Here is a 57,671-nt window from a genome sequence, read left to right as displayed (position 1 = left end):
CGCGGTCCAGATCGGCGGCGGTGCTGCTCTCGCCCCACACGACCAGGTCCACCGGCCAGCCGACCAGTCCGGCGGTGATCCGCGCGCTCGCCTCGAACCGGGCCTGCGGGTCCTCCACGATGCCGGGCTGGACCAGCGCCACGGTCACCGCCCCGTCGCCGGCCGGCGCCGCACGCAGCGCGAACAGCAGCGGGCCGCACGCCAGCACCAGCACCACGGACCCGGCGGCGAGGGCCCGCGGCCGCCGGTGCACCGCGGTCAGCGCGATCAGCACCCCGGTGTTCACCGCCGCCACCGCCGCGCTGACCAGCCAGATCCCGCCGGCCGAGGCCAGCCCGAGGATCACCGGGTGCTGCCACTGGGTGGCGCCGAGCAGCGCCCACGGCCCGCCGAGCGCGGGCCAGGACCGCGCGTACTCGGTGGTCACCCAGACCGCCGGCACGACCAGCAGCGCCAGCGCCGCCCGACGGGCGGTCAGCCGCGGCTGCAGCAGCCGGTGCACGGTGTACCCGACGGCGCTCTGGAGTGCCCCGAACAGCACCGCGAGCACGGGCAGTCCCGGCCCGATGGACGGGACCAGCCAGTACATCGCGGTCAGGATGAACCCCGAGCCGAACCACCAGCCGCGTACCGCCGCCTCCCGGCCCGACGGCGCCCGCTGCATCAGCAGCAGTCCGGGGACGAGCGCGACCCAGGCCAGCCAGGCCTGCCCGGGCGCGGGGAAGGCGAGCACCGGTACCGCTCCGGCCGCCAGCGCACCGATCCGCGCGCGGTACCGGTGCGGCGCGTGGGGCTCCCGTTCCTCGGCGGCAGGCGTGCTCAGGGTCGGGCTGGCGGGAGCGGAGCGACGCGGCATGACCCGTATTGTCCGCTGGAAGGGCGTACACCACCAGTACGTTGATCAGCCGAACGGGTGACGGAAACATGACGTTCGGAACCAGTGGCCTCGGCCGTACCAATGGACGCGATCGAACTGACGAGCGGGTCCGCCGGCGCCGCCACACCAGCCGACGCACCGCCACACCGGCTGGCGAACCGGGGCGGGCCAGCGAACCCGGGGCGGGGCGGCGAACCCGGGGCGGGGCCGGAGGACTGAGAGCCCTGGCCCCACCCCACCTCGCCCCGCCCCACCTCGCCCCGCCCGCGCGTGCGCGCGTGCGGGCTCAGCCCTCGCCGCCCTCCAGGTCCCCCTCGGTCTCCAGGAACGCGGCCTGCAACTGCTGGATCAGCTCCGGGTCCGGCTGCTCCCACAGCCCGCGGCTCGCCGCCTCCAGCAGCCGCTCGCTGATCCCGTGCAGCGCCCACGGGTTGGCGCCCGCCAGGAACTCCCGGTTGACCGGGTCGAGGACGTACTCCTGGGTCAGCTTCTCGTACATCCAGTCCGCGACCACGCCCGTGGTGGCGTCGTAGCCGAACAGGTAGTCCACCGTCGCGGCCATCTCGAAGGCGCCCTTGTAGCCGTGGCGGCGCATCGCCTCGATCCAGCGCGGGTTGACGACCCGGGCGCGGAAGACCCGGGCGGCCTCCTCGGTCAGGGTGCGGGTGCGGACCGTCTCCGGGCGGGTCGAGTCGCCGATGTAGGCGGTCGGTGCCTTGCCGGTGAGGGCGCGCACGGTGGCCACCATGCCGCCGTGGTACTGGAAGTAGTCGTCCGAGTCGGCGATGTCGTGCTCGCGGGTGTCGGTGTTCTTCGCGGCGACGGTGATCCGCTTGTACGCGGTCTCCATCTCCTCGCGCGCCGGGCGCCCGTCCAGCCCGCGGCCGTACGCGTAGCCGCCCCAGACCGTGTACACCTCGGCCAGGTCGGCGTCGGTGCGCCAGTCCCGGCTGTCGATCAGCTGGAGCAGGCCCGCGCCGTACGTGCCCGGGCGGGAGCCGAAGACGCGGACGGTGGCCTTGCGCTCGTCGCCGTGCACCGCGAGGTCGGCCTGGACGTGGGCGCGGACGAAGTTCTGCTCGTCGGGCTCCTCCTGGGCGGCGGCCAGGCGCACCGCGTCGTCCAGGAGGGCGACCACGTGCGGGAAGGCGTCCCGGAAGAAGCCGGAGATGCGCAGCGTGACGTCGATGCGCGGGCGGCCCAGCTCGGCCGGCGGGATCGGCTCCAGGCCGGTGACCCGGCGCGAGGCGTCGTCCCAGACCGGGCGGACGCCGAGCAGGGCGAAGGCCTCGGCGATGTCGTCCCCGGCGGTGCGCATCGCGCTGGTGCCCCAGAGCGAGAGCCCGACCGAGGGCGGGTAGGCGCCGTCGTTGTCCGCGCGGTAGCGCTCGACCAGCGAGGCGGCGAGGGCCTGGCCGGTCTCCCAGGCGAGCTTGCTGGGGACGGCCTTCGGGTCGACGGAGTAGAAGTTGCGGCCGGTCGGCAGCACGTTGACCAGGCCGCGTAGCGGCGAGCCGGAGGGCCCGGCCGGGACGAAGCCGCCCTGCAGCGCGTGCAGCACGGCGTCCAGCTCGTCGGTGGTGGCGGCCAGGCGGGGCACCACCTGGGTGGCGGCGAACGCGAGGACCCGGTGCACGGCCTCGGGCCGCCCGGCGGCGACCTTCTCCACCGCCTCGGGCGCCCAGTCCTCGGCCTCCATCGCCTCGACCAGGGCGCGGGCCTCGGCCTCGGCCGCGTCGGTGGCGCCCAGGGTCAGCGCCGCCTCGTCCAGCCCGAGCGCCTCGCGCAGGCCGGGCAGGGCGCTGACGCCGCCCCAGATCTGCCGGGCGCGCAGGATGGCGAGCACGATGTTGACCCGGTCGGTGCCGGTCGGGGCCTGGCCGAGGACGTGCAGACCGTCGCGGATCTGGGCGTCCTTGACCTCGCAGAGCCAGCCGTCGACGTGCAGCAGGAAGTCGTCGAAGCCGTCGTCCTCGGGGCGCTCGTCCAGGCCGAGGTCGTGGTCGAGCCTGGCGGCCTGGATCAGGGTCCAGATCTGGGCGCGGATCGCCGGCAGCTTGGCCGGGTCCATCGCGGCGATGTTGGAGTGCTCGTCCAGCAGCTGCTCCAGGCGGGCGATGTCGCCGTAGGAGTCGGCGCGCGCCATCGGCGGGACGAGGTGGTCGACGAGCGTGGCGTGGGCGCGGCGCTTGGCCTGGGTGCCCTCGCCCGGGTCGTTGACCAGGAAGGGGTAGACCAGCGGCAGGTCGCCGAGGACGGCGTCCGGGCCGCACTCGGCGGACAGCGCGGCGGTCTTGCCGGGCAGCCATTCCAGGTTGCCGTGCTTGCCGAGGTGGATCACCGCGTGGGCCCCGAAGCCGCCGTCCTCCCGGGCGGCCTCGATCCAGCGGTAGGCGGCCAGGTAGTGGTGGCTCGGCGGCAGGTCGGGGTCGTGGTAGATGGCGACCGGGTTCTCGCCGAAGCCGCGCGGCGGCTGGATCAGCACGAGCAGGTTCCCGGAGCGGATCGCGGCCAGCACGATGTCGCCGTCCGGGTTCTGCGAGCGGTCGACGTACAGCTCGCCGGGGGCCGGGCCCCAGTGCTCCTCGACCCGGTCGCGCAGGCCCTGCGGGAGGGTGGCGTACCAGCGGCGGTAGTCGGCGGCGGGGATGCGCACCGGGTTGCGGGCCAACTGGTCCTCGGTGAGCCAGTCCTGGTCGTAGCCGCCGGCCGCGATCAGGGCGTGGATCAGCGCGTCGCCCTCGTGGCCGCCGTCGCCGTCCTCGAACGAGGGGAGGTCGTCCCCGAGGTCCATGCCCTCCGCGCGCAGCCGCTCCAGCAGCCGTACCGCGCTGGCCGGGGTGTCCAGGCCGACGGCGTTGCCGACCCGGGCGTGCTTGGTCGGGTACGCGGACAGCACCAGTGCGAGGCGGCGCTCGGAGGCCGGGACGTGCCGCAGCCTGGCGTGCTTGACGGCGGTGCCGGCCACGCGGGCGGCGCGCTCCGGGTCGGCCGCGTAGACGGTGAGGCCGTCCTCGTCCAGCTCCTTGAAGGAGAACGGGACGGTGATCAGGCGGCCGTCGAACTCCGGCACCGCGATCTGGGTGGCGGTGTCGAGCGGGGACAGTCCGTCGTCGCTGCCCTCCCACTGGGCCCGCGACCAGGTGAGGCAGAGCGCCTGGAGGATCGGGCGGTCGAGCGCGGCCAGCGCGCCCGCGTCCCAGGCCTCCTCGTCCCCGCCGGCCTGGGCGTCGGCCGGGCGGGTGCCGCCGGCGGCGAGCACGGTGGTGACGATCGCGTCCGCCTCGCCGAGTGCGGCCAGCAGCTCGGGCTCGGCGCCGCGCAGCGAGGCGCAGTAGTAGGCCCGGGCCTGGGCGCCCTGGTCCTCGACGGCCCGGCAGAGGGTCTCCACGAAGGCGGTGTTGCCGCTCATGTGGTGGGCCCGGTAGTAGAGCACCGCCACCGTCGGGCCCTCGGACGTACGGGCTTCGCGCTCCAGCGGGCCCCAGGCCGGGGCGGAGGCGGGCGGGGCGAAGCCGTGGCCGGTCAGCAGCACGGTGTCGGAGAGGAAGGCGCCCAGCTCGGCCAGGTTGGCCGCGCCGCCGTGGGCCAGGTAGGCGTGCGCCTCGGCGGCGATGCCGGCCGGGACGGTGGACAGCTCCATCAGCTGGGCGTCGGGGGCCTGTTCGCCCGTCAGCACGACCACCGGGCGGGGGCCGGCCAGCAGTGAGTCCAGGCCCTCCTGCCAGGCGCGGCGTCCGCCGAGCAGGCGGACGACGACGAGGTCGGTGCCCTCCAGCAGCGCGGGCAGGTCCTCGGGGGTCAGGCGCGCCGGGTTGCCGAGCCGGTAGCGGACCGGGCCCTCGGAGGCCCGGGCACTGAGCAGGTCGGTGTCGGACGTCGACAGCAGCAGGATCATGAGAAGGCCCTCCCGGCCTCGTCGGTGGCCGGGGTGGCCGGGATCTGGGCCGGGTCGGCCGCGCGGTCGACCGGGGTGGTCGTGGCGGCGGCCGGGTCGGCCGCGGAGACGGCCGGAACGACCGTGGTGGCGGCCGAGGACGCGGGCGCGGGCATGCGACAGCGCTGGAACATTTCTGCCTTCCTCGGGGTCCGCGCCCCGGGCCGGTGGAGGACGGCAGGAGTTCCTGGCTCCCGCGGCCACCGGGCTACCGGTGAACCGCGGTCACAGTGGCGGGACCGCACCGGGTTCGCACCGGTTTCCTCCCCTGCGCCGTCGCTGGCGTTCGGACGGCCCGCGGGGGACCGTCCGCCAGCATCGTACGGGGTACGGCTGACCTGGGGGAGAGTGAGCTTTCGGACGTCCGGTTCGCGAGGCCGGTGGCGGGGCGGGCCTCGGGACCGGTGGCGGGGCCGGGGTGAGGGCGGGCAGGGGCCGGGATGCGGGCGGGCTCGGGACCGGGGTGAGGGCGGGCTCGGGGCCGGGGGCGGGCCGGGTGTGATGCAGCAGGCGGAGGCAAGCGATCGGATCATCTGTATGCTCGCCGCCATGCCACCGACACCCGACGCCACCGCGCCGGGCGCCGCAGGACCCGACCGGGAGGTGCCCGACCGGGGGCGTGCGGACGCCTGCCCCGGAGCGCTTCGTCTGCATGCGGCCGACGACGGCGCCCTCGCCCGGATCCGCCTGCCCGGTGGTCTTCTGACGAATCGTCAGGCGCTCGCACTGGCCGAGGCGGCCGAGGTCCTCGGCGACGGTGAACTGGAGACCACCTCGCGCGGCAACGTCCAGTTGCGCGGCCTGGCCCCGCACTGCGCGTCCGAGCTCGCCGACCGGCTGCGCGCCGTCGGACTGCTGCCCTCGGACACCCACGAGCGGGTCCGCAACATCGTCGCCTCCCCGACGGCCGGGCTGGACGCCGCCGACGGCACCCCCGGCAGCCGCGGCAACGCCGATGTGCAGGCCTGGGTACGGGAGTTGGACGCGCGCCTGTGCGCGAGCGACTGGGCGGCCGGGCTCTCCGGCAAGTTCCTGTTCGCGCTGGACGACGGGCACGGCGACGTCGCCGCGCTCGACGCCGATGTGACATTGATCGCAGGCCCGGACGGCACCCGGCTGCTGCGCCTCGGGCGCGACGACCACGGGCACCCGGTCGAGGCCGGGCGGGAGGTCACCGCCGTCCTGGACGCGGCCCGCTCCTTCCTGGCGGCGCTGCGGACGAACGGACGCAAGGCCTGGCACCTGCGCGAGGTCCCCGAACTGCTGCCGGCCGGCTCGGTGCCGCTGCCCGCCTTCGCCGGTGCCGCGCCCGCCGTCGGCGCGCTGCCCGGCGGACTCTCGGTGGGACTGCGCTTCGGCCGGGCGAGCGCCGGACAGTGGCGGACGCTGGTCGCCGCCTCGGCCGGTGAACTGCGGCTGACCCCCTGGCGCGGGGCGGTCCTGCCCGGCGCACCGGCCGACCGGCTGCCAGCGCTCGCCGAGGCCGGCTTCCGCACCGAGCCGGGCTCGGCCTGGGAGCGGGCCACCGCCTGCACCGGACTGCCGGGCTGCGCCAAGTCGCTGGCCGACGTCCGTACCGACGCGGCCCGGGCGTTGGACGCCGGTGCTGGTGCTGGTGCCGGTGCCGGGCCGGCAGGTGCGGTGCCCGCCCGGCCGCCCGCCCGACTGCCCGTCCGACTGCCCGTCCACTGGTCGGGCTGTGAGCGGCGCTGCGGTCATCCGGCCGGGCGGTGGGTGGACGTGCTGGCGACGGGGCGTGGCTACCGGGTGACGGTGAACGGCGCCGCCGCCGACGCGGCGGATCCCCGGGCGACGAGCGTCGGCGCGACGAGCATCGATGTGACGAGCATCGACGTGACGAACGAGGAGATGGCCGAGGCGGTCGCCGAGGCCAGGAGGACCACGAAGTGATCGAGTACGAGAAGGACGGCGCGTCCATCTACCGCCAGTCCTTTGCCACCATCCGTGCGGAGGCCGACCTGGCCGCCCTCCCGGCGGACGTCTCCCAGGTCGCGGTGCGGATGATCCACGCCTGCGGGATGGTCGACCTGGTCGAGGACCTGGTGTACTCGCCCGGCGTGGTCGCCTCCGCGCGCGCCGCGCTGCGCGCCGGTGCGCCCATCCTCTGCGACGTCAACATGGTCGCGAGCGGTGTCACCCGCAAGCGGCTGCCCGCCGACAACGAGGTGATCTGCACCCTCACCGACCCGTCGGTGCCCGAACTCGCCCGGGCGATGGGCAACACCCGCAGTGCCGCGGCCATGGAGCTGTGGCTGCCCCGGCTGGAGGGCGCGGTGGTCGCCGTCGGCAACGCGCCGACCTCGCTGTTCCGGTTGCTGGAGATGATCGAGGCGGGCGCCCCCCGACCTGCCGCGGTGATCGGCGTCCCGGTCGGCTTCATCGGCGCCGCCGAGTCCAAGCAGGCCCTGGCCGAGCACCCCTCCGGCCTGGAGCACCTGGTGGTCCGCGGCCGGCGCGGCGGCAGCGCGATCGCCGCCGCCGCCATCAACGCGATTGCGAGCGAAGTAGAGTGACGGATCCTCAGAACGCCACGGGCCGGCTGTACGGCGTCGGGCTCGGCCCGGGCGACCCGTCGCTGGTGACCGTCCGCGCCGCCGAACTCATCGGCAAGGCCGACGTGGTGGCCTACCACAGCGCCCGGCACGGCCGGTCGATCGCGCGGTCGATCGCCGAACGGTACCTGGCGGGTGGGCAGATCGAGGAGAAGCTCGTCTACCCGCTCACCGTCGAGACCACCGACCACCCGGGCGGCTACCGGGGCGCGCTGGACGAGTTCTACGAGGAGGCCGCCGCCCGGCTGGCCGCCCACCTGGACGCCGGGCGCGACGTGGTGGTCCTCGCCGAGGGCGACCCGCTCTTCTACGGTTCCTACCAGCACATGCACAAGCGGCTCGCGCACCGCTACCCGACCGAGGTGGTGCCGGGCGTGACCTCGATCAGCGCGGCCGCCGCCCGGCTCGGACAGCCGCTGACCGAGGCCGAGGAGACGCTCACCGTCATCCCCGGCACGCTGCCCGAGGAGGAGCTGACAGCGCGGATCGCGGCCGCCGACTCGGCCGTGGTCATGAAGCTGGGGCGCACCTTCCCGACCGTCCGCCGCGCCCTGGAGCGGGCGGGACGGCTGGCGGACGCGCAGTACGTCGAGCGGGCCTTCATGGCGGGCGAGCGGATCGCCCCGCTCGCCGAGGTCGACGACGAGACGGTGCCGTACTTCTCGGTCGCGGTGCTGCCGAGCAAGGTCGCGCCGCTGGAGCCGGAGGTCCGGCTGTCGGACGGCGTCGGCAGCGTGACCGTGGTCGGCACCGGGCCCGCCGGACCGCTCTGGCTGACCGCCGAGGCGCGCGGAGCGCTGTCCGAGGCCACCGACCTGGTCGGCTACACCACCTACCTGGACCGGGTGCCGGAGCGTCCGGGGCAGCGGCGACACGGCTCGGACAACAAGGTGGAGTCGGAGCGCGCCGAATTCGCCCTGGACCTCGCCCGGCGCGGGCACCGCGTCGCGGTGGTCTCCTCGGGCGACCCGGGGGTGTTCGCGATGGCCACCGCCGTCCTGGAGGTCGCCTGTGAGGAGGCGTACCGGGACGTCCCGGTACGGGTGCTCCCCGGGATGACCGCAGCCCACGCCGCCGCCTCCCGGGCCGGCGCCCCCCTGGGGCACGACTACGCGACGGTGTCGCTCTCGGACCGGCTCAAGCCCTGGGACGTGGTGGCGAAGCGGCTGCGGGCCGCGGCCGAGGCGGACCTGGTGCTCGCGCTGTACAACCCGGGCTCGAAGTCCCGGACCACCCAGGTCGGCCTTGCCCGGGACCTCCTGCTGGAGTACCGGGCGCCGGAGACCCCGGTGGTGATGGCCCGCGACGTCGGCGGCCCGACCGAACGGGTGCGGATCGTCCGGCTGGGCGAACTCGACCCGGCGCTCGTCGACATGCGGACCATCCTGCTGATCGGCTCCTCGCAGACCCGGGCGGTCGAGCGGGGCGGCGGTGTGGAGGTCGTCTGGACGCCGCGGCGGTACCCGGAGGAGTAGCGGGCGCCGGGTGACGGACGACGGATGACGGATGACAGATGTCAGCCGACGGACGTCAGATGACGGATGTCAGCTGACAGGTGACGGACGACAGATGACAGCGAACAGATTTCATCATCTGTTCGCTGTCATCTGTCATTCGTTCGCCGTCCTCCGGCCGCCGCTCTCCGCTCCGCGGCCCCGCTACCGGGTCGGCTTGGTGATCAGCAGCTCGGTGTTGTGGTCCGTGCCCGTGCCCAGCAGCGCCGTCGCGCGGCCGTTCGGGTCGTTGTACGACAGCTCGCGGTAGAGCGCCGCGAGGTTGGCGTCCGAGGTGCTGCCGAAGTCCGTCCCGTACGGTGCGGAGGACTCGATCAGCGTGGTGAACAGCGAGAGCGTGCCGTCCCCGTTGTCCGCGATCTCGATGATCCGCCCGTGCTGCGGGTAGTCGATGTGCGAGGCGGTGTTGATCTCCCAGAACGCCCGCTCCGGCACCGCGTGCCCGTGCGGCGTGATCTTGTTCATGTGGGTGTGCCCGTTCACCCACGCGACCACGTTCGGGTAGCGCTGGAGCAGCGCCACCAGCTCGTTGCCGTCGTGCCGCCCCTCGAAGATGTTGCGCGGGTCCGGCAGCAGGTTGCCCATCGTGCCGCTGGTGTGGTGGCTGAAGACGAGGACCAGCTCGTCCGTGCTCCCGCCCGTCACCTTGCGCCCGTCGGCGTCGTACCAGTGACCGCTGTGCGCCTGCAACTGCTGCTCCAGCCAGCGAAGTTGCGCGGTGCCCAGCGAACCGTCGGCGAACCCGGCCTGGTTGGTGGTGTCCAGGCTGATGCCGACCACCTTCTCCGAGATGCGGAAGGTGTAGTAGAGCTTGCCGCTGTTCGCCATGTCCGAGGTGAAGCCGTGCCCGTACGGGCCGGCGCCGGTGACCGCCGGGTTCAGGTGGGCCTTGGCGAACTCCTTGAGCGTGAACGGCCGGCGGCGCTCGTCCGGGGTGACCTTGCGCACCAGGTCGCCGCTGGCGATCAGCTTCGCCAACAGCAGCACGGCGCCCGCCGGGTCGCGGCGCAGCGAGTCCATCAGCTGGGCGGCCGTGGCGTCGTCGCAGCCCTCCAGCTTGTACTGGCCGGTGTACAGGTCGTTCAGCAGCCCGAGGTCCGGCAGCGAGCCCTCGATGCTGTCGTCGTGGTTGCCGACCGTGGTGTACCAGGGCGTGCGCAGGCCCGGCGCGTCGAAGGGACGCCCGGCGGCCGACAGGAAGCCGGGTATCTGCGGGAAGCCCTTCGCCTTGTAGCCGTCGCTGTAGGCGAGTTCGGGGTTCCAGTAGGCGGCGTTGCCGGAGTTCTGGACACCTTCGTAGCGGCCGAGATCGCCGGTGCTCTGGGCGAGCCGGCCGCCGCCCATGACCTTGAGGTACCAGTCGAGTTCGGCGAGCTCGTGGTTGTCGGTGTTGTCGCCGGTGGCCATCACCATGCTGAACGGCATCCCGGTGTAGGGGCCGCCGGCGAGCGAGTTGACGCGCTCGACGAGGGCCGACACGCCGCGGGCGTTCAGGGCCTCCTGCGGCCGGTACGCGCTGCCGTTGAACTTGGCCAGGTACTCGAAGCGCACCGGGGACTCGGTGTCCACCAGGTGCAGGTCGCTGAACTGGACGAAGCTGGCCAGGCCGGTCCGGCGGTCGTCCCGCCCGGTGGTCGCCGGCGCCAGCTCGCCGCGCACCACCAGCGGCCAGCCGGGCCCGGCCGTCAGCCGCTTGTAGCCGCCGGTGCCGACCGGCGTGGCCACCTGCTCCAACGTGGTCCCGGCGACCCTGACCGCCCGCGCGGCCGTCGTCGCCAGTGCCCGGTCGCGCGCCGCGGCCGAGGCGAACTGCGCGCCGCCCAGCGACAAGGCCGACCAGGCGGCAGCCACCGACGTACCGGTGAGGAACGTACGCCGACTCATCCCTGCCACAAAAACCCCCACATGCTGATGGCCCGGCGGGGCAGTCGACCCCGGCCGGGCCCACGTCTGTCATGAACCCGCTTCTGGCGGACCGCCAGATTACTCACTGGTAGGCGCGGCGGGCGAGGCCCGTGCGGAGAACTCTTCGGGAACGCGGGGCGGCCGCCCCTGCGCAGCTCCCGCACGAGGCGCCTCCACGCCGCGCACGACGCGGCCCGCCACCACCCCCGGTCGGGCCCCGCCCGGCCCGGTGGGGGAAAATCGGCGACGGCGTCCGAGGTGGCCGCCGAGCGGAGCGGGACGGCGCGGGCGCTGTCGGAAACGGGGCGCAGGTGGCCGCAGCAGGAGCCGAGCCGGGAGTGGGAGCCGCGGCCGGAGCGGCCGGAGCGGCCGGAGCAGCCGGAGCGGGCGGCCGGGCCGGCCAGCTGAAGAGCAGTGGCCTGCGGCCCGGCTGGACGACGGGTGCCTGCGCCACCGCCGCCACCAAGGCCGCGTACACCGCGCTGCTCACCGGGGAGTTCCCGGACGCGGTGGTCGTCACCCTCCCCAAGGGCCAGCGGCCCGCCTTCGCCCTCGCGGCCGAGGAGCTGACGACGGCCGAGGAGCTGACGGGGGCCGAGAAGCTGACGGGTGTCGAGGAGCCGGACGGCTCGACCTGTGCCGACGGGCCCGCCGGCGCCGACGGGCCGACCGCCGCGCAGTGGCCGGCCGCCGGAGGCGAGCGCCTCGCCGCCATGGCCGGGGTGGTCAAGGACGCGGGCGACGACCCCGACGTCACCCACGGCGCGCTGATCCGCTCGACCGTGCGCTCCGGCGAGCCCGGTGCCGGCGTGGTGTTCCGGGCCGGTCCGGGGGTGGGGACGGTCACCAAGGCCGGCCTGCCACTGCCCGTCGGCGAGCCCGCGATCAACCCGGTGCCCCGACAGATGATCCGGGACGCCGTCGCCGAGGTGGCCGCCGCGCACGGCGGCAGCGGAGACGTGGTGGTCGAGATCTCCGTCGACCACGGCGAGGAGATCGCCAGGTCCACCTGGAACCCCCGGCTCGGCATCCTCGGCGGCCTCTCCATCCTCGGTACGACCGGGGTGGTCGTCCCGTACTCCTGCTCGGCCTGGATCGACTCGATCCGTCGCGGGGTGGACGTGGCCCGGGCGGCGGGGCGTACCCACGTGGCCGGCTGCACCGGCTCGACCTCGGAGAAGGTCGCGGTCGCCGAGCACGGGCTGCCCGAGGACGCGCTGCTGGACATGGGCGACTTCGCCGGTGCCGTGCTCAAGTACCTCAAGCGCCACCCGGTGCCCCGGCTGACCATCGCGGGCGGCTTCGCCAAGCTGTCCAAACTCGCGGCCGGCCACCTCGACCTGCACTCGGCGCGCTCCCAGGTGGACAAGGGGTACCTGGCCGAACTGGCCCGCCGCGGCGGGGCGGACGCGGTGCTGGCCGAGGCGGTCGCGGGTGCCAACACCGCCCTGGAGGCGGTGCAGTTGTGCCGCGCCGCCGGGGTGCCGCTCGGGGACCTCGTCGCGGAGGCGGCCCGGGCGACGGCGCTCGGCGTGCTGCTGGGCTCGCCGGTCGCGGTGGACGTCATCTGCATCGACCGCGCGGGCACCGTCGTCGGCCGCGCGGAGCCGCTGGGGCCGTGACGCCGCGGGACGGCGACAGCCGCCCGGGTCGTGGCACCGCCCGGGACGGCGACCGCCGCCGGGGCCGTGACATTGTCACGAGTGTCACGACGATGCGACAACATCACCTGGTGATGTGAAGAACTGACGCCCATACGGGATGAGAAACGGACAAATGGAGTGCTTTACCGACCCCCGATTCTGTCGTCATCTCAGCCATGAGATATCGTCTGGCGAGTGACAGGCGACTACCTCACCCGTATCGGCACCCTCATCCGTACCGCGCGCCAGCACCGGGGCTGGTCCCAGGCGCAGCTCGGAGAGGCTCTCGGAACCAGCCAGAGCGCGGTCAACCGCATCGAACAGGGCAAGCAGAACGTCAGCCTTGAGATGATCGCCCGCATCGGGGAAGCCCTCGACAGCGAGATCGTCTCCCTCGGCTACTCCGGCCCGATGCACCTGCGCGTCGCCGGTGGCACCCGGCTCTCCGGCGCGATCGACGTCCGCAGCAGCAAGAACGCCTGCGTGGCGATCCTCTGCGCCTCGCTGCTGACCACCGGCCGCACCACGATCCGCAGCGTCGCCCGGATCGAGGAGGTCTACCGCATCCTCGAGGTGCTCACCAGCATCGGCGTCAGGAGCCGCTGGATCAACGAGGGCCGCGACCTCGAACTGACCCCGCCGGCCGAGCTGGACCTCGCGGCGATGGACGTCGAGGCCGCCCGCCGCACCCGCAGCGTGCTGATGTTCCTCGGCCCGCTGATGCACCGCGCCCAGCGCTTCGCCATCCCGTACGCGGGCGGCTGCGACCTCGGCACCCGCACCGTCCAGCCGCACCTGACCGCGCTGCGCCGCTTCGGCCTGGAGGTCGCCACCACCGGTGGCGCCTACCACGCCTCGGTCGAGCCGGGCGCCCCGCAGGACCGCCCGATCGTGCTGACCGAGCGCGGGGACACCGTCACCGAGAACGCCCTGCTGGCCGCCGCCCGGCACGACGGCGTCAGCGTCATCCGCAACGCCTCGCCCAACTACATGGTCCAGGACCTCTGCTTCTTCCTGGAGAAGCTGGGCGTGAGGATCGAGGGCATCGGCACCACCACCCTCACCGTGCACGGCGTCCCGGAGATCACCTGCGACGTCGACTACACCCCGGCCGAGGACCCGGTGGAGGCGATGAGCCTGCTGGCCGCCGCCGTCGTCACCTCCTCCGAGCTGACCATCCGCCGGGTGCCGATCGAGTTCCTGGAGATCGAGCTCGCGGTCCTGGAGGGCATGGGCCTCGACTACGACCGCACCCCCGAGTACCGCGCCCACAACGGCCGCACCCGGCTCGTCGACCTCACCGTGCGCCCCTCCAAGCTGACCGCGCCGATCGACACCATCCACCCGATGCCGTTCCCCGGCATCAACATCGACAACGTGCCGTTCTTCGCCGCCATCGCCGCGGCCGCGCACGGCACCACGATGATCCACGACTGGGTGTACGACAACCGCGCGATCTACCTGACCGAGCTGACCCGCCTCGGCGCCGACGTCAAGCTCCTCGACCCGCACCGCGTGCTGGTCCAGGGCCCCACCCGCTGGCGCGCCGCCGAGATGGTGTGCCCGCCGGCCCTGCGCCCCGCCGTGGTCATCCTGCTTGCCATGCTCGCCGCCCAGGGCACCTCCGTGCTGCGCAACGTCTACGTCATCAACCGCGGCTACGAGGACCTCGCCGAGCGCCTCAACTCCATCGGCGCCCGGATCGAGACCTTCCGCGACATCTGACCGGCCGACGCGCCACTGACCGGCCGACGCGCCACTGACTGGCCGACGTGCCACTGACTGGCCGACGTGCCACTGACTGGCCGACGTGCCACTGACCGGCCTCACCCGTCGAGGCCGGTCAGCAGCACGGCGACCTCCAACCCGGTGTTCAGGTAGTCCACGAACACCGGGTTGTTCAGTGCCCAGGGCGAGCGTCGCTCCCGGACCAGCCGGACCGCCTCGCCGCACTCGTACCCGAGGCCGACCAGTGCCTGCGCCACCACCAGGCCCGAGCGGTTGTACCCGGAGTGGCAGCGCACCAGCGTGCGCCGGCCCCGGCGGACGGCGGACGCGGTGAGCTCGGCCGCCTCCTGGACGGCGAGCAGCTGACCGGGGGAGAGCGGGCCGTCGGGCACCTCCCGGACGACGTGCTCCACCCCCGGCGCCGGGCCGTGCCCGGGGAGCGCGAACAGGCTGACCACCAGGTCGAACTCCGCCCGCACGATCGCGAGTTCCAGCTCGCCGCCGGGCGGGGTGTAGTAGTGCCCGCCCATCCAGAGCCCGGGGACGATCTCGTTCCAGGGCTCTGGCGGCCCGGGAGTCTCGCGTTCCTTCTGGCGGGTGCGCACTGCCTGCTCGTTCCTTGCTCTCAGGTGCCGATCGACGCTCCTCGGCGCCGTTCGGCGCTCTCCGGCGCCCTCCGGTGCTACTCGCCGGTGGTGCCGTCGAGGTGTTCGCGGAGGAGGTCGGCGTGGCCGTTGTGGCGGGCGTACTCCTCGATCATGTGGGTGAGGATCCAGCGGAGCGAGAAGACCTCTTTGCCGTAGCGGCCCAGAACCTCCAACGACTCCGCGGCGGCGACGAGTTCCCTGGCGTGGTCGCACTCACGGCGCCAGATCGCGAAGGCCTCGTCGGGGTCGGCGGTGTCGGCGTCGAACTCGGCGAAGGATCCGTCCGGGTGCTTCCAGAAACCGGGCACGCCTTCGTCGTCGAGGACGTTGCGGAACCAGCTGCGCTCCACCTCGGCGAGGTGGCGGACCAGCCCGAGCAGGGAGAGCCCGGACGGCTCCAGCACGCGGGCGCGGAGCTGCTCCGCGGTGAGGCCCTCGCACTTCATCGCGAGAGTGGCGCGCTGGTAGTCCAGGAAGCCTGCCAGAGTGGTGCGTTCGTCGGCGGTGCGGGGAGTCTGGGTGCGCTGATCATCGGTCATCGTGCCATCCTGCCCGCCATCCGACGGGCCCGCCCCGCATTATCCGCGGCCCGGCCCGGCCCGGCCCGGCCCGGCCCGGCCCGGTCCTGGCGGCCTGGTGGGAGTGTCAACGGCCTGGCTCGCTACCGCAGTTGCTCCAGCCAGTGCAGCGCGCCCGGGACGTCGGGTGTGACCGGGACGCCGTCCGGCACCGGAGGGCGCTCCACGATGATGACGGGCAGGCCGAGCCCGCGGGCGGCGGTCAGCTTGGGAGCGGTCGCGGCGCCGCCGCTGTCCTTGGTGACCAGGACGTCGATGCCGCGCCCCCGCAGCAGCGCCTCCTCGCCCTCGATCGTGAACGGCCCGCGGTCCAACAGGACTTCGCACGAGGGCGGCAGCGGAGGCTCGGGCGGGTCCACCGACCGGGCGAGGAAGTGGACCCCGTCCAGGTGGGCGAAGGCGGCGACGCCCTGCCGGCCGATGGTGAGGAAGACCCGTTCGCCGCGCCGGGGCAGCAGTTCGGCCGCCGCGGCGAGGGAGGGGGCGGGGAGCCAGCGGTCGCCGTCGACCCGGGTGAAGCCAGGGCGGCGCAGCACCAGCAGGGGGACGCCGGTGGCGGCGGCCGCGAGGGCGGCGTTCCGCGAGATTCCGGCGGCGAACGGGTGGGTGGCGTCCACCACCGCGTCCACGCGTTCCGTGCGCAGCCAGTCCGCCAGTCCCTCCGGCCCGCCGAAGCCGCCGATCCGCACCTCCCCGGCGGGCAGCCGGGGCCGGGCGACCCGGCCGGCCAGCGAGCTGGTGACCCGGAGTGCGGTCGGGGCGGGCGCGGTCGGGGCGAGTTCGGCGGCCAGCGTCCGCCCTTCGGTGGTCCCGCCGAGGATCAGGACGTGCCGCATCAGGCGCCGCAGGGCTCGTGCGGGCGCTCGCGGTCCGCCGAGTAGAGGTGGCTGTCGCGGAACTGCTCGGCGGCCAGCGTGCGGCCGACGATGATGACGGCGGTGCGGACCACGCCCGCCGCCTTGACCTGCTCGGCGATGTCCCCGACGGTACCGCGCAGCACCAGCTCGTCGGGGCGGCTGGCCATCGCGACCACGGCGGCCGGGCAGTCGGCGCCGTAGTGCGGGAGCAGCTGCTCGACCACGTCGTCCACGTACGAGGCGGCCAGGTGCAGCACCAGCAGGGCGCCGCTGCGACCGAGGGTGGCGAGGTCCTCGCCCTCGGGCATCGGGGTGGCGCGCTTGGCGATCCGGGTGAGGATGACGGTCTGGCCGACGGTCGGGACGGTCAACTCCCGCTTCAGCGCTGCCGCGGCGGCGGCGAAGGCGGGCACGCCGGGGACCACCTCGTACGGCACGCCGGCCGCGTCCAGACGGCGCATCTGCTCGGCGACGGCGGAGAACACGGACGGGTCGCCGGAGTGCAGCCGGGCCACGTCCTGGCCGGCCTCGTGGGCGGCGACCAGTTCGGCGGTGATCTGGTCCAGGTTGAGCTGCGCGGTGTCGATCAGGCGGGCGCCGGGCGGGCACTCCTCCAGCAACTCGCGCGGGACCAGGCTGCCCGCGTACAGGCAGACCTCGGCGCGGGCCAGGATGCGCTGGCCGCGCAGGGTGATCAGGTCGGCCGCGCCCGGGCCTGCTCCGATGAAGTGGACGGTCACGAGGCGTTCTCCTGAGGGGTGTTGAACACGGCGGCGTCGGGTTCGGCGGTGTCTGGGTCGGCGGTGTCGGCTTCGGCGGTGTCGGGCTTGGCGGTGTCGGGCTTGACGGCCGACCACTGGGTGACCGGCATGGCCTGGCGCCACCCGGTGAAACCGCCCACGGGGACGGCGTGGGCGACGGCGAGTTTGACGAGCTCCCCGCCGTGGCGCCGGTACCACTCGGTCAGCAGCGCCTCGGACTCCAGCGTCACGGTGTTGGCGACGATCCGGCCGCCGGGGCGCAACGCCGACCAGCAGGCGTCCAGCAGGCCGGGCGCGGTGAGGCCGCCGCCGATGAACACGGCGTCGGGGGTGGGGAGTTCGGCGAGCGCGGCGGGAGCGGGGCCGGTCACCACACGGAGCCGGGGCGCCCCGAGCGCGGCGGCGTTGCGGGCGATCCGCGCGGCCCGCACCGGGGCGCGCTCGATGCTGACGGCCTGGCAGTCGCGGTGGGCGCGCAGCCACTCGATCGCGATCGAGCCCGAGCCGCCGCCGACGTCCCAGAGCAGTTCGCCGGGGGACGGGGCCAGCGTGGCGAGGGTCGCGGCGCGGACGTGCCGCTTGGTGAGCTGGCCGTCGCTCTCGTACGCGGTGTCGGGCAGGCCGGGGACGACGGAGGTGCGGGGGCCGTCGCCGAGGTCGACGGCGATGACGTTCAGCGGGTCGCCGGGCGGGTGCGGCCAGCCGTCGGCGGGGCCGTCCAGGTGGCGTTCGGCGGGGGCGCCGAGCTGTTCGAGCACCCGCAGGCGGGCGGTGCCGTAGCCGCGGGTGGTGAGCAGTTCCGCGACGGCGGCCGGAGTGGCGGCGTCGGCGCTGAGCACCAGCAGGCGGCGGCAGGGGTGGAGGGCGAGGGCGAGGGAGTCCAGCGGTCGGCCGACCAGGCTGACGACCTCGGTGGCCTCCAGCGGCCAGCCGAGCCGGGCGCAGGCGTAGGTGACGGAGGAGGGGTGCGGCAGGACGCGCAGGCGCTCGGCGCCGACGGTCTCGGCGAGGGTGCGGCCGATGCCGTAGAACATCGGGTCGCCGCTGGCCAGCACGGCGATGCGGCGGCCGGCGTGGGCGGCGACCAGCCCGGGGACGGCGGGGCGCAGCGGGGACGGCCAGGGGACGCGTTCGGCGGTGACCTCGTCGCGGGGGAGCAGGTCCAGTTGGCGGGGCCCGCCGACGACGACCTCGGCCTCCCGGAGCGCGGCCCGGGAGCCGACCGCGAGGCCGGGCCAGCCGTCGGCCCCGATCCCGACGACGGTGATCGGGGGTGGCAGCTCGGGCACCGGGTGGCTCCTCGTCGTTCGATGGGCCGATGAGCAGGAAAACTCACTGGCCGGGGCAGCCTACCTGGCGGTCTGTGGGAGGTTCGGTGGCGGATGACAACCGACAGGCGGCAACCGACGGCCGACGACCGACAAGTGACAGGCGACAGATTTCAGATTTCAGATGACAGCGAACAGATTTCAAACTCTGTTCGCTGTCATCTGTCACCCGCCTCCCAGTCCCCCGACTCGATCAGCGCCGGCTGCTCCCGCAGCCGCGCCTCGGCCCTCGGTCCGGCGAGGTAGACCCAGGCCTCGCGCGGCTCGCCCGTCGCCGTCCGCACCGTCAGCCGGCGCCGCACATACAGCCCGGTCCCGTCCGCCCGGCAGTCCTCCAGCCGGTCCAGCGCCTCCAGGGCTCCGGCGTACGCGCCCGGGCGTACGGTGACGAGCTCGCCGAGGATCCGGCGCCCGGGCGCCGGATCCGCAACCGCGTACGGGAAGCCGGGGCCGTCGTGCAGCGCGGCGCCCTCCAGTACCGCCGGCCGGATCTCGGCGTACCGTCCGGCCAGGTGGACGGCATGATTGCGGCCGCCGCTGCGCAGAGTGCCGTACACGAAGAACGGCAGGGCCTCCTCGGATGCGGACACGGGTTCGACCTCCTCGTCGGGGAGCGCCCACGGTACGTCCTGCGGTCCGACTTCTGATACCGACTGGCGCGCCGGGCCGTCCATGCGCTCTCATGTCGGATGTTCGGCCAGCACCGTCCAAGGGGGACACGCATGACATCGCCCGCTTCACCCTCCCAACCGGCCGCTACCCCCGGCCCAGCCCCCGACACCCCCGACACCCCCGGCATCCCTGCCGCCACCGCCACCGCCACCGAAGCGAAGAGCAAGGCCATGACCAAGGCAGCCCCGACCCCCACCCCGCCCACCGACGCCGGCCCCGCCGCCCGTCTCGGCGGCGCGGTCTGGCTCGCCCTCCTCGTGGTCTACGTCGTCTGGGGCTCGACCTACCTGGCGATCCGGGTCGCCGTGGAGACGATGCCCTCCTTCCTCTCCGCCAGCGCCCGCTTCCTCACCGCCGGCCTGTTGCTGGCCGGCTACCTCCTGGTGCGCCAGGGCCCGGCCGGTCTGAAGGTGACCCGGCGACAGCTGGCCTCCTCCGCCCTGGTCGGCCTGCTGCTGCTGACCGGCGGCAACGGCATGGTGGTCCTGGGCGAGACCTCCGTCCCCTCCGGTCTGGCCGCCCTGCTGGTAGCCGCGGTCCCGCTGTGGATGGTGGTGCTGACGGCGTTCGGCGGAGAGCGCCCGAGGCCCGCCGAGCTGGCCGGGGTGCTGCTCGGACTGGTCGGCCTCGGCGTCCTGTCGGCCCCCGCGATCGGCGGGTCGATCGAGCCGGGCGGCGTGATCCTGATCATCGGCGCCACCCTGCTCTGGGCGACCGGCTCCTTCGTGAGCAAGAAGATCCCCATGCCCGGCAACGTGCTCGCCGCGAGCGCCTTCCAGATGCTGGCCGGCGGTCTCGGCAACCTGCTGGTCGGACTGGGCCGCGGTGAGCAGCACGGGCTGGACCTCGGGGCGATCTCCGGCCGGTCCTGGCTGGCCCTCGCCTACCTGGTGCTGTTCGGCTCGCTGCTCGCCTTCACCGCGTACGCCTGGCTGCTGCGCGCCGCGCCGCTGACCCTGGTGGCCACCTACGCGTACGTGAACCCGGTGGTCGCGGTGCTGCTGGGCTGGCTGATCCTGGCCGAGCCGCTGACCGGCCCGACCCTCGCGGGCGGCGCGATCGTGGTGGCGGGCGTCTGCCTGGTGGTGAGCGTCAGCCGGCGGCGTCCGGGCCGCTCGTCGAGCGCCGGGAGTCCGGCCCGCCGGGAACGTCAGCCCCGCCGGGAACGTCAGGCCGGCTGAACCGGCCATCCCGGCCATCCCGGCCATCCCGGCCGAACCGGCCGTCCCGGCCTTCCGACCGGGACGATCCCCCTGGCGTGCCGCCCGACGTTCGGCTCAGAAGGAGTGCGGCGCCCTGCCCGTCCACCAGTTGCCGGGCGCGTCCGGGTCGCGGCTGGTCCAGAACTCGATGATCGCGTTGGTGAACTCGGCTGCGGAGAGCACGCCGTCGCCGTCGGTGTCGAGGTGGCGGAAGGCCTCGTCGGCGTCGTCGCGGGAGAGGCCGGCGAAGTGGCCGCGCTGGAAGACGAAGAACTCGCCGGCGTCCACCGTCCCGCTGCGGTCGGCGTCGGCGACGGCGAGGAAGGCGCGAGCGAGTGCGCCGAGGATGTCCTGCGCGGCCTCCGGGTCGTCGGCGAGCGAGCCGGTCGAGGCGACGAACTGCTGGCGGGTGATCGCCTCGGTGCCGGCGGGCAGCCGGGCGAGGTGCAGGTCGTGCCAGGTCGTCAGGTAGGCGCGCACTATCACGGCCTCCGCCTCGGAACCCTCCTGGTGGCCGAGCGAGCGGGCCACCGAGAGGCCCATCAGGACGTGGTCCCGCTCGGTGAGCAGGCCGTCGCCGTCGGCGTCGAGGTGATCGAAGCCGTGGTTGATCTTTGCGATGAGCAGGTCGTCCGACAAATGTGCCCCCTCGGTTGGTGATTCCTTGCCCGGGTCTCCTACGTCACACCGCCTGCACGCTAGCGCCTCGAGCCGGAGCGGCGCAGCCGAACGAAGGGTGCACGACCTTCCGTTCACTCCTCCTGGTGGTCGGCCCAGACGTACGCCCCCGGCAGCAGGGCCGACACCGGCACGGTGCGCAGCTCCGGCCCCCGCCCGACGATGACCCCCACCTCGGGGAAGTAGTCAAGCAGCACCTGCCGGCACCGCCCGCACGGCGGGATCACCCCGCGTTCCCGGTCGCCCACGGCCACCACGGTGGTGAGCTCGTACGCCCCCTGGCCGGCCGCCGCGCCGATGAGCACCAGCTCGGCACACGGCCCGCCGGTGAAGTGGTAGGCGTTCAGCGCGGTGACGATCCGCCCGTCGGCATTGCGGCCCGCGGCCGCCACGGTGTGGTTGTCGCCCCGCGCGTACCGTCGTGCGACCTCCAGGGCCGCCTCCACGAGTTCCTCGTCCACGGTCGTCCGGTCGCTGGTGGTGGACATCGTCGCTGCACCTCTCCGATCGCGTCCGACGGGTCCGGTCCCGTCCGACGGGCCTCGATCATCTCAGTGCACCGCCGCCAGCAGCTCCCGCGTGTACTCGGTGTGCGGCGCCTCGAACAACCGGTCCCGGTCGGTGGACTCGACCAGCCGGCCCCGGTGCATCACCGCCACCCGGTCGCAGAAGTGCCGTACCACCGCGAGGTCGTGGGAGACGAACAGGAAGGCGACGCCGAGCCGTTCGCGCAGCTCCATCAGCAGGTTGAGCACCTGGGCCTGTACCGACACGTCGAGCGCGGAGACCGGCTCGTCGGCGATGATCAGGCGCGGCTGCGGGGCGAGCGCCCGGGCGATGCCGATCCGCTGGCGCTGTCCGCCGGAGAACTCGTGCGGGTAGCGGTCCAGGTGCCGGGCCTCCAGCCCGACCTGCTCCAGCAACTCGGCGGAGCGCTCCCGCCGTTCGGCCGGGCTCAGCGAGGTGTGCAGGCGCAGCGGGGTGTCCAGGGTCCGGGCGATGGTCCGGCGCGGGTTGAGCGAGGAGTACGGGTCCTGGAAGACCAGCTGGATCTCCCGGCTGAGCCGCTTGCGCAGCTCCCGGTCCGGCCGGGTGACGTCCTGCCCGTCGTACGACACCTGTCCGCCGGTGGGCCGTTGCAGCCCGGCCAGGACCCGTGAGGTGGTGGACTTGCCGGAGCCGGACTCGCCGACCAGCCCGAGCGTCTCGCCGGGGGCGATCCGCAGGCCGACCCCCTCGACCGCCCGGACCGGTTCGGCCCGCAGGCCGGGGAAGCGCCGGCGCCCCGGGAAGTGCACGGACAGGTCCTCCACCTCGACCAGCCAGCGCTCGGGACGCCGGACGGTCCGCGGCCGGAACGTCCGGGACGGCGCCGGCTCGTCGACCGTCGGCAGGGCGGTGCCCGGTACCGAGTCCAGCCGGAGCGCCGCGCCCACCAGTGCCCGGGTGTACGGCTCGCGCGGTGCGGACAGCAGCTCGGCGGTCGGCGCGGACTCGATCCCGACCCCGCCGCGCAGCACCAGCGTGCGGTCCGTCGTCCCGGCGACCACGCCCAGGTCATGGCTGACCAGCAGCACCGCCGTCCCGTGCTCGCGCTGCAACTCGCCGAGCAGGTCCAGAACCTGCCGCTGGACGCGGGCGTCCAGGGCGGTGGTCGGCTCGTCCGCGATGATCAGCCGGGGGTCGTTCATCAGGGCCATCGCGATCATCACGCGCTGGCGCATGCCACCGGAGAACTGGTGCGGGAAGTCGCGGGACCTGGCCGCCGGGATGCCCACCCGGGCGAGCATCTCGCCCGCCCGTCGGCCAGCCTCGGCCCGGCCCGCGCCCGGGTGGTGCAGCCGGTACATCTCGGCGAGCTGGGCGCCCACACCGTGGAAGGGGCTGAGCGAGGTGAGCGCGTCCTGGAAGACCAGTGCGGCCGTCCCGCCCCGCACCCCGCGCAGCGCGGACTCCTCGGCGCCGACCACCTCCTGCCCGCCCAGCCGGATCGAGCCGGTGACGGTGGTGGTGCGCGGGTCGTGCAGGCCGAGGACGGCGAGCCCGACGGTCGACTTGCCGGAGCCCGACTCGCCCACCAGGCCCAGGACCTCACCCGGCGCGAGGTCGAACGACAGGCCCCGGACGGCGGTCACCGGCGCGCCGCCGCGCGGGTCGGCGAAGGCGACGGTCAGATCGCGGACGCTCAGCACGGGCTCGACGCCCGTCGCCCCGGCGGTCTTCGCCCCGGCGGCCCTCGCCACGGCGGCCGGCCCCTCAACGGCCTTCGCGGAGGCGGCTCGTCCCTCAACGGCCTTCGCCGAGGCGGTCTTCACGCCGTCTCCCGGAACAGTGGATCTCATCGACGGACTCCCCATCAGCTCAGCCGGACACGCGGGTCGAGCCAGGCGACCGCGAGGTCGGCCAGCGCGACGAACAGCACCATGAAGCAGGCGGCCAGCAGCACCGCGCCGACCACGGCGGGCAGGTCCTGCCCGCCGACGGCCTCCGCGGCGAACCGCCCGACCCCGTTCAGCCCGAACACCGTCTCGGTGATCACGGCCCCGCCGAGCAGCGCCCCGGCCTCCAGCCCGATCAGCTGCACCAGCGGCCCCGCGGCGCCGCGCGAGGTGTACTTGAGGTGGGCGCGCAGCCGTCCCAGGCCCTTGCCGCGGGCCGTGCGGACGTACTCCTCGTTCATCGTCTCCAGCAGCTGCGAGCGCGAGAGCCGGGCGAACACGGCCGAGTTGACGAAGCCGAGGACGAGCCAGGGGAGCAGCATCCCGCCCGCCCAGGCGGCCGGGTCGTCGGCCGGCGCGGTGTAGGAGGGCAGCGGCAGCAGCCCGGTGGAGTACACCAGCAGCCACTGCGCGACGTACCCGAGGAAGTAGATCTGCACGCTCGCGCCGACCAGGGTGAAGCCCGACAGCAGCCGGTCGGTCCGCCGCCCGTGCCGCAGCGCGGAGACGAACCCGGTGCCGAGGCCGAACACCAGCAGGACGGCGAGCGCCCCGGCGGTCAGCGAGAGGGTGACGGGCAGGTGGTCGGCCAGCGCCTCGGTGACCGGCTGGTGCAGTCGGTAGGAGTAGCCGAGGCACGGGGCGTCGCAGTGGATGGTCGAGCCGTCCACGTCGCCGATGTCCCGCCCGGCGACGACCCCGACCAGGTAGTCGGTGTACTGGGTGAGCAGCGGCTGGTCCAGGCCCATGCTCTGGCGGACCGCCGCGACCTGCCCGCTGTCGCAGCGCGGGCCGCAGGCGGCGCGGGCCGGGTCGGCGGGCGCGGCGTAGAAGAGGGCGAAGGCGGCGGCGGAGACCGCGACCAGGACCGTGAGGGCCTGGGCGGTCCGCCGCAGGACGAAGGAGAGCATGGCCGATCCGGGGTCGACGTGACGGGGGAGGCGTTAGAGGGGGACGGGCGGAAGAAGGGGACGGGCGGAAGAAGGTGGAAGAAGCGAAGAAGGGCGAAGAAGAGCGAAGAAGGGCGAAGAAGCGAGGACGAAGGGGCCCGCGCCCGTTCCACCGAGGAACCCGGGGCGGGAGCGGGCCCCGGCCGTCAGGACTTCAGGTACAGCCAGGCCAGCGAGACCGTCCCGTAGATCGGGTGGACGAACGCCCCGCCGACGTTGCTGCCGCGCAGCTGGTTGACGGTCGGGTAGGCGAACGGCAGCACCGGCACGTCCTTCATCACGGTCTGCTCCAGCGCGTACAGCTCCTTGGCCTTGGCACGCGGCTCGCCGATCTGGTTGATCCGGTCGATCTCCTTGTCGACCTCCGGGTTGCGGTAGCGCGCGGAGTTGATGTCGCTGCCGGCCCGGCCGTCGAAGGAGAACGGGACGAGGGTGGACGGGGTCGGCCAGTCGACCGAGCTGGTCTCCTCGAACAGGTCGTACGGGGAGTCGGCGCGGTGCACCTCGTCCAGGAAGGCCTTGGGGTCGACCGGCTTGGGCACGACGGTGATCCCGGCCCTGCCGAAGCCCTCGACCAGCACCTGCGCGACGCGCTGCCCGGTCGGGGTGTTCCGGTACGCGTAGGTCAGGCTGCCGGGCGCCTGCTTGGCCTTGGCGAGCGCGGCCTTCGCGGCCTCCGGGTCGCCCTCGGGCCTGGCCGGGTAGAGGTCGTACTTCTGGTAGTCGATCAGCGCGGGCGAGCTGAGCGTGGTGGCCAGCTCGCCGGTGCGGGCGCCGCCCTGTACCTGACGGGCCTGCTGGCGCGGGTAGGCCAGGTGCAGCGCCTTGCGGACCTCGACGTCCGGCACCCGCTCGTTGTTGATCATCAGCTGGGTGACGAAGGCGCCCTGCCGGCCGGAGACGACCAGTTCCCTGGCCTTCGGATCGGTGTCGGTGGTCTGGTACAGCTCGGCGGAGAGGGTGTCGGAGGCGGTGGTGGCGTTGGCGCCGCCGTCCCGGCCGGAGAGGATCTCCTGGTTGAGGTTGAGCGCCTCCTTGCCGTACGTGAAGACGAACTTCTCCGGGTACTGGCTGCGGATCGGGTCGGTCTCGGGCTTCCAGGCGGGGTTGCGCTCCAGCACCATGCGGGTGTTCTGGACGTGCTCGACGATCCGGTACGGGCCGGTCGCGAACGGCAGGCGGTCGTAGTCCGTCCCGGTGTCCTTGTCCCGGCGCACCGGCGAGGAGGAGGACTGTGCGGCCATGTACGGCACGTCGGCCTGCGGCTGCAGGAAGTGGAAGACGATGGTGCGCTCGTCCGGCGTCTCGATCGCGTCCAGGTCGCCGGCCTGCGGGCCCGCGTACTTGGCGCGCGCCGCCTCGTAGCTCGCCTCGCCGGTGAGCCACTGCGGCCAGTACGGCGGGCCGACCTCGTAGCCCTTGCCGAAGGTGCGCTCGATGCCGTACTTGACGTCCCCGGCGGTGATCGGCTGACCGTCCTCCCAGGCGACGCCCGCCTTGAGCCGGTACGTCCAGGTGCGCCCGCCGTCGGTCGGGGTGCCGGTGTCGGTGGCCAGGTCGCCGACCAGCTTGGCCTTGCCGTCCACGACCTGGTACTGGGTCAGCTGGCGGCCCCAGAGCAGCGAGGCGTTGTAGGTGGCGCCCGCGTAGACCTTCTGCGGGTCGAGGTGGCGGAACTCGACGCTGTTGTACACGTTCACCGTGCCGCCGGCGCGGGCGCCGGGGACGGCCGGGGCCGGGCCGGCGCTCTCCTGCTCGCTGCCGAGCACGGCGGTCAGCGGGGAGGTCTCCTTGGCGGAGGCCCCGGCGGCACCGCCGGATCCCGCGGTGCTGCCCGCGCCGGCCGAGCAGGAGGTCGCCAGCAGGACGGTGGCGACGACGGCGAGGGACGGTCTGGTCCAGCGCATGGCGAATCTCTCCTTGTCCCGGCGGATCGTGCCGGGACGGGCTCGGGTTGAACGAAAGAGGGGCGAATGGAAGAGGGGATCGAAAGGGGGGAACGGAAGGGGGGACGGAAGGGAGCGGACGAGGGGCTTCAGCGGGCGGCGCCCGGTGAGAGCCTTCAGCGGGCGCCGCCGATGCGCGGGTCCAGCGCGTCCCGGACGGCGTCGCCGAGCAGGTTGAAGGCGATGACGAACAGCAGCAGCGCCACCCCGGGGAACACCATGTAGGTGGGGTCGGCCCGGAAGACCTCGGAGCCGCGCGCGATCATCCGCCCCCAGTCCGGGATCGGCTCGGTGACGCCGACGCCGAGGAAGGACAGCGCGGCCTCGGACGCGACGAACGTCGGGACCGCCATGGTGGCGTGCACCAGCAGCTGCGAGCGGACATTCGGCAGCAGTTCGTGGACGACGACATGGAACCGGCTCGCACCCTGGGCCCGCGCGGACTGCACGAAATCCCTTTCCCGGAGCGAGCGGACGGTGGCCCGCAGGGAAAGCGCGAGCGGAATCCAGCCGAACGCCGAGAAAACCAGGACCAGTACCAGGAACTGCATCCACTCCGGTTCCGCGCTGCCCGGGTCGACCAGCCGGGACTGGATCACCGGGCTGAGCGCGAGCAGCAGGAGCAGCGTGGGAAAGGCCAGCAGCACATTGGCGAGGAATCCGAACAGCCGGTCCGTGACCCCGCCGAGGTAGCCCACCGCGACACCGGCGAGCACCCCCAGTGTGGTGGTCACCGCGGCGGCCGCGAAGGCGATCAGCAGCGAGGTGCGGATGCCGTACAGCAGCTGGGTGAACACGTCCCGGCCGAGACCGGGTTCCAGGCCGAACCAGAAGTCCCCGGAGATGCCGCCGTTCGGCAGCATCGGCAGGCCACCGTCGCTGAGCAGGCCGGGAACGTTCTGGCCGTAGTGGTCGACCGGGTTCTTCCCGTACAGCGCCGCGACCAGCGGGGCGCCGAGGGCGAGCAGCAGGAACAGCACCACCACCGCCAGGGCGGCGGCGCCGACCCGGTCCCGCAGGATCCGGCGGAGCGGCCCGGGGGCTGCGGGCGCAGGGCCTGCAGCCGTGGCCGGGGTGGTGCCCGCGCCGGTGCTTGGGCCGGTGCTTGGGCCGGTGTCGACCACTGCCATGAGGCGTAACCCCCGAATTCTCCGCCGCCCCATGGGTGAGGGTGCGCTGGTGTGCATTTCCGGTGCGGCCCTCGGAGGTTTCCCGAAAGCCGTTCGGGCGACATTTGATCGGATGCGTCCGAGGTTCCGCAAATCACCTCCGGGACTCGTTCGAGCCATTCCTGCGGAACTGTTTCGGGAAATGTGGCGGCTTCATTTCACCGAAACACCGGCGTTGCAATAGAACGGATGAAGCAGGACAAAACGGACTGCCCGTTCCGCATTCTGAGACCTCCGCCACAGTCCCTCGGAGGTTGATACGATCCCGGTGGGCCGCAACTGGCGCGTAGGGATGGAATCAACCATCGGGAAGCGGCCCCGTGAACCCTCACGTGAAGTTGCCGAGCGCCTGGGCCCCCGCAATCCCCACCAGGAGACCGCCATGGCCCAGCAGCCCCACACCACCGCCTCCGCCGCGGCCGACACCGCCTTCCGCAGCGCCCTCGACGTGGTCGCCGGCGTCGAACCGCGGATCGCCGCCGCCATCGGACAGGAACTCGCGGACCAGCGCGACTCGCTCAAGCTGATCGCCAGCGAGAACTACGCCTCCCCGGCCGTCCTGCTCACCATGGGCAACTGGCTCAGCGACAAGTACGCCGAGGGAACCGTCGGCCGCCGCTTCTACGCGGGCTGCCGCAACGTCGACACCGTCGAGAGCATCGCCGCCGAGCACGCCCGCGAGCTGTTCGGCGCCGACCACGCCTACGTCCAGCCGCACTCCGGCATCGACGCCAACCTCACCGCCTTCTGGGCCGTCCTCTCCCAGCGGGTCGAGAGCCCGGCCCTGGAGCGCGCCGCGGTGCGCAACGTCAACGACCTCACCGACGAGGACTGGGCGCGACTGCGCCAGGAGCTCGGCAACCAGCGGATGCTCGGCATGTCCCTGGACACCGGCGGCCACCTCACCCACGGCTTCCGGCCCAACATCTCGGGCAAGATGTTCGAGCAGCGCAGCTACGGCACCGACCCGGCCACCGGCCTGATCGACTACGACGCGCTGCGCGAGACCGCCCGCGAGTTCCGCCCGCTGATCATCGTGGCCGGCTACTCCGCCTACCCGCGGCTGGTGGACTTCCGCAGGATGCGCGAGATCGCGGACGAGGTCGGCGCGACCCTCATGGTCGACATGGCGCACTTCGCCGGCCTGGTCGCGGGCAAGGTGCTGACCGGTGACCACGACCCGGTCCCGCACGCCCACATCGTCACCACCACCACCCACAAGTCCCTGCGCGGACCGCGCGGCGGCATGGTGCTGTGCCAGTCCGAACTGGCCGAGCACGTCGACCGCGGCTGCCCGCTGGTGCTCGGCGGCCCGCTCTCGCACGTCATGGCCGCCAAGGCGGTCGCCCTCGCGGAGGCCCGCCGCCCCGAGTTCCAGGCGTACGCCCGCGCCGTCGTCGCCAACGCCCGGGCGCTGGCCGAGGGGCTGCTGCGCCGCGGCGGCAAGCTGGTCACCGGGGGCACCGACAACCACCTGGTCCTCGCCGACGTCTCCGGCTACGGCCTGACCGGCCGCCAGGCCGAGGCGGCCCTGCTCGACTCGGGCATCGTCACCAACCGCAACTCCGTCCCGCAGGACCCGAACGGCGCCTGGTACACCTCGGGCGTCCGCCTCGGCACCCCGGCCCTCACCACCCGCGGCCTCGGCACCGCGGAGATGGACGAGATCGCCGACCTGATCCACACCGTCCTGACCGCCACCACCCCCACCACCACCGCCAAGGGCTCCCCGTCCAAGGCCGCCTACACCCTGGACGCCGCCCTCCGCGACGCCACCGCCAAGCGTGCCGCCGACCTGCTCACCCCGTACCCGCTCTACCCGGGCGTCGACCTGGCCTGACGGCGAACGACAGGCGGCGGCCGGCCTGCCGAAGACAGCCGACAGCGAACAGATGACAGATTTCGAAATCTGTCATCTGTCATCTGTTCGCTGAAAGTCGTCGCTTGAAGGCCGTCAGCCGTCAGCCGTCAGCCGTGAGCCGTGAGCCGTCAGCTGCCGGCCGTCAGCGGGCCTCAGGTCACCGCAGCCGGACCAACGAGGCCCAGACGTCATCGCCGACCTGGGTGCCGTCGGGCAGGGCCAGTCGGTCGACCTGGCGGAAGAAGTCGATTCCGGCGTCCCGCGACGAGTGCCCGCCCAGCGCGGGCACGACCCGGTCCCGGACGGCGGCGTACGCCTCGGTGTCGGTCGCCGCGGCCTCGAACCACGCGCAGATGGCGGTGACCGCCCGGGGCTCGAACTGCGGGTCCGCCAGGAGGTCCCGCAGGCCTTCGTCGATCTCGGTACGAGCCTTCTCGTTGGCCGTACCGAGCAGCCAGGGCCACGGGCCGTCGAACTGCCCCATCAGCGCCAGCATGGCGATCTTCCCGGATCGGGCGGCCTTCTTCTCGCGCCAGCGCAGCACCTCGGAGAGCAGCAGGTTCCGTCCCTCCTCCCGGTGGCCGAGACGACGGAAGATGGCCAGGACACTGCCGAGGAGGGACTGGTCCCTCGAAGTCGAGGCGACCCGGCGCAGCCGCGTCATCGCCTTGCGGTGCCCCCTACCCCCGGGGTCCTCGGCGCTCAGGACGTGCTCCGCCACGTCGACCACCACGGACTGCGTCCCGTGGCGGCGGTCGTCGGCCCAGTCGTAGAGCCGGGCCCACGCGGCCCGCTCCATCCCCGCGTCCTCGAGCACGCGTGCCATGACGGCCGCGCACATGTCCGACCGCCCGGACTCGTGGGCGGTGTCGCGGATCTCGGTCAGAACCGTTGGCGCCCGGTGCCGGGCGGCCAGCGTGGTCAGGGCTGTGACGCTCTTGTCCGCCTCGCCCCGCTCGGTCGGGGCGGTCGCGATCAGCCACTCCAGCAGGACGGACCGCATGTCCTCGTAGTTGTCCCAGACGTAGGTGAGGACGGCCTGGCCGTAGCCAGGACGACTGAGCGAGACGATGTCCTGGGAACTCACCGTCGCGTGCAGCGCGGTGAGCCGCTGCCGCAGTCCGCGCCCGGCGAAGACCTGACCGAGGTTCGTCGGAGCGTGCGTCCGGTCCTTCTTGGCGATCAACTCCTCCAAGGCGCGGGCGTCCCGCGAGATCCTGGCGGCCGGCGCGACCCGGTGGAGGGCGAGGGAGAGCAACAGGCAGCGGTCGGGCAGGGACAGCGCACCACCGCTGTCGCCGCCGTGTGCGAAGACGCCGTCCAACTCGGTGCGCCAGTCGCCGAGGGCGTTCTCGACGCTCGTGCGGAGTTCGGGATGGCACGCGTCGTCGCCCGCCTCACCGGGCCGACCGAGTCCCTCCTCGATCCAGCCGGCCTCCTCCGGGTGGTCGCGCTTGAACTCCAGCCACTGCTCGGCCACGGCGCCGGCCGCGCGCACCGCCTCCACCGCGTTGCGCAGGGACGACAGATGGACCCGGGCGGTGTCCGACCGGAGGTACGGCACGAGCCAGGACATGCCGGCCGCCGTCAGATGGCGCGCCGCGACGGCGTACGGCTCCGGCGGGGAGCGGAGCTCGACCACCCGGACCCCGTGCGCGACGGGCCAGGTCCGCTGTTCGGTCCACAGATCCGCCGCGATGTTGAGGACCCAGAGCGAGCGGGCCTGCCGCAGCATCGGGACGCTTCCGGCGACGTCGTCGAGGAACGTCGTCGACGGTCGGTCGGTCTGCGGGTCCTTGAGGTCCAACTGGTAGGCCCGTCCGGGATCCCGGCGGATCCTCGAGACCCTCGGGCGCGGCCCGTCCGGTTCGAGCTCGACGAGTTCCATGTCGTCCGGCGCGTGGCTCGCAAGCAGGTGGTGGACGAAGGTGGTCGAGCCGTAGCCGCGCGGGGCCACCACGATGATCACCCGCACCCCGGGGTCCGCCAGCGCGTCGACCAGCTGCGTTCGGACGGTGTTCCAGGTGGACGGGAGGGCGAAGGTCCGGGATTCGAGCAGCTTGGTGCGGTCCAGCGTCCTGGCCTCGAGGAAGTCCTGACGGATCTCCTGGTACATCCTGTCGACCTGGCCGACGGCGATCCCGACGTCCGCCATGAACGTCAACGAGGGCGCAGCGCGCTCCGGCGTGACGGGTTTCCTGGTGGTACCGGCCGGGGCGGTGCGGACCGGCGCGGGCAGGAAGGCCTGAATCCGCTCCAAGTCGTCCATGGTCATGCGAAGTTGACGCCCCCCACGTTCAGGGTCTCGACTGATCCGACGGCTGTGCCGACGTTGCCGTTGAAGGTGAGCTGCGGACCGGCCGTGGGGCTCGGTGCGGGCTCCAGGGCAGGCTCCTCCCGGCCGAGGGCCGCCTTGACCGTCGCGGGTGCGAGCCGCGGTACGTGGACCCACGCGGCGCGCTGGAACCGCTTCTTCGGCACGGCCGCCGAGACGTCCAGGAAGTCCCGCTCGGACAGCGTGCGGGTGCGACCGGCGGCGACGGCCCGCCGGTGGACCTCGTCCGAGACGATCGCCGCGACGAACGAGTCGTGTTCCGCGGCCACCCCGGCCGCGGCACGGACCTCGTCACTGTCCACCAGACGGCACGCGTCGTTGACGGCATCGCCCCGGTGATCGGGGGAGAGCGGGCCGAGGTGGACGCTCAGCCGGGTCCGCAGGACCGGCTCGTGGGCGCGTCGCTCCCGGTCGTGGCGGTGCAACGCGTCCTCCAGGAGCGCGATGCCCGGGTCGACCAGCCGCACGACCTTCTCGGCGGGCACGATCCTGATCCAGCCGTCCCCCGTATCGCTGCCCCGGCGTTCGTCGGCCCAGAGAGCGGCCAGGCCGATGCGGGTGAAGGTCTCGGCGACGGCGGCGTCCAGTGCGGCCCGAAGGCCGGGCATCGCGGTCTCCGGCACCTTGCTGTAGCCGACGATGTCGACCACGAGGATGGCGAGGTCGGGCGGGAGGTCGTCCCAGTCGACGGGGGCGGGGAGCATGTCTGTCTGTCCTCCTGGTGCGGGTGCGGGTGCGGGTGCGAGTGCGGGTGCGACTGCGAGTGCGGGGCCGGGGTCCGCGCGCTCGGCAGCGATCATGCCTCCGAGCGGGCGGTCGGTGCTGCCCAACGGATGGCAGGACGGAAGTGAGCTGCGCCACTGCGCGGCCGACGTCCGCGGCCCTACCGTTCCGCGGCGTGCGCGCGCAGCGCCGGCAAGTCGGTCACCGTCACACCGCCGCCCGGAGCCGTGGTCAGCCAGCCGTGCCGGCTCCACTCCACCAAGACCTTGCCGACGGCGTTGCGCGAAGCGCCGATGAGCCTGGCGAGGTCCTCCTGCGGCAGCCGGATCCGGGACGGGCCGTCGGAGGTCGCCGGGCCGGAGAGCCGCATGAGGAGACCGGACAGCCGGAGTGCCACGGATCCGGTCGCGAGTTCCAGCCTGGTCTGGTCGGCCTCGCGGAGCCGGCTGTAGGAGTGCCTGAGCAACGGTCGCAGCAGGCCGTGCGATTCGACGAAGTCCGTGAAGTCCACGGCCGGGACCACGCGAACCCGGCAGGGTTCGAGGGTCCGTACGGTCGCGCTGCGCACGCCCTCCGCCAACACCGACATCTCGCCGAGGAGTTCGCCGTCGCCGCGGACCGCGAGCAACTGCTCACTGCCGAGCGGGCCGTCGGCGGTCACCATCACACTGCCGGTCTCCAGGAGCATGACGCAGGTGGCCGGTTCGTCCTGCCGCAGCAGGGTGGCGCGGGACGCGCGGTGGCGCACCGGCGCCAACTGCTGGAGGAGCGCCCACTTCTCGTCACTCAGGAACTCTCGGTGTGACTCCTGCACGTGGCGCCTCCGGTGGCCGGGTCCGCGGTCGGCGGACTGCCGGTTCGCCGGCCGGACACTGTGATCCGCTCAGTGTGCCGCAAGAACCAGAACCGCGGCCAGTGTGCCCAACACCAGCCCGCAGGACAGCAGATCGACCGCACGCCGAAGGAGGCGGTACTTCCGCAGGACCAGCCGGGAAAGCTCCACCAAACGCTGCGCGTGCGCCGTCGCGAGATCCCCGGAACTCCGCTCCGAGAATGACTCGACCAACTGTTCCGGCGTCAAACGGGCGAATTCCAGATAGGACAGGGCACGGTGGCCGTCGTGGCGGAGCTGGGGCCTGGCGGCCGCCAGCGACAGGGCGAGCGAGCCGACCAGGAGGGTGATGACGCCCAGGAGCATCGCCTTGGCCAGCGGGGAGAGCGGAGGCAGCGTGCTGCTCAGCGCGGTCGCCATGGTGATGCCTCCGACGGCCGCGGCTCCGATGCCGGTGGCCTTGGCGTCGCTCCGTTGCAGCTCTGCCAGGACCTCCTGGGTGGACGACGCCAGCCGGCCCGGGGCCTGAGGGCCGGTCGGACCGGTGGCAAGGTGGCGGATCGCTCGCATGACGGGGCCTTCCCTCGGTTGACGGGTCTCGGTGGCCCCAGTGTCCGCGCGATCCGCGTTCCGTACTGCCCAGTGGAGGGCCGATCCGCCGAGACGTGGGTCACCTCCCAGGCCGGGAAGGGCCCGTCGGTGCGCGGCGGACGGACGGAGACGCACAGCTGACGGCGAACAGAGAACAGCGAACGACGAACAGCGAACGACGAACGGCGAACGGCGGACAGATGACAGATTTCAAAATCTGTCATCTGTCCGCCGTCATCTGTTCGCCGAAGGCCGCCAGTCCCGCTAGTACTGCAGGGACTTGTACTGGAGGAACTCCTCCAGCCCGTGGCGGCCCAGCTCCCGGCCGAGGCCCGAGCTCTTGTAGCCGCCGAAGGGCGCGAGCGGGTTGAAGCGGCCGCCGTTGAGGTCGACCTGGCCGGAGTCGAGGCGGCGGGCGAAGACGGCGGCGGTGTCGGTGTCGCGGGCCCAGACGCCCCCGGACAGGCCGTACGGGGTGCCGTTGGCGAGTTCGGCGGCGTGGTCCTCGTCGCGGTAGCGCATGATCGCCAGGACGGGGCCGAAGACCTCCTCCTGGGCCACCGTCATCTCCGGGGTCACGTCGGCGAGCACCGTCGGGTGGACGTAGTAGCCCGCGGGCAGGTCGGCGACCGGCTCCGAGCCGCCGACGACCAGCCGGGCGCCCTCGGCCAGCGCGCCGTCGATGTAGCCGCGAACCCTGGCCAGCTGCCTGGCGTTGACCAGCGGGCCGATCCGGGTCTGCGGGTCGGTCGGGTCGCCCGGCCGGTACTGGGCGGCGACCTCCGCGGCCCGGGCGACCGCCTCCTCGTACTGGTCCCGGTGGACCAGCAGCCGGGTCAGCGCGCTGCAGGTCTGGCCCGAGTTGGCGAAGACGTTGGCGACGTTCGCCTTGACAGCGCGGGCCAGGTCGGCACCGGGCAGCACCACGTTGGCCGACTTGCCGCCCAGCTCCAGGGAGACCCGCTTCAGCCCCCGGCCGGCCGTCTCGGCGACCTGCCGGCCGACGGCGGTGGAGCCGGTGAACGAGACCAGGTCCACCTCCCGGTGCCCGACGAGCGCCGCGCCCGCCACCGCGCCGGTGCCGGTCACCAGGTTGAAGGCGCCCGCCGGGAACCCGGCCTCGTGCACCAGCCGGGCGAACAGCCGGGCCACCAGTGGGGTGTCCTCGGCCGGCTTGAGGACCACCGGGCAGCCGGCCGCCAGCGCCGGGACGGCCTTGGCCACGATCTGGTGCAGCGGGTAGTTCCACGGCGTGATCGCCGCGACCACCCCGGCCGGCTCGGCGTGCACCACCGAGTTGCCGATCCGCTCCTCGAAGGGGTGCTCGGCGAGCAGTGACAGGTAGGAGGTCGCCACGGCGAGCGGCAGCCCTGCGTGCACGGCGCCGGTGAAGCCGACCGGCGAGCCGAGCTCGGCGACGACCGTCTCGGTGATCTCGCCCTGCGCGGCGGCGATCCCGTCCCGCAGCCGGGTCAGCAGCGCCAGCCGCTCCTCGCGGGTGGTCGCGCCCCAGCCGCGGGCCGCCCGCCGGGCCGCCGTCACCGCCGCGTCGACGTCGATCGCGCCGCCGGCCGGCACCGTGGCCAGCACCTGCTCGGTCGCCGGGTTCAGCACGGTGATCGACCCGGTGTCCCCGGAGGGCCGCCACTCGCCGTCGATGTACTGGTCGCCGTGCTCCGGATACTCCGCGTCCTGCCGCACCGATCGTCCCCTCATCAGCTCATCCACTCGACCCGCCTTAACTAGCAGCGCTAGTCGGAGGTCAGTCAATGCGGCGCGGGCGGCCGCGCGCAAGAGTCAATCCGGATCGGCGGACCGGACGGTTACCTCCGAGCGGACCGAACGGTTACCTCGGGGCGAATTACCTCGGAGCGAACCGGACGGTTACCTCGGAGCGAACCGTGCGGTGTACTCGTCGAACGGCTCGATACCCACCTCCGCCCGCCGCTCGTCCAGCCGCTCCGGCTCCTCGCACGGCCACGGCACCGGGCGGCCCTCCGCCACCGCGCCGATCTGCGTTCCGTAGCGTTGCTCCCGCCCCTCGTTGACCGCCAGCCGGTCCTGGAGGAAGGCCAGGTCGCGGGCGCTCGCCTCGCCCCGGGCGACGGCCTCGCCCATCAGCGCCGCCGCCCGCCGCTGGACGTCGAGCTGCCGGTCCGCGTGCTGCGCCACCAGCCAGGCCGCCCGGGCGGCCTCGGGGCCGACGGACTGCTCGGTCGGCCAGCCGTGCGCCGCCATGATCTCCGCGAGCCGGTCCCCGTGCCGGACGGTGAGCCGCCGCCACGCCGCCTGCTCGGCCAGGTCGGGGCTGTTCGCGAACCGGGCGGCCGCGCCGTCCTCGGCCATCATCCCGGTCAGCTCCGCGGCCAGCCGCCCGGCCGCTCCCTCGACGGCCCTCGCGCCTGCCCCCTCGACGGCCCCCGCGCCTGCCCCCTCGACAGGCTCCCCGCCCGGAGCCGCCCCCGCCTCGCCGTCCCGCCGCCGTACGTCCGCCATGCCGATCCGCTCCTCCGGCCCGGGCCCTCCCACCGAGGGCCGCCCGCCACCACGCTAGGCGCGGACGTCGCGACGAAGATCATCCCCGAAGACGGTGACCCGGGGGTGCCGCCCGCGGCAGAATGGATCCACACCGGGAACGGAGCACACCGCGCACCCTCCCCAGGGACGCCGAAGGGCCGGTCGGACGAATCCGACCGGCCCTTCACCGTGAGCCGGCGCGTTCGTGCGCCCGCCCGTTTCCGTCTCAGACCCGCGAGGCCTCCGCGGCGTCGACCGGAGCGGCGCCCTCGGCCTGCGCGATCTCCTCGCGGACCGCGGCCAGCGAGGGGTTGGCCCAGGCGCTGGCGACGCCCCAGCGGTAGAACGCCAGCCCGATCGCGGCGACGATCAGCAGGTCCCAGCCCTCCGGCAGGTAGCCGTGCCCGCCGAAGTCGGCGCTGCCCGCCCAGGAGACGCCGGCCATCACGAACAGGTACGCGACCATCCAGGCGCCCGCCTTCAGGTGCGGCTTCAGCTCGGCGAACGGCTTGCGCAGCTCGTACCAGGCCCAGATCGGCAGACCGGCGGCCATCAGCAGGATGACCTTGCCGGTGAGCGGCCAGCGGGCCCAGTAGAGCACCAGGGAGCCGAACACCATCGCGACCGGGGCGATCACCGGCATGGCGCGCAGCCGCACCGGCCGGGGCAGGTCGGGGGCCAGGCGGCGCAGCGCCATCACGGCGACCGGGCCGGTGATGTACGAGATCACGGTGGCCACCGAGACGATCTCGGCCAGCGAGCCCCAGCCGCGGAAGACGGCGAGGAACATGAAGGCGACCACCAGGTTGAGCACCAGCGCCGGGCGCGGGATGCCGGTCTTGGCGTCGACCCGGCCGAAGATCTTCGGCAGGTGGCCGTTCTCCTGCACGCCGTGGATCATGCGCGAGGTGGTGGCGGCGTAGATCATGCCGGTGCCGGAGGGCGAGATGAAGGCGTCCGCGTACAGCGTGATCGCCAGCCAGTTGAGGCCCCAGGCGATGGCCAGGTCGGCCAGCGGCGAGGTGTAGGCGAGGTTGCTCCAGCCGTTCGCCAGGTCGCCGCCCGGGATGGCGCCGAGGAAGGCGATCTGCAGCGCGACGTAGATCACCAGGGCGATCAGGATCGAGCCGATGACGGCCTTCGGCAGCGACTTGCCGGGGTTGCGGGCCTCGCCGGCCATGTTGAGCGGGGACTGGAAGCCGTTGAAGGCCCAGACGATGCCGGAGACCGCGACGGCGGTGAACACCGCGCTCCAGCCGTTCGGCGCGAAGCCGCCGTGGTCGGTGAAGTGCGAGGTGTCGAAGTGCGCGAAGAGCAGCGCGCCGGCGGTCAGCGTCGGCACGACGACCTTGAAGACGGTGATCGCGGTGTTGGTCTTGGCGAACAGCGTGATCGCGAACCAGTTGAGGGCGAAGTAGACGAGCAGCAGCACGCTGGCGAGTGCCACGCCGCTGAGGGTCAACTCCTTGCCGTCGTACAACCCCTTCGCCCAGCCGAAGTCCCAGGAGCTCATGTACTGGACGGAGGCGGTGGCCTCACCCGGGATGACCGAGACGATGGCGATCCAGTTGGCCCAGGCGGCCAGGTAGCCGGCCAGCGAGCCGTGCGAGTACTGGCCGTACCGGACCATGCCGCCGGCCTTGGGGAACATCGAGCCCAGCTCGCTGTAGGTGAGCGCGATGGTCAGCGCCACCGCGGCGCCGATCACCCAGGCGAGGATCGAGGCGGGTCCGGCGAGCTTGGCGGCCCGCTCGGCACCGAACAACCAGCCGGATCCGATGATCGATCCCAGCCCGACCGCGGTCAGGCTGATCGTGCCGAGCGATCGGCGGTAGTTCTGGTGTGATGCCGTCGACGATTCGGGCTCACTCAACGTATCGGTCCTCTCGCTCGTGGTTCATCGGGTGGTGTCGTGTTTTTGCGATTTTGAGCCGTTATTTCGGCAAACGGAGAGCAGCCTATGTCCGAAAACGGGCGAAAACCTCAGAGGAAGCTCAGACCGTCCGATTGTTGCCATCTCGTGTCCGGCTTCCCGGGCCGGTGTGGACCGGCGAGGAGACGGACGCCACAACGCCCGGAAGGGGGCGGCGGTGGCCGGGAATGATGATCAGGCCGGCCCGACGAAATGGGGCGGGCCGGAAAAACGAAATTCCCCGTGGAGCCTCTCGGCTTCCACGGGGAATTTCGGCTGTGTCCGAGGGGGGACTTGAACCCCCACGCCCGATAAAGGGCACTAGCACCTCAAGCTAGCGCGTCTGCCATTCCGCCACCCGGACCGGGTGTGTGCTTCGGGGACTTTTTCCTCGCCCCCTCGGCGACAAAGAGAACATTACCAGGGTTCTGGAGTGCTTCTCACCAGCGCTTCCTCCGGACCACCCCGCCGGACGCCCCGGTGGGGGCAACCGGGGCCGCGACACCGCGCCACCGCCTGCCCCGCCACCGCCCGCCCCGCACGGCGCCCGCACAGGTTGGTACGCCCGGCCAACACGCTCGAATCCGGATCGAACCGGTGGTGTCCGCGAAGGAACCGGTCGACTCCCGTCCCGTCCGCGGTCGGTTGAGGCCGGAACCGATCCGACACGGGCAACTTGTCGACGGTGCCACGGCCGTGGCGGCGGCTCTCCTAGCCTCTGTGGACCGAGGGCGCCATGAAGCGGATCGCCTGATTCCCGGGTCGCGGACGAAGGGCGGCTGGACGTGGAGCAGATCAGCGGAACGGCGAAGGCCGAACCGAGACGCGGTGGGCGGGCGGAGGGCTCCGGCGGGACCCGGGCCTCCGCGGGCCTCGCCGAGGGCGTGTGGCGCTTCCCTGCGCCCGCCACCGAGGCCTCGGTGCCGGTGACCCGGCACGCGGTGCGCGACCGCCTGCTGGCGCAGGGCCTGAACGGGGTGCGCTACCAGGAGCTGGTGGACGACCTGCTGCTGATCGTCTCGGAGCTGGTGAGCAACGCGGTGACGCACGCCGCCGAGCTGTCGCCCGAGGTGGTCACCGAGCTGTCGGTGCACCGGGCCTGGGTGCGCGTGTCGGTCGAGGACGGCGATCCGTACCGGCCGAAGGCGCTGGAGAACGACACCGGAAGCACCGGCGGGCGCGGCCTGCTGCTGGTGAAGAGCGTCACCCTGCAGGCCGGCGGGGTGTGCGACGTCGAACACACGGGGGAGGGCGGCAAGGTCATCTGGGCCTCGCTGCCCGTCCCCCCGGAGCCCGGACACTGACCGGCCGGACGGCGGACCAGGCCGCCGACGGGAGCGGCCGGGCCGTCCACCGCGGGGGCCGGGCCGCCGACCGGAGCGGCCGGGCCGTCCACCGCGGGGGCCGGGCCGCCGACCGGAGCGGCCCCAACCGCCGGACGGCTACCGGACGACTACCAGTCCCGCCCGGCGATCTCCCGGATACCCGGCAGCGCGGCCTCGAAGACCGTCTCGAACCAGACCGAGAACGGCCGCTCCGCCCGCAGCTCCCGCAGTTCCTGCGCGGTGACGAAGGCGACGTCGTCCACCTCCTCCGGGGCCGGCTCGACCGGAGCGGTGACCAGTCCCACGAACAGGTGGTTCCACTCCCGCTCGATCAGCCCGGACGCCTCGTCCGGCAGGTCGTAGCGGACGGTGCCCGCCTCGCACAGCAGCGCCGGTGCGACGCCCAGTTCCTCGGCGGTGCGCCGGGCGGCGGCGACGAACGGCGGCTCGTCCGGGTACGGGTGGCCGCAGCAGGTGTTCGACCAGACGCCGGGGGAGTGGTACTTGCCCAGTGCCCGGCGCTGGAGCAGCAGCCGGCCCTGGCGGTCGAACAGGAAGACCGAGAAGGCCCGGTGCAGCCGGCCCGGCTGCTGGTGGGCCCAGAGCTTCTCGCCGGTGCCGATGGTGACGCCCTCGTCGTCGACCAGTTCCAGCAGGATCTCGGCGCCGGCCTGGGCGGAGCCGGTGGCCCGGGCGTCGACCGTCACATCGGTCTCCACGTCGAGACCGGTGTCGATGTCGGCGGCGAAGTGCGTCGGGTCGGTCGGCAGACTCTGGGGCATGGGGCCTCTTTCGGGAGCGGGAGCAACGGGAGCATCGGGCGTCTCCGACGCACCGGGTGGTGTGCGGCGGACACAGCTTGGGCACCGGCGCCGACGTCGGGGTCCAGTCTGCCGTATGGGTGGCACTCGGCAGGGGTACCACGCACAACCGGACGGATCATGACCTGGAGGCGTCGGAAACCGGCCGGAGAAGGGCCCGGGACGTCTCTGTAAGGGTCAGGAATTCGCAGAACCGTTCTATGTTCGTTCGGAGTCCGTTCGACCGCTCCGCGGCGTCCCGCGGCGCGCCCCGGGCGGGGCGCAGCGGTCCCGCGGCCGCCCCGCCACCGCTCCGTCCGTCGCCCCGCCCGCCCTCCTGCGGGCCGTCCGGCCTGCGGTCCGGGCCCGCGGGCGCGTTCTGGCCGGTCGCCCTGGTCGCCTACCATCACATACGACACGGTGCCCGGATCTGTGCCGGCACCGGCGCGCCGCCGCCCGGCCCGGTCGAACACCGGCTCGAGGACCAATGGCGCCGCCTTCCGGCACGGCCTTCCGGGCACAGCACGACGGATCAGGAGACCCGCATGATCGGCCTCGTTCTGGCAGCCGGCGCCGGCCGCCGACTGCGCCCGTACACCGACACCCTGCCCAAGGCGCTGGTGCCGGTCGACGGGGAGCGGACCGTCCTGGACCTCACGCTCGGCAACTTCGCCGAGGTCGGGCTGAGCGACGCCGCGATCGTCGTCGGCTACCGCAAGGAGGCGGTGTACGACCGCAAGGACGCCCTGGAGAGCAAGTACGGCGTCAAGCTCCACCTGGTCGAGAACGACAAGGCCGAGGAGTGGAACAACGCGTACTCGCTCTGGTGCGCCCGCGAGCTGTTCGCCGAGGGCCTGCTGCTCGCCAACGGCGACACCGTCCACCCGGCCTCCGTCCAGCGCACCATGCTGGAGGGCAACCGGCGACTGACCGAGGCCGGCACCGCCCCCGGCATCCTGCTCGCCCTCGACACGGTCAAGAAGCTCGCCGACGAGGAGATGAAGGTCGTCGTCGACCCGGCCTCCGGGATGCGCCGGATCACCAAGCTGATGGAGCCGGCCGAGGCGACCGGCGAGTACATCGGCGTCACCGTGATCAACCCGTCCGCCGCCGCCGACCTCACCGACGCGCTGCGCGCCACCTACGAGCGCGACCCTCAGCTGTACTACGAGGACGGCTACCAGGAGATGGTGAACCGCGGCCTGCGGATCGACGTGCAGCCGATCGGCGAGGTCTCCTGGGTCGAGGTGGACAACCACGACGACCTGGCGAAGGCGCGGGAGATCGCGTGCCGGTACTGACCCGACTGGTCCCGTCGCCGCTGTTCGTCGAGATCCGCCCGGGCGCGCTGGACGCGCTCGGCGGCATCCTCGCGGACCAGCGGCTGTCGGCCTCGGGCCGGATCGCGGTCGCGATCAGCAACGGCTCCGGCTCGGCCATGCGCCGCCGCCTGGAGCCGGCCCTGCCCGGCGCCGACTGGTACAACGTGGACGACGGCAGCCTGGACAGCGCGGTGCGGCTGGCCGAGGCGATGCGCGGCGGGCACTACGACGCGATCGTCGGCCTCGGGGGCGGCAAGATCATCGACGCCGCCAAGTACGCCGCGGCCCGGGTCGGCCTGCCGCTGGTCGCGGTGGCCACCAACCTGGCCCACGACGGCATCTGCTCGCCGGTCTCCACCCTGGACAACGACGCCGGCCGCGGCTCCTACGGGGTGCCCAGCCCGATCGGCATCGTGGTCGACCTGGACGTGATCCGGCAGGCCCCGCAGCGCTTCGTGGCGGCCGGCGTGGGCGACGTCGTCTCCAACATCTCCGCGTGCGCGGACTGGGAGCTGTCACACGCGGTGACCGGCGAGCCGGTGGACGGGCTGGCCGTGGCGATGGCCCGCTCGGCGGGCGAGAACCTGCTGCGGCACCCGGGGAGCACCCGGGACCAGGACCTCCTGACGGCGCTGGCCGAGGCCCTGGTACTGTCCGGCATCGCGATGAACATCGCGGGCAGCACCCGGCCCTCGTCGGGGGCCTGCCACGAGATCTCGCATGCCCTGGACGTGCTGTACCCCAAGCGGTCCGCCCAGCACGGCGAGCAGGTCGGCCTCGGCGCCGCCTTCGCCAGTTTCCTGCGGGGCGAGCGCGAGCTGACCGGTCTGATCGTGGAGCGCCTGGCGAGCCACGGACTGCCGGTGACCGCCGCTCAGATCGGCTTCAGCGAGGCGGAGTTCACCGAAGCGGTGCACTACGCTCCGAACACCCGACCGGGGCGCTTCACCATCCTCGAACACCTCGACCTCTCCCCTTCCGCAATCAGGGACGCGTACGCCGACTATGTCCAAGCCGTCAACAGCTGACCCCTCCACCGCGGGCGCCGGGCGTCCTCCGGTGGACCTGACCCGCCGGCCCTCGATCGAGGAGCTGCGCGCGGTGATCCACCCGGAGGGCATGCTCCAGCGCCGCAGCGCCGAGCACTGGGCCGGACGCCTGTACATGCGGAAGATCTCGCTGCGGATCACCCGCGTGCTGTCCACCATGACGGCGATCACGCCCAACGGCCTGACGTACCTGATGATGTTCACCGGCATCCTGGCCGGTGCCGCGTTGGTCGTGCCGGGCGTCGCGGGCGCCGTCCTGGGCGCCCTGCTGATCCAGGTCTACCTGCTGCTGGACTGCGTGGACGGCGAGGTGGCCCGCTGGCGCCGGCAGACCTCGCTCACCGGCGTCTACCTGGACCGGGTCGGCCACTACATGTCCGAGGCGGCGCTGCTGACCGGTCTCGGCCTGCGTGCCACCGACCTGCTGCACCGCGAGGGGGCCGGCTCGCACTGGGAGTGGGCCTTCCTCGGCACGCTGGCCGCGCTCGGCGCGATCCTGATCAAGTCCGAGACCGACCTGGTGGACGTGGCCCGGGCCCGCAGCGGCCTGACGGCCGTCGAGGACAGCGCCTCGGTGCCGCGCTCGTCCTCCGTCGCCAAGGCCCGCCGGGCGGCCTCCTTCCTGAAGTTCCACCGCCTGGTCGGCGCGGTCGAGGCCTCGCTGTTCATCCTGGCCGCCGGCGTCGCCGACGCCGTGCACGGCGGACTCCTCTTCACCCGGCTCGCGGTGGTCGTCCTGGCGGCGATCGCGATGCTCCAGACCGTGCTGCACCTGCTGAGCATCGTCCTCTCCAGCAGGCTCCGGTGAACGCGCGGACGGCCGCGGACGACTTCCGCCTCGGCGCCGTGATCATCACCATGGGCAACCGGCCCGCCGAGCTCAACGCCCTGATCGAAGCCGTCCGCGCCCAGGAGGGCCCGGCGGTCGAGCTGGCCGTGGTCGGCCAGGGCGTGACGCTGCCCCCGCTGCCGGAGGGCGTGCGCAGCGTCGAGCTGCCGGAGAACCTCGGCATCCCGGGCGGGCGCAACGTCGGCATCGAGCTGTTCGGCCGGGACGGTGCGGAGGTCGACGCCGTCCTCTTCCTGGACGACGACGGGAACCTGCCGCGCACCGACTCGGCCCGCCTGCTGCGCGAGGCCTTCACCGCCGATCCGGAGCTGGGCATCGTCTCCTTCCGGATCGCCGACCCGGACACCGGGGTCACCCAGCGCCGCCACGTCCCCCGGCTGCGCGCCAGCGACCCGCTGCGCTCGTCCCGGGTGACGACGTTCCTGGGCGGCGCGAGCGCGGTGCGCTGCAAGGTGTTCGAGCAGGCCGGGCAGCTGCCCGCCGAGTTCTTCTACGCCCACGAGGAGACCGACCTCGCGTGGCGCGCGCTGGACGCCGGCTGGGCCATCGACTACCGGGCGGACGTGGTGCTGCACCATCCCACGACCTCGCCCGCCCGTCACGCGAGCTACTTCCACAACGTGGCCCGCAACCGGGTCTGGCTCGCGAGGCGGAACCTTCCGGCCCTGTTGGTGCCTCTCTATCTGGGAACCTGGTTCCTGCTGACCCTGGCCCGCCGCCCCTCCCCGGAGGCGCTGAAGGCCTGGTGGGGCGGATTCCGGGCGGGCTGGCGCGAACCCTGTGGTCCGCGGCGGCCCATGCGGTGGCGTACCGTCTGGCGACTGACCAGGCTGGGCCGACCACCGATCATCTGATCGCATCTGATGACATATGCATCGAATGATCGATCGCTGCGGCCGGTGTCCCCACACCGGCCGGCTCTCCCGAGACCCCAGTGGATCCCCATCGGCGCAGACCGGCGGACCCCGCCGACCGGCCGCCCCGACCGATCCCGCGTGAAGGACGAATGTGTCGACAGTGAGTGAACCCGTCAGCCTCTCGGCCCCCAGGGGGGCGGACGCGGGCCTGACCCCCAAGCAGCTTGCGGACAAGTACGGTCTGAAGGTGAGCGGCGCCCGTCCCGGCCTGTTCGCCTACTCCAAGCAGCTCTGGGCCCGGCGCCACTTCATCTGGGCCTTCGCCACCGCCCGCCTGGTGGCCCAGTACACCAACGCCAAGCTCGGCCAGCTGTGGCAGGTGGTGACCCCGCTGCTCAACTGCGCGGTGTTCTACCTGGTCTTCGGCGTGATCCTGGCGGGCAAGCAGGGCTTCCCGGACAACACCTACATCGCCTGGCTCTGCATCGGCGTGTTCGTCTTCCAGTTCACCCAGAACGCGGTGCAGACCGGCACCCGGGCGATCTCCGACAGCCTCGGGCTGATCCGGGCGCTGCACTTCCCCCGGGCCAGCCTCCCGATCGCCTTCACCGTGATCCAGCTCCAGCAGCTGCTGATCTCCATGGTGGTCCTGGTCGTCACCGTGCTCGCCGCCGGCGTCACCCCGGGCCGGACCTGGCTGCTGATCATCCCGGCGCTTCTCCTGCAGACGCTCTTCAACACCGGCATCTCCCTGGTGATGGCCCGGATCGGCTCCAAGACCAGCGACATCTCCCAGCTCATCCCGTTCGTGATGCGCGCCTGGATGTTCCTGTCCGGTGTGATGTTCAGCATCCAGGACAAGATCACCCACTGGCCGCACTACATCCAGACGCTGATGTCGGCGAACCCGGCGTCGGTCTACATGGACCTGCTGCGGCACGCCTTCGCGCCGGTCATCTACAACCCGCACCAGCCGGTGCACCAGACCCTCCCGCCGCACCAGTGGGCGTACGGCATCGCCTGGGGCGTGGGCATGTTCGTCGTCGGATACGTCTTCTTCTGGAAGGCAGAGGAGGAGTACGGCCGTGGCTGACATCGACCTGAGCACGAGCGCCGCCGTTGCGGACGCGGACGTGGCCCGCGAGCCCACCGTCGTCGTCGACGACGTGCACATCGTCTACAAGGTGCACGGCGCCGGCTCCGGCAAGGGCAGCGCCACCTCGGCGCTGAGCCGCATCATCAGCCGCAAGCGCGCCTCCGGCGTGCGCGAGGTGCACGCGGTCAGGGGCATCAGCTTCACCGCCTACAAGGGCGAGGCGATCGGCCTGATCGGCTCCAACGGCTCCGGCAAGTCGACCATGCTGGCCGCCATCGCGGGCCTGCTGCCGACCGAGAAGGGCGGCATCTACACCAACGGCCAGCCCTCGCTGCTGGGCGTCAACGCCGCGCTGATGAACGAGCTCACCGGTGAGCGCAACGTCATCCTCGGCTGCCTGGCGATGGGCATGACCCCGGCCCAGGTGAAGGCCCGCTACCAGGACATCGTCGACTTCTCGGGCATCAACGACAAGGGCGACTTCATCTCCCTGCCGATGCGCACCTACTCCTCCGGCATGGGCGCCCGGCTGCGCTTCTCGATCGCCGCCGCCAAGACCCACGACGTGCTGCTGATCGACGAGGCCCTCGCCACCGGCGACCAGGCCTTCCAGCAGCGCAGCAAGCGGCGGATCGACGAGCTGCGCGCGTCCGCCGGTACGGTCTTCCTGGTCAGCCACGACAACAACTCGATCCGCGAGGTCTGCGAGCGGACGATATGGATCGAGGCCGGCGAGCTGGTCATGGACGGGCCGACCGAGGAGGTCGTCCAGCGCTACGAGCGCGGCGAGCGGCCGTAGCTCCGGCACTCCCGCAGGGGCCGGTCCCGGATCCTCCGGGGCCGGCCCTTCGTCCTGCGCGCCCTCGCGCGCCCTCGTGTGCGCCGGGCGGCCCGCCGCCGCGGCGCGAGCGCCCCGTGCCCCTGGCGGGGCGGTCTTCTCCCGCGCGGCCCGGCGTGTCAGCCTGGTGGTGTCGGGGACGGTGTGCCCTGCGTGACGCCCGCGCTCGGACGCGTGTCCGAGTCGGGCCGGTCCTGCCACGCGGTGTAGAACGGGGGAGTGACAGCAGTGTCGGCTTCGGCCCAGCTCAGAGATACGCCGGTGAACGGTTCCGCGGGAGACACCCTCGACAAGGCGGGCGCGGAGAACTTCCCCGTCGCCCCGTTCTTCCTGCCCGCGGCCTGGCGCGACGACCTGATGGCGGTGTACGGCTTCGCCCGCCTGGTCGACGACGCCGGCGACGGCGACCTGGCCGACCCGGCCGCCACCGCCCGCCTGCTCGGGGTCGAGCAGACGCCCCCGGCCACCCCTTCGGACCACTCCGCCCCGCCCACCGCGCAGGAGACCGCCTTCCGGCTCGCCCTGCTCGACGGACTGGAGCAGGACCTCGACCGGGTGTTCGAGGCGGCCCTGCGCACCGCCGGCGGCTCCGCGGCCGCCACGGACCGCCCCCGTCACCCGCTGCTGAGCGCGCTCGTCCCGCTGGTCGACCGGCACGGCCTGACCCCCGAGCCGTTCCGCCGTCTGATCGAGGCCAACCGGGTGGACCAGACCACCTCCCGCTACGCCACCTTCGAGGACCTGCTCGGCTACTGCACCCTGTCCGCCGACCCGGTCGGCCGCCTCGTGCTGGCCATCGCCGGCGTCTCCACCCCCGAGCGGATCGAGCTGTCGGACGCCGTGTGCAGCGGCCTCCAGGTGGTCGAACACATCCAGGACGTGGCCGAGGACCTGGCCCACGGCCGGATCTACCTGCCCGCCGAGGACCTGGCCCGCTTCGGCGTCACCGAGGCGGACCTGGCCGCCCCCCGCGCCTCCGGCGCGGTCCGCGAGCTGATCGCCTTCGAGGTCGAGCGGGCCCGCACCCTGCTCGACCGCGGCGCACCATTGGTAGGTACGGTTCGGGGGAGGCTTCGACTGCTCCTCGCGGGATTCACCGCAGGCGGCTACGCGGCCCTGGCGGCCGTCGAGGACGCCGGGTACGACGTACTCGCCCGGCAGGCGAGGCCGGACAAGCGCCGCCTCGCAGCGAAGGCGGCGGCCATCTTCGCGAAGGGAAGGTGAACGCCCGCGTGGCGGCATCACCACTGGCGTCGGCCCAGGTCATGGCGGCGTACCGGTACTGCGAGGCAGTCACCGGACTGCAGGCGCGCAACTTCAGCTACGGCATCCGGCTGCTGCCCGAACCCAAGCGGCTGGCCATGTCGGCCCTGTACGCCCTGGCCCGCCGGGTGGACGACATCGGCGACGGCGACCTTCCGGACGACCGCAAGGCCGAGGCGCTGCTGCGCACCCGGGAACTGGTGGACGAGGTCCGCTCCGGGATGGTCGCCGAGGACGACACCGACCCGATCAAGGTCGCCCTGGCCGACGCGGCCCGGCGCTTCCCGATCCCGCTCGGCGGTTTCGACGAGCTGATCGACGGCGTCGAGATGGACCTCAAGGGCGCCGAGTACCAGACCTACGAGGAGCTGAAGGTCTACTGCCGCTGCGTGGCGGGCGCGATCGGCCGGCTCTCGCTGGGCGTCTACGGCTGCGACGACCCCGAGCTCGGGGCGCGCCACGCGGACACCCTGGGCCTGGCGCTGCAGCTCACCAACATCCTGCGCGACCTGCGCGAGGACGCCCTCAACGGCCGTACCTACCTGCCGAGCGAGGACCTGGTCCGGTTCGGCTGCGAGCAGGGCTTCGCCCTGCCCGAGCCGCCGGTCGGCGCGGACTTCACCGGCCTGGTGGCCTTCGAGGCCGCCCGCGCCCAGGCCGCCTTCGAGGAGGGCCTGCGGCTGCTGCCGATGCTCGACCGCCGCAGCCGCGCCTGCACCGCCGCGATGGCCGGGATCTACCACCGCCTGCTCGGCCGGATCGCCGCCGATCCGGAGTCCGTGCTGCGCGGCCGGGTCTCGCTGCCGGGCTGGGAGAAGGCGTACGTGGCGCTTTCCGGGCTCGCCGGGGGGCGTTCTTGATTCTCGCGAGAGTTCTGTCACGCTGTGTCAGCGCGGATCCACCTGCGGATAGTTTTGTGTTGAACGAACGAGGACCGGCTTCAGCGACCGCCCGCGGGCGGTCCACCGACTGCGAGGGGGAGGACCGATGACCGGGCGAGCCGATGCCGCGCGCCCGGCCGCGGTCGTGGTCGGCGGCGGGCTGGCCGGGATCACCACCGCACTGCGCCTCGCCGAGGCGGGCCACCGGGTCACCCTCGCCGAGGCGCGGCCCCGGCTCGGCGGACTGGCCTTCTCCTTCCGGCGCGGCGAGCTGACCGTCGACAACGGCCAGCACGTCTACCTGCGCTGCTGCACCGCCTACCGCGGCCTGCTGGAGCGCCTCGGCGCCACCCGGCTGGTCCACCTCCAGGACCGCCTCGACATCCCGGTGCTCTCCGTCACCGGGCCGCCGGCCGCCCCCGTGCGCACCCTCGGCCGGCTGCGCCGGGCCGGCCTGCCCGTCCCGCTGCACCTGGCCGGCAGCCTGGCCCGCTACCCGCACCTGTCCCCGGCCGACCGCGCCCGGGTGGTCCGCGGCGCGCTCGCCCTGCGGGGCCTGGACCTCGCCGACCCGGCGCTGGACGAGGTCTCCTTCGGCGAGTGGCTGCGCCGCAACGGGCAGAACGCCGCCACCCAGGCCGCCCTGTGGGACCTGGTCGGCGTCGCCACCCTGAACGCCCGGGCCGACCGGGTGTCGCTGGCGCTCGCCGGGATGGTCTTCAAGACCGGCCTGCTCTCCGACCCGGGCGCCTCGGACATCGGCGTCGCCGCCGTCCCGCTCGGCACGATCCACCACGACCGGGCGCTCGCCGAGCTGGAGCGGGCCGACGTCCGGGTGCTGCTGCGGGCCCGGGTGGCCGAGCTGAAGCCGGCCGTCCCGCAGCACGCCGTCCGGCTGGAGGGCGGGGAACTGCTCACCGCCGACACCGTCGTGCTGGCCGGCGCCCAGGACAGCGCGGCCGCGCTGCTGCCGCCGAACGCGGTCCCCGGGCAGGAGCGGCTGGCCGGCTTCGGCACCGCGCCGATCCTCAACGTGCACGTGATCTACGACCGCAAGGTGCTGCGCCGGCCGTTCTTCGCCGCGCTCGGCTCCCCGGTCCAGTGGGTCTTCGACCGCACCGCGCACTCCGGCCTGGCCGCCACCGCGCTGGGCCACGCCCACCCGGGCGCCCAGTACCTGGCGCTGTCCCAGTCCGCCGCGCAGGACGAGATCGACCTGCCGGTCGCCGAGCTGCGCCGGCGCTACCTGCCCGAGCTGGGCCGGCTGCTGCCGGCCGCGGCCCGCGCCGAGGTGCTGGACTTCTTCGTCACCCGGGAACGCACCGCGACCTTCGACCCGGCCCCGGGCAACGGGGCACTGCGCCCCTCCGCCCGCACCGACGTCCCCGGCCTGCTGCTGGCCGGCTCGTGGACGGCCACCGGCTGGCCCGCGACCATGGAGGGGGCCGTGCGCAGCGGCCACGCCGCGGCCGACGCCGCGCTCGCCGCGGCCGGCACCCGGGTGCCGGTGGACCGCGGCGACGGGAGGTGGCCCAGGTGACGGCGGGCCCCGACACCGGAGAGCCCGCCAGAACCGACGGGCGTACCGTCGAGCGCATCGGCGCAACCACCGGCAACGGCCCGTACGGCCGCCCCGGTACCACTGGCACTGGCACTCGGTTCGACACCAGCCGCACCGACAGCACCCGGCCGCCCCGTGCGGTCCGGCACCACGAGGGAGAGGGAACGCACGTGGAGTCACGCACCGGCTTCGCCGTCGGAGGCACGGCGCACGCCGAACCGGTCTCGGTGCCGGAGCTGCTCGCCCGCAGCCGTACGCTCTGCACCCCGCCGCTACGGGCCGCCGTCGCCCGTTTGGCCGCACCCATGGACACCGTCGCCGCCTACCACTTCGGCTGGATCGACCGCGACGGCACCCCGGTGACGGGGGACGGCGGCAAGGCCGTGCGCCCGGCGCTGGCGCTGCTGTCCGCCCGGGCCGCGGGCGCGCCGGCCGAGGTGGGGGTGCCCGGCGGGGTCGCGGTTGAACTGGTGCACAACTTCTCCCTCCTGCATGATGATCTGATGGACGGTGACGAGACCCGACGGCACCGGGCCACTGCCTGGACGGTCTTCGGGCCGGCCCAGGCGATCCTGGTCGGCGACGCCCTGGCGACGCTCGGCACGGAGGTGCTGCTCGACGCCGTGGTGACCGGCGGCACGAGCGCCACCGACGCCGCGCGGGCCGTGCGGCTGCTCACCACGGCGACCCGCCGGCTGATCGACGGCCAGGCGATGGACGTCGCCTTCGAACAGCGCGACAGCGTCACGGTCGCCGAGTGCCTGGAGATGGAGGGCGGCAAGACGGCGGCACTGCTGGCCGCCGCCTCGGCGATCGGCGCCGTCCTGGCCGGCGCCGACGACAAGGTCTCCGACGCGCTCCAGCGCTACGGCCACCACCTGGGCCTGGCCTTCCAGGCGGTGGACGACCTGCTCGGCATCTGGGGCGCCACCGAGGTCACCGGCAAGCCGCACTGGGGGGACCTGCGCCAGCGCAAGAAGTCCCTGCCGGTGGCCGCCGCGCTGGCCGAGGGCGGAGCGGCCTCGCGCCGGCTCGCCGAGCAGCTGGCCGACCCGAAGGGACGTGGAGAGGAGAGCGAGCCCGAGCTCGCCGCCCGGGCCGCGCTGATCGAGGAGGCCGGCGGCCGTGCCTGGACCCAGGAGGAGGCCCGCCGCCAGCACACGACTGCCCTCGCCGCCCTGGACGAGGTGCCCATGACCGACGAGGTGCGGGAGCACTTCGTCGCACTCGCCGAATTCGTGGTGGTACGAGAGAGGTGACGTTACGTTGACAGCAACCGCGGACGGCCGGCTCGACCCTGAGTACGATTCCGAGCCGGTCGCGGTGGGCGACCGCCCCCCGACCCTGCTGGGTACGGGGCGGTGGCAGCCCGAGGACACCGACCGGCTACGGCCGGCCGGTGAGGCGGAGCTCCGACCGGCCGACGCGCGGGAGGCCCTGGCCCGCGCCACCACCCACCTGCTCTCCCTGCAGTCGTCCGAGGGCTGGTGGAAGGGTGACCTGGAGACCAACGTCACCATGGACGCCGAGGACTTACTGCTCCGCCAGTTCCTGGGGATCCGCACCGAGGAGCAGACCCGCGCCACCGCCGAGTGGATCCGCTCCCAGCAGCGCGAGGACGGCACCTGGTCCACCTTCCACGGCGGGCCGCCCGAACTGTCCACCACCGTCGAGGCCTACGTCGCCCTCAAACTGGCCGGCGACGACCCGGACGCCCCGCACATGCTGGCCGCCGCGCGCTACGTCCGCTCCGCCGGGGGCATCGCGGCCTCCCGGGTGTTCACCCGGATCTGGCTCGCCCTGTTCGGCTGGTGGCCCTGGGAGCGGCTGCCCGAGATGCCGCCCGAGATCATCTTCCTGCCCAAGTGGCTGCCGCTGAACATCTACGCCTTCGGCTGCTGGGCCCGTCAGACGATCGTCCCGCTGACCGTCGTCTCCTCCCACCGCCCGGTCCGTCCGGCCCCCTTCGCGCTCACCGAGCTGCACACCGACCCGGACGACCCGTACCCCCACCGGCCGCTCGCCCCCGCCACCACCTGGGACGGCCTCTTCGAGCGCCTCGACAAGGTGCTGCACGCCTACCACCGCCGGGCCTTCCGCCCGCTGCGCCGACTGGCCGTCTCGCAGGCCTGCCGCTGGATCGTCGAACGCCAGGAGGCCGACGGCTGCTGGGGCGGCATCCAGCCGCCCGCCGTCTACTCGCTGATCGCCCTGCACCTGGAGGGCTACGAGCTGGAGCACCCGGTGATGAAGGCCGGGCTCTCCTCCTTCGACCGCTTCACCGTGCACACCGAGGACGGCAAGCGCTGGCTGGAGGCCTGCCAGTCCCCGGTCTGGGACACCTGCCTGGCCACCATCGCCCTGGTCGACGCAGGGGTGCCGGCCGACCACCCGGCGCTGGTCTCCGCCGTCGACTGGATGCTCGGCGAGGAGATCCGCAAGCCCGGCGACTGGGCCGTCCAGCGGCCCGCGCTCGCCCCCGGCGGCTGGGCCTTCGAGTTCGAGAACGACACCTACCCCGACATCGACGACACCGCCGAGGTGGTGCTCGCGCTGCGCCGGGTCGCCCACCCCGACCAGGGCAAGGTCGACGCGGCGATGGACCGGGGCGTGCTGTGGAACCTCGGCATGCAGTCCAAGAACGGCGCCTGGGGCGCCTTCGACGTGGACAACACCAGCACGCTGCCCAACAAGCTGCCGTTCTGCGACTTCGGCGAGGTGGTCGACCCGCCGTCCGCCGACGTCACCGCGCACGTGGTGGAGATGCTCGCCGAGACCGGCCGCGCCCGCGACCCCCGGACCCGGCGCGGCATCGAGTGGCTGCTGCGCAACCAGGAGGCGGACGGCTCCTGGTTCGGCCGCTGGGGCACCAACTACATCTACGGCACCGGCTCGGTGCTGCCCGCGCTGGTCGCTGCCGGCGTCCCCGACGAGCACCCGGCGATCCGCCGGGCGGTGCGCTGGCTGGAGGACCGGCAGAACACCGACGGCGGCTGGGGCGAGGACATGCGCTCCTACGACGACCCGGCGCGCTGGGCCGGGCGCGGCGACTCCACCGCCTCGCAGACCGCCTGGGCGCTGATGGCGCTGCTCGCGGCCGGCGAGGGGCCGCGGGAGCGGGCCAACCCGGCGGTGGAGCGCGGCGTGGAGTGGCTGGTGCGCACCCAGCTGCCCGAGGGCACCTGGGACGAGCCGCAGTTCACCGGTACCGGCTTCCCGTGGGACTTCTCCATCAACTACCACCTGTACCGGCTGGTGTTCCCGGTCACCGCGCTCGGCCGCTACCTCCACGGCACCCCGGGCACGAGCCGGGCCGACGGGGCACCGGCGATCGGAGCGGCGCGGTGACCACCGCGCCCCTGCTGGTGCTGTGCGCCTTGGGCCCCGAGGTCTGGGCCCTGCGCGGCGGTGACTGGCGGGGCGCGGCCGGCGGGCCCCCGGTGCTGGTGCGCACCGGGGTCGGCCGGCGCCGCGCCGGGCTGGCCGTCCGGCGGCTGCTCGGCTCCGCCCCCACCGGCTACGGCGCCGTGGTGGTGGCCGGCTTCGGCGCGGCGCTCGGCCCCGGCGTGCTGCCCGGCGACGTGGTCGCCGCCGACGGCGTGCGCGACGCCGAGGGCCACCTGTACCCGCTCGACTCCGGGGCGGAGCTCACCCGGGCGCTGAAGGAGCGCGGGCTGACCGTGCACACCGGGGTCCACCACACCGCCGACCACGTGGTGCGCGGCATCGAGCGGCGGGCGCTGCACGTCCAGGGCGCGCTCGCGGTCGACATGGAGGCCGCCGCCGTCCTGGCCGCGCTGTGCGAGGTGCGGCCCGCGCTGCCGACGGCCGTCCTGCGGGTGGTGGTGGACACGCCCGAGCACGAACTGCTGCGGCCCGGCACCCTCCCGGCCGGGGTGCGCGCCTGGCGGACCCTGCGGGCGACGGTACCCGCCCTCGTCGACTGGTACCGGCACGAGCGCGCGCCGGGCTCCGTACGCCTGAACTGCTCCACAGATTCGAACGGCTCAACGGGTTCGAACGGTTCGACAGATCTGAACGGCTCCACAGACCTGAACCACCCCACATCCTCGACGCTCCCCCAGGAGGCGAGCTAGCCATGGCCATGCCGTTGCGCCAGACCGTGCGGGTCGGCACCTACCTCATGCAGCAGAAGCTGCTCAAGCGCCGGGACAAGTTCCCGCTGATCGTGGAGCTGGAGCCGCTCTTCGCCTGCAACCTCGCCTGCGAGGGCTGCGGCAAGATCCAGCACCCGGCGGGCGTGCTGAAGCAGCGGATGCCCGTCGCCCAGGCGGTCGGCGCGGTCCTGGAGTCGGGTGCCCCGATGGTCTCGATCGCCGGCGGCGAGCCGCTGATGCACCCGCAGATCGACGAGATCGTCCGGCAGCTGGTCGAACGCCGCAAGTACGTGTTCCTCTGCACCAACGCGCTACTGCTGCGCAAGAAGATCGACAAGTTCAAGCCGTCGCCGTACTTCACCTTCGCCGTGCACATCGACGGCATGCGCGAACGGCACGACGAGTCGGTGGCCAAGGAGGGCACCTTCGACGAGGCGGTGGCCGCGATCAAGGAGGCCAAGCGGCGGGGCTTCCGGGTCACCACCAACAGCACCTTCTTCAACACCGACACCCCGCAGACCGTCATCGAGGTGCTGGACTACCTCAACGACGAGCTCAAGGTGGACGAGATGATGATCTCGCCCGCCTACGCCTACGAGAAGGCCCCCGACCAGGAGCACTTCCTCGGCGTCGAGCAGACCAGGGAGCTCTTCCGCAAGGCCTTCGCCGGCGGCAACCGCAACCGCTGGCGGCTCAACCACAGCCCGCTCTTCCTGGACTTCCTGGAGGGCAAGGCCGACTTCGAGTGCACCCCCTGGGGCATCCCCAACTACTCGCTGTTCGGCTGGCAGCGGCCCTGCTACCTGATGGCCGACGGCTACGTGCCGACCTACCGCGAGCTGGTCGAGAAGACCGACTGGAGCAAGTACGGCCGCGGCAGGGACCCACGCTGCGAGAACTGCATGGCCCACTGCGGCTACGAGCCGACCGCCGTCCTCGCGACGATGGGCTCGCTCCAGCAGTCGCTGCGCGCCATCACCGAGACCGTCAGCGGCAACAAGGGCCGCTGAGCGGGGAGTTGACCCCAAGGTCGGCGCTCCGGCCCGGGCCCCGCGCCCGGGCCGGCTCCGCCCCGAACCAGGTCCGGCCCCGAGCCCGGGCCGGGTGGAGGCACCACCGCACCGCTCCGAGTCGTGAGGTGTACCCATGTCACTGCTCTCCCGCGTCACGTCCCCGGCCGAGCTGCGCAAGCTCCCGGCGGTCGAACTCCCGCTGCTCGCCGACGAGATCCGCGACTTCCTGATCGACGCCGTCACCCGCACCGGCGGCCACCTCGGGCCCAACCTCGGAGTGGTGGAGCTCACCATCGCGCTGCACCGGGTCTTCGACTCGCCGTACGACCGGATCGTCTTCGACACCGGCCACCAGAGCTACGTCCACAAACTGCTCACCGGCCGCCAGGACTTCAGCCGGCTGCGGATGCGCGGCGGACTCTCCGGGTACCCCTCGCGGGGCGAGTCCGAGCACGACCTGGTCGAGAACTCGCACGCCTCCACCGCGCTCTCCTACGCCGACGGCCTGGCCAAGGCCGCCCGACTGCTCGGCCAGCACGACCGGCACACCGTCGCCGTGATCGGCGACGGCGCGCTCACCGGCGGCCTCGCCTGGGAGGCGCTCAACAACATCGCCGAGGCGCGCGACCGGCCGCTGGTCATCGTCGTCAACGACAACGAGCGCTCCTACGCCAGGACCATAGGCGGCCTCGCCAACCACCTGGCCACCCTGCGCACCACCCAGGGCTACGAGCGCTTCCTCGCCCTCGGCAAGGAGGCCCTGCAGCGCACCCCGCTGGTCGGCCAGCCGATCTTCGACGCGCTGCACGGCGCCAAGAAGGGCTTCAAGGACGCCTTCGCCCCACAGGGCATGTTCGAGGACCTCGGCCTCAAGTACCTCGGACCGATCGACGGCCACGACCTGGGCGCGGTCGAACAGGCGCTGCGCCAGGCCCGCAACTTCGGCGGGCCGGTCATCGTGCACTGCCTGACCGTCAAGGGGCGCGGCTACCGGCCGGCCGAGCAGGACGAGGCCGACCGCTTCCACGCCGTCAACCCGATCGACCCGTACACCTGCCTGCCGGTCTCGCCCAGCGGCGGCGTCTCCTGGACCTCGGTGTTCGGGGACGAGCTGCTCACCCTCGGCGCCGAGCGGCCGGACCTGGTGGCGATCACCGCGGCCATGCTCCAGCCGGTGGGCCTGGCCCCGTTCGCCAAGGCCTACCCGGAGCGGACCTTCGACGTCGGGATCGCCGAGCAGCACGCCGTCACCAGCGCGGCGGGGCTGGCCACCGGCGGACTGCACCCGGTGGTCGCGGTGTACGCCACCTTCCTGAACCGGGCCTTCGACCAGGTGCTGATGGACGTCGCCCTGCACGGGCTGGGCGTCACCTTCGTCCTCGACCGCTCCGGGGTGACCGGGCCGGACGGCGCCTCCCACAACGGCATGTGGGACATGTCGATCCTCCAGGTCGTCCCCGGCCTGCGGCTCGCCGCGCCGCGCGACGCCGAACAGCTGCGCGCCCAGCTGCGCGAGGCCGTCGAGGTCAAGGACGCCCCGACCGTGGTGCGCTTCCCCAAGGGGAACATCGGGCCCGCGGTGCCGGCCGTCGAACGGATCGGCGCGGTGGACGTACTGCTGCGCACCGGGCGGGCGCCGGAGATCCTGCTGGTCGCGGTCGGCACCACCGCCCCCGCCTGCCTGGACGCGGCCCGGCTGCTGCTCGCCGAGGGCTTCACCGCGACCGTGGTCGACCCGCGCTGGGTCAAACCCGTCGACCCGGTGCTGCCCGAACTGGCCGCCGCCCACCGGCTGGTGGTCACCGTCGAGGACAACGGCCGTACCGGGGGCGTCGGCTCGGCCGTCGCCCAGGCGCTGCGCGACGCCGACGTGGACGTGCCGGTGCGAGTGCTCGGCCTGCCCCAGGAGTTCCTCGACCACGCCTCGCGCGGGGAGATCCTGGAGGAGGCCGGGCTGACCGGGACCGGGGTCGCCGCCCAGACCGCCGTCTTCGCCAAGAACCTGCTACCGACCCGAGGAGCGAACCCGCGCCATGCCGGCTGAACCAGACCGCCCCGCCTTCGACCTCGCCGCGCTGATCGCCGAACGCGGCGGCGAGCGTTACGAACTGCACGGCCGCTACCTCAACCCGCAGCTGCCGCGGATGCTGCACACCATCGGCTTCGACAAGTACTACGAGCGCGCCCGGGGCCAGTACTTCTACGACGCCGAGGGCAACGAGTACCTCGACATGCTGGCCGGCTTCGGCATCTTCGCGCTCGGCCGCCACCATCCCGTGGTGCGCTCGGCGGTCCAGCAGGTGATGGACCTCGACCTGCCCGACCTGGTCCGCTTCGACTGCTCGCCGCTGCCCGGGCTGCTGGCCGAGCGGCTGCTGTCGTACGCGCCCGGGCTGGACCGGGTGTTCTTCGGCAACAGCGGCACCGAGGCGGTGGAGACCGCGCTCAAGTTCGCCCGCTACGCCACCGGACGCCGGCGGATCCTCTACGCCGACCACGCCTTCCACGGGCTGACCACCGGCTC

The 57,671-nt window shown here is 73.1% G+C and carries 47 protein-coding genes, 1 tRNA gene and 2 riboswitches (2 of these 50 cut by a window edge); of the genes, 23 read left to right on the top strand and 25 right to left on the bottom strand.

The features are described from left to right. The 3 genes from lnt to ACZ5OX_RS24190 form a co-directional block, all read right to left on the bottom strand. Positions 1 to 856: the 5' portion of an apolipoprotein N-acyltransferase gene (gene lnt, locus ACZ5OX_RS24200; protein WP_465632864.1), read on the bottom strand. 743 nt of this gene lie to the left of the window's left edge; only the first 856 of its 1,599 coding nucleotides appear in the window; its start codon is at positions 854 to 856; the stop codon falls past the left edge of the window. A 307-nt stretch (positions 857 to 1,163) separates the two neighbouring features. Beyond that, positions 1,164 to 4,775, bottom strand: coding sequence for a cobaltochelatase subunit CobN (cobN, locus tag ACZ5OX_RS24195; protein WP_465632862.1), 3,612 nt, complete (start codon positions 4,773 to 4,775; stop codon positions 1,164 to 1,166). Further along, positions 4,772 to 4,948, bottom strand: a complete 177-nt coding sequence (locus ACZ5OX_RS24190; RefSeq protein ID WP_465632860.1) for a hypothetical protein — start codon at positions 4,946 to 4,948, stop codon at positions 4,772 to 4,774. The genes cobN and ACZ5OX_RS24190 overlap by 4 nt, the downstream gene beginning before the upstream one ends. 47 nt (positions 4,949 to 4,995) lie before the next feature. Further along, positions 4,996 to 5,080, bottom strand: a riboswitch (cobalamin riboswitch). Between the two features lie 271 nt (positions 5,081 to 5,351). On the opposite strand from ACZ5OX_RS24190, the gene ACZ5OX_RS24185 reads away from it, so the two are divergent. From ACZ5OX_RS24185 to ACZ5OX_RS24175, 3 genes are read left to right on the top strand one after another with little or no spacing between them, the layout of a single operon-like run. Next, complete coding sequence (locus ACZ5OX_RS24185; RefSeq protein WP_465632859.1) at positions 5,352 to 6,725, top strand: hypothetical protein; 1,374 nt, start codon at positions 5,352 to 5,354, stop codon at positions 6,723 to 6,725. Next, positions 6,722 to 7,348, top strand: coding sequence for a precorrin-8X methylmutase (locus ACZ5OX_RS24180; protein ID WP_380692893.1), 627 nt, complete (start codon positions 6,722 to 6,724; stop codon positions 7,346 to 7,348). Before ACZ5OX_RS24185 ends, ACZ5OX_RS24180 begins: the two co-directional genes overlap by 4 nt. After that, on the top strand, positions 7,345 to 8,862 hold the full coding sequence (locus ACZ5OX_RS24175; RefSeq protein WP_465632858.1) for a precorrin-2 C(20)-methyltransferase: 1,518 nt from the start codon (positions 7,345 to 7,347) through the stop codon (positions 8,860 to 8,862). Before ACZ5OX_RS24180 ends, ACZ5OX_RS24175 begins: the two co-directional genes overlap by 4 nt. 183 nt (positions 8,863 to 9,045) lie before the next feature. On the opposite strand, the gene ACZ5OX_RS24170 is transcribed toward ACZ5OX_RS24175, so the two are convergent. Continuing rightward, positions 9,046 to 10,785 (bottom strand): TIGR03767 family metallophosphoesterase, encoded by a 1,740-nt coding sequence (locus ACZ5OX_RS24170; protein WP_465632856.1) that lies wholly within the window; start codon positions 10,783 to 10,785, stop codon positions 9,046 to 9,048. Positions 10,786 to 11,144: 359 nt separating this feature from the next. Between ACZ5OX_RS24170 and ACZ5OX_RS24165 the strand changes: the two genes are divergently transcribed. Further along, positions 11,145 to 12,428: a cobalt-precorrin-5B (C(1))-methyltransferase gene (locus tag ACZ5OX_RS24165; protein ID WP_465632854.1), complete on the top strand. Its 1,284-nt coding sequence runs from the start codon at positions 11,145 to 11,147 to the stop codon at positions 12,426 to 12,428. 216 nt (positions 12,429 to 12,644) lie between these two features. Beyond that, positions 12,645 to 14,174: a UDP-N-acetylglucosamine 1-carboxyvinyltransferase gene (locus ACZ5OX_RS24160; RefSeq protein WP_465632853.1), complete on the top strand. Its 1,530-nt coding sequence runs from the start codon at positions 12,645 to 12,647 to the stop codon at positions 14,172 to 14,174. 101 nt (positions 14,175 to 14,275) lie between these two features. Here ACZ5OX_RS24160 and ACZ5OX_RS24155 read toward each other — a convergent pair whose 3' ends face one another. The 6 genes from ACZ5OX_RS24155 to ACZ5OX_RS24130 all read right to left on the bottom strand — a co-directional run bounded on the left by ACZ5OX_RS24155 (position 14,276) and on the right by ACZ5OX_RS24130 (position 18,938). Next, positions 14,276 to 14,782: a protein-tyrosine phosphatase family protein gene (locus ACZ5OX_RS24155; RefSeq protein ID WP_465632851.1), complete on the bottom strand. Its 507-nt coding sequence runs from the start codon at positions 14,780 to 14,782 to the stop codon at positions 14,276 to 14,278. A 77-nt stretch (positions 14,783 to 14,859) separates the two neighbouring features. After that, complete coding sequence (locus ACZ5OX_RS24150; protein ID WP_465632849.1) at positions 14,860 to 15,363, bottom strand: DinB family protein; 504 nt, start codon at positions 15,361 to 15,363, stop codon at positions 14,860 to 14,862. 122 nt (positions 15,364 to 15,485) lie between these two features. Beyond that, a complete protein-coding gene (locus ACZ5OX_RS24145) occupies positions 15,486 to 16,238 on the bottom strand; it encodes a cobalt-precorrin-6A reductase (RefSeq protein WP_465632847.1) in 753 nt (250 codons plus the stop codon). Further along, a complete protein-coding gene (gene cobM, locus ACZ5OX_RS24140) occupies positions 16,238 to 16,999 on the bottom strand; it encodes a precorrin-4 C(11)-methyltransferase (protein WP_465632845.1) in 762 nt (253 codons plus the stop codon). Before cobM ends, ACZ5OX_RS24145 begins: the two co-directional genes overlap by 1 nt. After that, on the bottom strand, positions 16,996 to 18,309 hold the full coding sequence (cbiE, locus tag ACZ5OX_RS24135; protein WP_465632844.1) for a precorrin-6y C5,15-methyltransferase (decarboxylating) subunit CbiE: 1,314 nt from the start codon (positions 18,307 to 18,309) through the stop codon (positions 16,996 to 16,998). The genes cobM and cbiE overlap by 4 nt, the downstream gene beginning before the upstream one ends. 197 nt (positions 18,310 to 18,506) lie before the next feature. Then, positions 18,507 to 18,938 carry a gamma-glutamylcyclotransferase family protein gene (locus ACZ5OX_RS24130; RefSeq protein WP_465632843.1) on the bottom strand — a complete coding sequence of 144 codons (432 nt, stop codon included), beginning with the start codon at positions 18,936 to 18,938 and terminating at the stop codon, positions 18,507 to 18,509. A gap of 252 nt (positions 18,939 to 19,190) precedes the next feature. Here ACZ5OX_RS24130 and ACZ5OX_RS24125 point away from each other — a divergent pair, with 252 nt between their 5' ends. Beyond that, complete coding sequence (locus ACZ5OX_RS24125; protein ID WP_465632841.1) at positions 19,191 to 20,201, top strand: EamA family transporter; 1,011 nt, start codon at positions 19,191 to 19,193, stop codon at positions 20,199 to 20,201. Between the two features lie 96 nt (positions 20,202 to 20,297). Here the strand turns inward: ACZ5OX_RS24125 and ACZ5OX_RS24120 are convergent, their stop codons facing one another. From ACZ5OX_RS24120 to ACZ5OX_RS24095, 6 genes are all read right to left on the bottom strand, one after another. Then, the gene (locus tag ACZ5OX_RS24120; protein ID WP_392875545.1) at positions 20,298 to 20,861 is read right to left on the bottom strand and encodes an EF-hand domain-containing protein; all 564 of its coding nucleotides are present in this window, start codon (positions 20,859 to 20,861) and stop codon (positions 20,298 to 20,300) included. 113 nt (positions 20,862 to 20,974) lie between these two features. Then, the gene (locus ACZ5OX_RS24115) at positions 20,975 to 21,388 is read right to left on the bottom strand and encodes a cytidine deaminase family protein (RefSeq protein WP_402408488.1); all 414 of its coding nucleotides are present in this window, start codon (positions 21,386 to 21,388) and stop codon (positions 20,975 to 20,977) included. Between the two features lie 63 nt (positions 21,389 to 21,451). Next, positions 21,452 to 23,242, bottom strand: a complete 1,791-nt coding sequence (locus ACZ5OX_RS24110) for a dipeptide ABC transporter ATP-binding protein (protein WP_465632838.1) — start codon at positions 23,240 to 23,242, stop codon at positions 21,452 to 21,454. A gap of 14 nt (positions 23,243 to 23,256) precedes the next feature. Further along, on the bottom strand, positions 23,257 to 24,249 hold the full coding sequence (locus ACZ5OX_RS24105) for an ABC transporter permease (protein ID WP_465632836.1): 993 nt from the start codon (positions 24,247 to 24,249) through the stop codon (positions 23,257 to 23,259). A gap of 185 nt (positions 24,250 to 24,434) precedes the next feature. After that, entirely contained in the window at positions 24,435 to 26,195 is a 1,761-nt protein-coding gene (locus ACZ5OX_RS24100) for an ABC transporter substrate-binding protein (RefSeq protein ID WP_465632834.1), read from the bottom strand. A 155-nt stretch (positions 26,196 to 26,350) separates the two neighbouring features. Continuing rightward, positions 26,351 to 27,364 (bottom strand): ABC transporter permease, encoded by a 1,014-nt coding sequence (locus tag ACZ5OX_RS24095; RefSeq protein WP_465632832.1) that lies wholly within the window; start codon positions 27,362 to 27,364, stop codon positions 26,351 to 26,353. A gap of 304 nt (positions 27,365 to 27,668) precedes the next feature. Then, positions 27,669 to 27,765, top strand: a riboswitch (ZMP/ZTP riboswitch). A gap of 20 nt (positions 27,766 to 27,785) precedes the next feature. On the opposite strand from ACZ5OX_RS24095, the gene ACZ5OX_RS24090 reads away from it, so the two are divergent. After that, positions 27,786 to 29,243, top strand: coding sequence for a glycine hydroxymethyltransferase (locus tag ACZ5OX_RS24090; protein ID WP_465632831.1), 1,458 nt, complete (start codon positions 27,786 to 27,788; stop codon positions 29,241 to 29,243). Positions 29,244 to 29,421: 178 nt separating this feature from the next. On the opposite strand, the gene ACZ5OX_RS24085 is transcribed toward ACZ5OX_RS24090, so the two are convergent. From ACZ5OX_RS24085 to ACZ5OX_RS24050, 8 genes are all read right to left on the bottom strand, one after another. Beyond that, a complete protein-coding gene (locus ACZ5OX_RS24085) occupies positions 29,422 to 31,524 on the bottom strand; it encodes a hypothetical protein (protein WP_465632829.1) in 2,103 nt (700 codons plus the stop codon). 11 nt (positions 31,525 to 31,535) lie between these two features. After that, positions 31,536 to 32,303, bottom strand: coding sequence for a hypothetical protein (locus tag ACZ5OX_RS24080; RefSeq protein WP_465632827.1), 768 nt, complete (start codon positions 32,301 to 32,303; stop codon positions 31,536 to 31,538). Positions 32,304 to 32,482: 179 nt separating this feature from the next. Continuing rightward, a complete protein-coding gene (locus ACZ5OX_RS24075) occupies positions 32,483 to 33,136 on the bottom strand; it encodes a Crp/Fnr family transcriptional regulator (RefSeq protein ID WP_465632825.1) in 654 nt (217 codons plus the stop codon). 69 nt (positions 33,137 to 33,205) lie between these two features. Continuing rightward, the gene (locus ACZ5OX_RS24070; RefSeq protein ID WP_465632823.1) at positions 33,206 to 33,724 is read right to left on the bottom strand and encodes a Pycsar system effector family protein; all 519 of its coding nucleotides are present in this window, start codon (positions 33,722 to 33,724) and stop codon (positions 33,206 to 33,208) included. A 285-nt stretch (positions 33,725 to 34,009) separates the two neighbouring features. Then, a complete protein-coding gene (locus tag ACZ5OX_RS24065) occupies positions 34,010 to 35,461 on the bottom strand; it encodes an aldehyde dehydrogenase family protein (RefSeq protein ID WP_465632821.1) in 1,452 nt (483 codons plus the stop codon). Positions 35,462 to 35,629: 168 nt separating this feature from the next. Continuing rightward, positions 35,630 to 36,094, bottom strand: coding sequence for a DUF6624 domain-containing protein (locus tag ACZ5OX_RS24060; RefSeq protein ID WP_465633120.1), 465 nt, complete (start codon positions 36,092 to 36,094; stop codon positions 35,630 to 35,632). Between the two features lie 394 nt (positions 36,095 to 36,488). Then, a complete protein-coding gene (locus ACZ5OX_RS24055; RefSeq protein WP_465632820.1) occupies positions 36,489 to 38,135 on the bottom strand; it encodes an APC family permease in 1,647 nt (548 codons plus the stop codon). 318 nt (positions 38,136 to 38,453) lie between these two features. Continuing rightward, positions 38,454 to 38,538, bottom strand: a tRNA-Leu gene (locus tag ACZ5OX_RS24050). A gap of 421 nt (positions 38,539 to 38,959) precedes the next feature. On the opposite strand from ACZ5OX_RS24050, the gene ACZ5OX_RS24045 reads away from it, so the two are divergent. Further along, a complete protein-coding gene (locus ACZ5OX_RS24045; RefSeq protein WP_465632818.1) occupies positions 38,960 to 39,478 on the top strand; it encodes an ATP-binding protein in 519 nt (172 codons plus the stop codon). Positions 39,479 to 39,627: 149 nt separating this feature from the next. On the opposite strand, the gene idi is transcribed toward ACZ5OX_RS24045, so the two are convergent. After that, positions 39,628 to 40,281 carry an isopentenyl-diphosphate Delta-isomerase gene (gene idi / locus ACZ5OX_RS24040; RefSeq protein WP_465632816.1) on the bottom strand — a complete coding sequence of 218 codons (654 nt, stop codon included), beginning with the start codon at positions 40,279 to 40,281 and terminating at the stop codon, positions 39,628 to 39,630. Between the two features lie 563 nt (positions 40,282 to 40,844). Here idi and ACZ5OX_RS24035 point away from each other — a divergent pair. From ACZ5OX_RS24035 to ACZ5OX_RS23965, 15 genes are all read left to right on the top strand, one after another. Next, a complete protein-coding gene (locus ACZ5OX_RS24035) occupies positions 40,845 to 41,600 on the top strand; it encodes a phosphocholine cytidylyltransferase family protein (protein WP_449788755.1) in 756 nt (251 codons plus the stop codon). After that, complete coding sequence (locus ACZ5OX_RS24030) at positions 41,588 to 42,649, top strand: iron-containing alcohol dehydrogenase family protein (protein ID WP_449788754.1); 1,062 nt, start codon at positions 41,588 to 41,590, stop codon at positions 42,647 to 42,649. Before ACZ5OX_RS24035 ends, ACZ5OX_RS24030 begins: the two co-directional genes overlap by 13 nt. Positions 42,650 to 42,740: 91 nt before the next feature. Then, on the top strand, positions 42,741 to 43,478 hold the full coding sequence (locus ACZ5OX_RS24025) for a CDP-alcohol phosphatidyltransferase family protein (protein WP_392875814.1): 738 nt from the start codon (positions 42,741 to 42,743) through the stop codon (positions 43,476 to 43,478). Between the two features lie 50 nt (positions 43,479 to 43,528). Beyond that, on the top strand, positions 43,529 to 44,374 hold the full coding sequence (locus tag ACZ5OX_RS24020; RefSeq protein ID WP_449788879.1) for a glycosyltransferase family 2 protein: 846 nt from the start codon (positions 43,529 to 43,531) through the stop codon (positions 44,372 to 44,374). A 154-nt stretch (positions 44,375 to 44,528) separates the two neighbouring features. After that, positions 44,529 to 45,470, top strand: coding sequence for an ABC transporter permease (locus tag ACZ5OX_RS24015; RefSeq protein WP_449788753.1), 942 nt, complete (start codon positions 44,529 to 44,531; stop codon positions 45,468 to 45,470). Further along, entirely contained in the window at positions 45,463 to 46,272 is an 810-nt protein-coding gene (locus ACZ5OX_RS24010; protein WP_449788752.1) for an ABC transporter ATP-binding protein, read from the top strand. The genes ACZ5OX_RS24015 and ACZ5OX_RS24010 overlap by 8 nt, the downstream gene beginning before the upstream one ends. 300 nt (positions 46,273 to 46,572) lie before the next feature. Next, positions 46,573 to 47,535 carry a squalene synthase HpnC gene (gene hpnC / locus ACZ5OX_RS24005; RefSeq protein ID WP_465632813.1) on the top strand — a complete coding sequence of 321 codons (963 nt, stop codon included), beginning with the start codon at positions 46,573 to 46,575 and terminating at the stop codon, positions 47,533 to 47,535. Between the two features lie 41 nt (positions 47,536 to 47,576). After that, entirely contained in the window at positions 47,577 to 48,434 is an 858-nt protein-coding gene (hpnD, locus tag ACZ5OX_RS24000; protein WP_465633119.1) for a presqualene diphosphate synthase HpnD, read from the top strand. A gap of 127 nt (positions 48,435 to 48,561) precedes the next feature. Continuing rightward, positions 48,562 to 49,995 carry a hydroxysqualene dehydroxylase HpnE gene (gene hpnE / locus ACZ5OX_RS23995; protein ID WP_465632811.1) on the top strand — a complete coding sequence of 478 codons (1,434 nt, stop codon included), beginning with the start codon at positions 48,562 to 48,564 and terminating at the stop codon, positions 49,993 to 49,995. A 191-nt stretch (positions 49,996 to 50,186) separates the two neighbouring features. Next, complete coding sequence (locus ACZ5OX_RS23990) at positions 50,187 to 51,275, top strand: polyprenyl synthetase family protein (RefSeq protein ID WP_465632810.1); 1,089 nt, start codon at positions 50,187 to 50,189, stop codon at positions 51,273 to 51,275. 7 nt (positions 51,276 to 51,282) lie between these two features. After that, positions 51,283 to 53,364, top strand: a complete 2,082-nt coding sequence (shc, locus tag ACZ5OX_RS23985; protein WP_465632808.1) for a squalene--hopene cyclase — start codon at positions 51,283 to 51,285, stop codon at positions 53,362 to 53,364. Further along, the gene (locus ACZ5OX_RS23980) at positions 53,361 to 54,113 is read left to right on the top strand and encodes a 5'-methylthioadenosine/S-adenosylhomocysteine nucleosidase family protein (protein WP_465632806.1); all 753 of its coding nucleotides are present in this window, start codon (positions 53,361 to 53,363) and stop codon (positions 54,111 to 54,113) included. Before shc ends, ACZ5OX_RS23980 begins: the two co-directional genes overlap by 4 nt. 2 nt (positions 54,114 to 54,115) lie before the next feature. Further along, positions 54,116 to 55,144 (top strand): adenosyl-hopene transferase HpnH, encoded by a 1,029-nt coding sequence (hpnH, locus tag ACZ5OX_RS23975; RefSeq protein ID WP_392875611.1) that lies wholly within the window; start codon positions 54,116 to 54,118, stop codon positions 55,142 to 55,144. 136 nt (positions 55,145 to 55,280) lie between these two features. Then, positions 55,281 to 57,191, top strand: coding sequence for a 1-deoxy-D-xylulose-5-phosphate synthase (dxs, locus tag ACZ5OX_RS23970; protein WP_465632803.1), 1,911 nt, complete (start codon positions 55,281 to 55,283; stop codon positions 57,189 to 57,191). Then, positions 57,181 to 57,671, top strand: partial view of an aspartate aminotransferase family protein gene (locus tag ACZ5OX_RS23965; protein WP_465632801.1) — the 5' end (the start) only. It continues 910 nt past the right edge of the window; 491 of the gene's 1,401 nt are visible here — the first part of the coding sequence; its start codon is at positions 57,181 to 57,183; its stop codon lies beyond the right edge, outside the window. Before dxs ends, ACZ5OX_RS23965 begins: the two co-directional genes overlap by 11 nt.

It is taken from the genome of Kitasatospora sp. NPDC032121 (genome assembly GCF_055580145.1).
This window is presented reverse-complemented; position numbering and strand designations above follow the sequence as displayed.

Excerpts from the sequence above, each read along its gene's own strand:
- ACZ5OX_RS24025 (WP_392875814.1), top strand. The coding sequence starts at position 42,741 with ATGCTCCAGCGCCGCAGCGCCGAGCACTGGGCCGGACGCCTGTACATG.
- ACZ5OX_RS24150 (WP_465632849.1), bottom strand. The coding sequence starts at position 15,363 with ATGACCGATGATCAGCGCACCCAGACTCCCCGCACCGCCGACGAACGC.
- ACZ5OX_RS24065 (WP_465632821.1), bottom strand. The coding sequence starts at position 35,461 with ATGAGGGGACGATCGGTGCGGCAGGACGCGGAGTATCCGGAGCACGGC.
- ACZ5OX_RS24185 (WP_465632859.1), top strand. The coding sequence starts at position 5,352 with ATGCTCGCCGCCATGCCACCGACACCCGACGCCACCGCGCCGGGCGCC.
- hpnE (WP_465632811.1), top strand. The coding sequence starts at position 48,562 with ATGACCGGGCGAGCCGATGCCGCGCGCCCGGCCGCGGTCGTGGTCGGC.
- ACZ5OX_RS24070 (WP_465632823.1), bottom strand. The coding sequence starts at position 33,724 with ATGCGAGCGATCCGCCACCTTGCCACCGGTCCGACCGGCCCTCAGGCC.
- ACZ5OX_RS24080 (WP_465632827.1), bottom strand. The coding sequence starts at position 32,303 with ATGCTCCCCGCCCCCGTCGACTGGGACGACCTCCCGCCCGACCTCGCC.
- ACZ5OX_RS24105 (WP_465632836.1), bottom strand. The coding sequence starts at position 24,249 with ATGCTCTCCTTCGTCCTGCGGCGGACCGCCCAGGCCCTCACGGTCCTG.
- ACZ5OX_RS24145 (WP_465632847.1), bottom strand. The coding sequence starts at position 16,238 with ATGCGGCACGTCCTGATCCTCGGCGGGACCACCGAAGGGCGGACGCTG.
- hpnH (WP_392875611.1), top strand. The coding sequence starts at position 54,116 with ATGGCCATGCCGTTGCGCCAGACCGTGCGGGTCGGCACCTACCTCATG.
- ACZ5OX_RS24035 (WP_449788755.1), top strand. The coding sequence starts at position 40,845 with ATGATCGGCCTCGTTCTGGCAGCCGGCGCCGGCCGCCGACTGCGCCCG.
- dxs (WP_465632803.1), top strand. The coding sequence starts at position 55,281 with ATGTCACTGCTCTCCCGCGTCACGTCCCCGGCCGAGCTGCGCAAGCTC.
- ACZ5OX_RS24125 (WP_465632841.1), top strand. The coding sequence starts at position 19,191 with ATGACCAAGGCAGCCCCGACCCCCACCCCGCCCACCGACGCCGGCCCC.
- ACZ5OX_RS24020 (WP_449788879.1), top strand. The coding sequence starts at position 43,529 with ATGGGCAACCGGCCCGCCGAGCTCAACGCCCTGATCGAAGCCGTCCGC.
- ACZ5OX_RS24090 (WP_465632831.1), top strand. The coding sequence starts at position 27,786 with ATGGCCCAGCAGCCCCACACCACCGCCTCCGCCGCGGCCGACACCGCC.
- hpnD (WP_465633119.1), top strand. The coding sequence starts at position 47,577 with ATGGCGGCGTACCGGTACTGCGAGGCAGTCACCGGACTGCAGGCGCGC.
- ACZ5OX_RS24060 (WP_465633120.1), bottom strand. The coding sequence starts at position 36,094 with ATGATGGCCGAGGACGGCGCGGCCGCCCGGTTCGCGAACAGCCCCGAC.
- ACZ5OX_RS24100 (WP_465632834.1), bottom strand. The coding sequence starts at position 26,195 with ATGCGCTGGACCAGACCGTCCCTCGCCGTCGTCGCCACCGTCCTGCTG.
- ACZ5OX_RS24190 (WP_465632860.1), bottom strand. The coding sequence starts at position 4,948 with ATGTTCCAGCGCTGTCGCATGCCCGCGCCCGCGTCCTCGGCCGCCACC.
- idi (WP_465632816.1), bottom strand. The coding sequence starts at position 40,281 with ATGCCCCAGAGTCTGCCGACCGACCCGACGCACTTCGCCGCCGACATC.
- cobN (WP_465632862.1), bottom strand. The coding sequence starts at position 4,775 with ATGATCCTGCTGCTGTCGACGTCCGACACCGACCTGCTCAGTGCCCGG.
- ACZ5OX_RS24170 (WP_465632856.1), bottom strand. The coding sequence starts at position 10,785 with ATGAGTCGGCGTACGTTCCTCACCGGTACGTCGGTGGCTGCCGCCTGG.
- ACZ5OX_RS24110 (WP_465632838.1), bottom strand. The coding sequence starts at position 23,242 with ATGAGATCCACTGTTCCGGGAGACGGCGTGAAGACCGCCTCGGCGAAG.
- ACZ5OX_RS24095 (WP_465632832.1), bottom strand. The coding sequence starts at position 27,364 with ATGGCAGTGGTCGACACCGGCCCAAGCACCGGCCCAAGCACCGGCGCG.
- ACZ5OX_RS24115 (WP_402408488.1), bottom strand. The coding sequence starts at position 21,388 with ATGTCCACCACCAGCGACCGGACGACCGTGGACGAGGAACTCGTGGAG.